Raw genomic sequence first — 56,213 nt, forward strand, 5'->3', positions numbered from 1 at the left:
CGTCGCCTCCGGCAACGGCAAAGGCCAGATCTTCGTCAAAGGCGAAGTCATCAAGACCGTCCCCGAACACGCCATCGTGGAGACCCTCATCGAAGAAGCCATGCGCATCGCCGACACCGTCGACACCCCGGGCACGCCCACCGTGACGGTGGGCTGAGGCGATCAGGTGGGCTGACCGATGGCGAGGATCCGTTGCAGCAGCCGCTGCAGCTCCGGCGCGGGCGCGATGCCCAGTTCCTGGTCGAGCGTGCGGCGCAGCGTGCGGTACACGTTCAGCGCGTCGCTGCGGCGGCCGGAATGCGTCAGCGCCTCCATCAGCCTCGCGTGCGCCCATTCGTTCAGCGGCTGGCTGATGGTCAGCGACCGCAGTTCCCCGATCAGCTGCAGGTACCGGCCCAGCGCCAGGTCGGTCTGGATCCGCAGCGCCTGCGCCGCGGTGCGCTCTTCCTCGAGCCGGGCCTTGAACGGCCGCAGAATCGCCCCGGTCTCCACGTCGGCGAGCACGCGCCCGCGGAATACCTCCAGCGCGCGCCGGAAACTTTCCGAGGCCTTTTCATGTTCGCCGGCCTCGTAATGCGCCCGGCCCGAGTGGTAAAACGCGGAAAACCGGCTGACGTCCAGCTGGTCGCTGCCCAGCGAAAGCTGGTAGCCGGAGGAGACCGTGCGCAAGCCGTGCCCGCCGCCGGGGCCGTCCATGGCTTTCCGGATATGGCAGACATACGTGCGCACGGTCAGCGCGGCCTGGCGCGGCGACTCCTCGCCCCACAGTTCGTCCACGATCTGGTCCGTGCTCACGATCTGGTTGTGGTAGAACAACAACAACGCGAGCAGCTGCCGCACCTTCGGCGCCTTCGGCATGCGTACTTCCGCGTCCCCGCATTCGACCCGCAGCGGGCCCAAAAGCTTGAAATCCACGGCTTTCCCCCAGGAATCACCGCGCGAAGAGGCCCGGGCGACCCGCCCTCTCCGCACCAGCCAGTTTGTACCGCTTGTACCGCACCCAGTAACGGCGCTTCGCGGGGTCCGCGCCGCCGGTATCCGGAGTTCCCGGACCGCGTCGCGCGGTATTTCTTTTTCTCCCGCCAGTGCCGCTGGGCGCAGCTTGCCACACCGGGTTCGGCACTGTCCACCGACACCGCGGCCGAACCGGGTAATGCACAACCGTGCGGACTGCACGGCACTTTCCGGAAGTAAGGAAAAACCCCAGCAGGCCCCCGCGAAAGTCAGGGTCGGGCAAAATATGGATATTGCCATTTAATCTGTATTTACCTTTCGTCCGGCACCGGTCTCCGCCGCCCGCCCGCCGAGGGGATTTTTCCCCGCGCCCGTCCGCCGCGGGTCCCGGTTGCGCGGCCGTTGAGCCTCCGTTGACCCGGGGCGTTGCACCCACGGGTGGAACCGGCCAACCCACCCGCGAACCCAACCAGCGGTGGACGACGCCCGCCGGGCCGCGCTCCTACCGTCGGCGGCAGCGGTCGTCGCGGGGTCCCGCGGAAGAGCCACCGGAGCCGGGAGGATTGTCATGTCGGGCGCGCCACTCGCCTTCGTGCACCACGCGAACCAGCTGAACATCACCGACGGCTACGACAACCGGGACGGCATCGGGCGGATCTGCGACGGCTACGCCGAGGTGCTCGACCTGCACCGCCGCTACCGGATCCCGACCGGCCTGCACCTGTCCGGCACGCTGCTCGAAGCCGCGCTCTGGCACCGTCCGGATTTCGTCGGCCTGGTCCGCGAACGGATCGCCGACGGCACCGTCTCGCTGCTCGGCGGCACCTACTCCGAGCCGATCATGCCCGCGTGCTCGGAGTGGTCGAACCGCCGCCAGCTGGCCGCCGCCGCGGACCTGCACCGGCGGCATTTCGGCGTGCCCGGCGGCCAGCCGCCGACCGCCTGGCTGCCGGAGCGGGTGTGGGCGCCGGAGCTGGCCGGGGTGCTCGCCGAGGCGGGCATCCGCCGGGTCCTGGTGGACGACCGGCTGCTCGCGAAGCCGGTCCCCGAGGACGGCTATCCCGCGGACTCCCGCGCGCACGCGGACCTGCACGGACCGTTCCACTGGGACTCCGAGCAGCCGCCGCCGTTCCGCCCCGGGCTCGCCGATCTGCGCCTGCTGCGCCCGCGCGCGGTGACCGGCGACCTGACCGTGCTCCCGATCTGTTCCTACCTGCGGTACCTGTTCCCGCCCCGGACGGACGCGCATCTGCACTTCCTGGAGGCGTTCCTCGCCGATGTCGGGGAGCGGCAGACCGGCGAGGAAATCCTCGTGTACGCCGACGACATGGAGCGCGCGGCCGGCGTCGGCGGCTGGGAACCCGCGCTGGAACGCTACGAGCGGCTGCTGCGGTTCCTGGCCGAATCCGGGGCGGCCGAACCGGTCAGCCTGGATTCCTGGCTGGACGGACGCCCTCAGCCCGCGTCCGCCGACGTGCCGGCGGGGACCTACTACGAACTGGAGGTCGACTGGTCCGCCGGGCCGTCGTACCGCGGCTGGACCGACACCCAGGAATGGTGGTCTTACGGGGAATTGCTGGACTCCGTCGAAGCCGAACTGCGGGAAGCGGGCAGTGCCGTCGAACCGCGGCTGCAGACGGTCGCCGAGCGGATGCTCCTGCTGGGCCAGCACGAACTGGGCTGGCACGACTGCACGGAGGACGGCCGGGGCCGGGCGCTGGCCCCGTGGGTGCGCGCCACCGCGTCGCACGCGCGCCTGGCCCGGCCGCTGCTGTCCGCGGCGCGCTGGGCGGCAGGCGGCCGTTACGCGCCGTCCGCCGGTCTGCACGACATCGACCGCGACGGCGACGGGGAACTCATCCTGGTGAGCGACGACGTGTGGTGCCTGGTTTCCCCGCGGGAGGGCGCGCGGGTGACCCTGCTCGCGCACCGCCGCCCGCGCGGTTCCGGCGAGGACGGTCCGGCGCTGATCGTCGGAAACCCGGCCGACCACTGGAATTTCCAGGAGGAACTGCACCGCTACATGGAGGTGCCCGCCGCGCATCCCGGCGCACTGGCCGACCGCGAGACCGCGCACCGCGCCTGGCTCCCGTGGGTGTCCGCACAGGACGCTTCCGCGGTGGCGGTCGACCTCCGCCCGGTAGACGGCTCCGCGACCGAGGTGCGCCGGTACGCGCTCCGGCACGGCGTCCCGGCCCTGCTGGCCTGCATCCACACCGCGACGCCGGGTCGGCGGATCGAGAATCTGATCGTGCCCGACTACCTGGAAGCGCTGCTCGGCGGCAAGGAAGCGGTCAGCGCGGTCGGCGGGGAACTCTGGCGCGGCTGGAAAAGCGGGGCGAGCCAGTGCTGGCTCGCGTTCGATCCCGGGCAGGCCGAGGTGGTCGCCGACGAGCCGACCGCCGCCGGGCACGGGTTCCCGGCCACCGTCGTCGCCCACGACACGCACGTGGACCTGTTGCTGGGCGCGGGATTCGTGCACGACGCGTTCGCGGTGCGGTGGCTGGCCATGGCGCGCGACGTCCTGCACCCGGCCCCGGCCGGGCAGCCGAGGGCGGCGGCGCTGGCCGCGCCCACCGGCGTGGTGTGATGGCACCACCGTTGCGCAGGCTGGCGCGCTACCTGCGCAGGCATCGCGGCGCCACCGCGCTGGCGGCACTGGCTGCGTTGGCCGCCACCGGTTTCGCCGCGGCGCTGCCGCTGGTGCAGCAACGGCTGATCGACCGCACTGTCGTCACGCACACTGACCCGATCGCGCCGTATCTGGTGGTATTGCTGGCTTTCGCGCTCGGCCGGTTCGCGGCCACCGCCGTCCGGCAGTACTGGGGCGGCCGGACGGCCCTGGACGTGCAACGCGAATTGCGGGCCGACGTGGTGGCCGCGGTGCATCGGCTCGACGAGAGCCAACGCACCGGGTTCGGTGCCGGACAATTGCTCGGCCGCGCGACCGGTGACGTCTGCTATGCACAGGGCCTGCTCGATCCGCTGCCCGCCGCGGTCGGCAACCTCGCGCTGCTGGCGGCGTCGGCGACCGCGATGGTGCTGCTTTCCCCGGTGCTGACCGGGCTGGTGCTCGCGGTGTGCCCGCTGCTGGTGCTGGCCGTGCACCTGGCCCGCAGCCGGATCTTCCCGGCGGGACTGGCCGCGCAGCAACGGTCGGCGGAGCTCACCGGCCGGGTGTCCGAGGTGCTGGACGGACTGCACGTGGTGACCGCGTTCGGCCGCCAGGAGCACGAACTGGCCGCCATCGAACGGGACGCCGCCGCGGTGCGCACCGCTCGGATCCGCACCGCTCGGGTCTCCGCCGCGGTCCTGCCGTTGATGAGCGCCGTGCCACTGGCCGGGCAGGTCGGCGTGCTGGGCATCGGCGGCTGGCTGGCGTTGCGGCACGACATCAGCCTCGGCACCTTCGTCGCCTTCGTGAGCTACTTGGCGCAGTTGGTCGGTCCCGTGCGCGCACTGGCCGGTTTGGTCGGGTACGCACAGGAAGCGCGCGCCGGGCTGGAGCGCTGCTTCGCGCTGATCGACACCCAGCCAGCACTGCAGGACGGCTCGCGCGGGCTGCCCCAAAGCGCGCTCGGAGTCGAACTGCGTGACGTGCACTTCGGCTACTACGACAAACCGGTGCTCCGAAGTGTGTCGCTCACGATCGCGCCGGGCCAGTACGTAGCCGTAGCTGGGGCACCGGGTTCCGGGAAGTCCACCTTGCTACGGCTGTTGTGTCGCCGCTACGACGCGGCCGATGGCTGCGTACGCGTCGGTGGTGTGGACGTACGCGCACTGAACGGCGAAGCATTGCATCGCGCGGTCGGAGTGCTCACCGAAGAACCGCAGCTGATGCCCGGCTCCTTCCAGGCGAACATCGCATACGGCGCGCCCGACGCCGACCATGCACGAATCGTCGCGGCTGCTCGCGCGGCCGGGGTGCACGACTTCATCATGGCAAGCCCAGACGGCTACCAGACCAGGATCAGCGACGCCGAGTTGTCCGGCGGGCAACGACAACGCATCGCGCTCGCCCGGGCGTTGCTCCCGGACCCGAAGCTGCTGTTGCTCGACGACCCGACGACCGCAGTGGACGCGGTGACCGAGCGCGCCATCCACCGTCACCTGCGCGGCCTGGCCACCACGCGGGTCGTGGCGACCAGTCGCCCGAATCTCCTCCGTACCGCCGACCGGGTGGTGCTGCTGGAGTCCGGCCGCGTGGCGGACATTGGGACCCACGAGGAACTGCAAGCCCGCTCTCCCGCCTACCGGGCTCTCCTCGGCGAAACGGAGCCCGCGCCACCGCCGCCGAAACCCGCCTTTTCGCAAGTGCTGGCGGCACCCGTCACTGTCCCGCCTCGCCAGCACGGACTGTTTCGCGCGCACCGCAAGGGATTCCTCGCCGGTTTGTCGCTGCTCGCCGCCGGCACGGCCACCGATGTGCTGCTGCCGCTGGCCATGGGCCGCGGAGTCGACTCGGGCGTGAACGCCGGACAGCTCGGCGTACTGCTGGCATGGGTCGCCGCCGGTGCGGGTTTGGTCGCACTCAACGCGCTGAGCACCGCGGGCGAAACCGTGGTGACCGGCCGTACCTGCGAGCGGGTGCTGTTCGGCTTGCGCAGGCGCACCGCGCAGCACGCACTGGCGCTCGGCCCCGCGGAACGGGACCGCGGCCGGTTGATCACCCTGCTCACCGCCGACATCGAGGCACTGTCCCATTTTCTGCGCAACGACCTGCCCGGAGCGTTGGTCAGCGCGGTCACCACGATCGGCGCGATCACCGCACTGTCCTTGATGGACGGTGACCTGCTGCTGCTCGCGCTGGCGGGAGTTCCGTTGGTAGTGCTGGCCACGATGTGGTTCCGACGCCGTTCCACCCCGCTTTACACCCTCGCACGGGAGAGCCTGGCCGCTTTCACCACCGCGCTCCGCGAAACGATCAGCAGGCTCACCGTCGTGCAGCTTCACGGCCGCCGCACAGACAGCGTCGCCGAACTAGGCGCGCACGACCGCCGGTACCGCGACGCCCGTGTACGCACGCATCTGTGGACCGCGCTGTACTTCCCGTTCGTCGAGTTGGTAGGCGCCGTGACCGCCGCAGTAGTGCTTGCGGCCGGAGCAGCGCGCATCGAAGACGGCACGCTCACCGCGGGCGTACTGGTCGCCTTCGTGCTGTACCTCGACTCGCTTTTCGCGCCCGTGCAACAGTTCGCTCAGGCCTACGACGGCTACGCACAGGCCGCTGTCGCTGTACGACGCCTTCGCGCCTTCCTCCGCACCGAACCGGCCGTACCGTCGCCGCGACAGCCGGTCGCACCGTCCCAGGCCCGAGGCACCGTGCGGTTCAACCAGGTACGCATGCGCTACCCCGGCGCACCGCGCGACGCCCTGTCCGACATTTCGCTCGACGTACCCGCGGGCAGCACGCTGGCCGTGGTCGGAGCCAGCGGCGCGGGCAAGTCCACGCTGCTGAAGCTGCTTCTCCGGTTCCACGATCCGTGCCAGGGGCAGGTTCTGGTGGACGGCGTCGACCTCCGCAGCTACGACGTACGCTTGCTACGCAGGCAAATCGGCTTCGTGCCGCAGGAGCCGTACCTGTTCGGGCGCAGCGTGCTCGACAACATCCGTTACGGCTGCCCGGATGCCAGCCCACGCGACGCCATCGCCGCCGCCCGTGCGGTAGGCGCGCACGAAGTGTTCGAAGCCCTGTCGGACGGCTACGCCACTACGGTCGGCGTCGGCGGCTCCGCGCTGTCGGCAGGCCAACGCCAGCTCGTCTCGCTCGCGAGGGCCCGGCTTCTGGCACCCACGATTCTGGTCCTGGACGAAGCCACCGCGAACCTCGACCCGCGCACCGAGGCACGATGCCAAGCGGCGACCGCCGCCGCGTGCGCCGGACGCACGGTGATACTCGTCGCGCACCGCCTGTCCACCGCCGCACACGCCGACCGCATCGCGGTGCTGGAGGACGGACGGCTCGCCGAACTCGGCACCCATGCCGAGCTTGTGGCCGCACAGGGCCACTACACGAAACTGTGGGGATCCCTCGAAACCACGGGCTGAGCCTCACTCCCCCGTCAGCCCGTGCCGGAACGCATACCGCACCGCCTGCGCCCGGTCCCGCACGCCGATCTTCGCGAAGATCCGGTTGATATGGCTCTTCACCGTCGCCTCCCCGATGAACAGCCGCCCGGCGATCTCGCGATTGGACAGTCCGCCGGCCACCAGCCGCAGCACCTCGACCTCGCGACCGCTCAGCACCCCGTCCGCCGCGGAACGCACCGGCGGCTCGGCAGGCTCGCCCATCCCGGCGAGCAGACGCCGCTGCACCTCGGCGTCCATCACCGACTGGCCGGACGCGGCGGCCGCCAGCGCACGGGCGATGTCCGCGCGGCCAGCGTCCTTCGTGAGGAACCCCAGAGCACCCGCCCGCAACGCTTCCCGCACCGAGCTGTCGTCGGCATAAGTGGTGAGCACGACGACCTTCACCGCCGGGTACTCCGCGCGCAGCCGGGCGGTGGTGCTGACCCCGTCCCGGACCGGCATCCGCAGGTCCATCAGGACCACGTCCGGCGGATCGGCGGCGACCATCTCCAGCACCGCGTCCCCGTTCGCGGCGGCGCCGACCACCGTCGTGCCGGGGAAGGTCTCCAGCAGGGTCACCAGTCCCTCGCGCACCGCCGTCTGGTCGTCGGCGACCAGCACCCGCAACGGCCCGTCCATCAGTCCCCCTCGGTTCCCGTGCGCGGCACCCGCGCCCGCACGGTCCAGCCCGGTCCTTCGGCCGCCGCGTGCAGCGTGCCTTCCAACTGCTCGATCCGTTCCCGCATCCCGATGAGTCCGTAGCCGCCGCCGGTCGTGGCGCGTTCGGCCTCCCCGGGAGCGCCGTTCCGCACGACCAGTTCGACCTGCTCCTCGTCCACCGACAGCGAGACAGTCACCGGCGCGCCCGGAGCGTGCCGGCGCACGTTCGTCAGCGCTTCCTGGCCGAGACGCTGCAACGCCAGCGTCACTTCCGGGCGCAGCTCCGACTGTTCGGCCGGCTCCTCGAAAGACACCGGCACGTCGGGATAGTCTGCCTGGTAGTCCTCGACCAGCGCGCTCAGGAACTCCGGCAGCGAGCGTTTGTCCCCGCGCAGCGCGCCGATCGCGCGGCGCGTCTCGGCCAGGCCTTCCCCGGCCAGACCGCGCGCGCGGATCACGCAGGCCCGCGCCCGGTCCGCGCCCGGCACCGTCTCCAGGAGCGCGTCCGCGGCCTCCAGCTGCACGATCAACCCGCCCATCGAGTGCGCCAGCACGTCGTGGATCTCGCGGGCGATCCGGGCGCGCTCGGCCAGCGCCGCGGAACGGGCCTGTTCTTCCTTCGCGACCTGGGTTTCCACCAGCAGCATCTCGGTCTGCGCGATGTGCAGCAGGCGCTGCCGGCGCACGATCCCGGCCAGATACGAGGCCGCGGCGGCGAGCACCGCGAATCCGCCGGGCAGCAGGTTCTCCCAGAACCGCTCGGCGATCCCGACCGCCGCCATCGCGAAGACGGCGACCACCCCGGCCGGGCCCGGCTCCACCACGCTGGCGGCGGCGAGCACCATCAGGCAGACCAGGATCACGCCGACGTCCGAACCGGAGGTGCCGGGTACCAGCAGTGCGCCGCCGACCACCCCGACCAGCAGCGCGATCAGCCGCAGCAGGCCCTCCCGGTCGCGCAGCAGGCCCCAGCCGAACCAGCCCGCCGCGCCGACGAGCAGGCCGAGCAGGTTGAGCCCGGGCAGGCCGTGCGTGCCGATCCCCGGTGAGGCCACCGCGACGGTGTAGGCCAGCACCACCATCAGGCCCACGCGCACCGCCCAGCGCGCGGCCACAGCGAGCGCTTCGGACCGTCCTTCGCCGGACACCGCGGCCCGTACGGTCCTCCTCGCCTCGTCCATGCCTGGCAGGTTAACCGCAGGCGCGGCCGCGGGTTACGACCGCAACTCGCGCGGTGGGGCGAAACTCAGCTTCTCTTCGGCGGTGCGCACCTCGCGCACGTCGCCGAAACCGTGTCCGGCCAGCAGTTCGAGCACCTGCTCGACCAGATCCTCCGGCACCGACGCCCCGCTGGTGACCCCGACCGTCGTCACCCCGTCGAGCCACGCGGGATCGACCGCGGCGGCGTCCTCGACCAGGTACGCCGCGGAAGCGCCGCCGTCCAGCGCGACTTCCACGAGCCGCACCGAATTGGACGAGTTGGCGGAACCGACGACGAGCACCAGACCGGCCTCGGCGGCCAGTTCCGCGACCGCTTCCTGCCGGTTCTGGGTGGCGTAGCAGATGTCGTCGCTCGGCGGATCGGACAGCAGCGGGAACCGTTCGCGCAGCCGGCGGACGGTCTGTTCGGTCTCCGCGACCGAAAGGGTGGTTTGGGACAACCAGGTCACTTTGGCCGGATCGCGCACTTCCAAGCCCGCGACCGCGTCCGGGCCGTCCACCACGATGGTGTCCGCCGGTGCCTCGCCGCTGGTGCCTTCGACCTCTTCGTGCCCGTGGTGGCCGATCAACAGGATCTGGTCGCCGCGCGCGGCGGCACGCACGGCCTCGCGGTGCACCTTCGTCACCAGCGGGCACGTCGCGTCGATAGTGCGCAACGAGCGTCCCGCAGCGGCTTCGTGCACCGCGGGGGCGACGCCGTGCGCCGAGAACACCGTGACCGAGCCAGGCGGCACTTCGCTCACCTCGTCGACGAACACCGCGCCAAGACGCTCGAGACGGCGCACCACGTGCGTGTTATGCACGATCTGCTTGCGCACGTAGACCGGCGCGCCGTGGCGCTGCAGTGCGGCCTCGACAGCGCGTACGGCGCGATCCACCCCGGCGCAGTACCCGCGCGGGCTCGCCAGCAACACCTGTTTCATGGCCGCGACCGTAAGCGGGGAGCGGCGGACCGCACGAGATTCCTCAACGCGGGTCCAAGGTGGCCTCAACGGCGCCGTCCACGCCCGCTCGACGCGGAGGCAACTCATCGGCCGCGCGGTCCGGCCAGCCGAGTTGCTGCAACCGGTCGAGAACGGAGAATTTCCGATAACCGAGACCGGAGATGTTGTGCATGATCTTGTAGCACAACCGGCGATTCCGGCCGTGGCAGGAAAGAATGTACTTGCTGCGCGCGTACCCGAAATTCCCGACCGCGGTGGTGAACATTTCCGCGAACCGGTGGCTGAATTCGGAAATGGTTTTGAGCTCCGGGCGGCGCACCCGGTCGTAGTCGGCGAGCGCGGCGTCGACCGCGCCGGATCCGGAGGTGGAGACGTCCCGGAACGCGCCGGCCAGCCGCACCGCGTCCGCGATCGCCGCGTTCATGCCCTGCCCGGCCATCGGGTGGACGGCGTGCGCCGCGTCGCCGATCAGCGGCATCCCGGCGCCGTGGAAGACCGGCGCGACGAACCGCCGCGCGGACAGCACCCGGCAGGTCGGCACCCCGGCGCGCACGGACTCGGCGATCGGCGCCACGCTCGGGCACGCGGCGACCGCCTCGTCCACCCAGCCGGCCAGCCCGGCCTTGCCGATCCGGTTCACCAGCCCGCGCTCGACCTGCAAGTACAGCCGCCCGCCGCCGCCGGGCATCGGGTACATCACGCGCATCCCGTCGCGGGTGATCGCGGTGGTCGCCTGGTGCGCCAGCTCCGGCACGCCGGCCAGGTCGATCGCGACCACCTGGTGGTCGTAGGGCGTGGTGTCCACTTCGATCCCGACCTGGCCGCGCAGCTTCGACGCGTGCCCGTCGGCCGCGACGACCAGGTCCGCGGACACCTCGGCGCGGACGCCGCGCTCGCGCAGCACGACCCCGGCGACGCGGCCGGATCCGTCCCGCACCGCGCGCTCGACCGAGACCCCGCGGCGGAACTCGACCGTCGCGGGCAGCGCCTGGATCAGGTTGTCCAGGATGCCTTTGTAGGTGTGGGTGAGGCAGTGGTCGTAGGCGCTCGGCAGCCACCGGTAGTCCATCGCGCACAGCTCCGCGCCGTCGTCGCCGGCGCAGACCAGCCGGTCGATCCGGCGCCCGCCCGCGCGGCGCAGGGTTTCCAGCGCGCCGATCGAGTCCAAAGTGGCCAGCGAACCGGGCTGGAGGAGCTCGCCCTTGAACGTTTCCACCGTGTCGGTGAGTTTGTCGACCAGCAGCACCCGGCGCCCTTGCCTGCCGAGAAGAATCGCCGCGGTCAGCCCGCCTGCCCCGGCCCCGCATATGACAATGTCGTAATCGCTCACACCATTTACCGTTCTGCTCCGGAAGACGCGCGAAAATAGCACCGCGAGTGCACAGAAGAATCCCCCGCGAACAGCGTGACACGGCCCCGGGAACCCGTCAACGCGGCCGCCGCGCGGTTGACCGCGCGAACTCGGCCGTGTCACACTGATCGCGCCACGCCTGTGTCCTTTTCCCGGGCGTTCCGGCCGCGATTCCCTTTTCCACGCCAGGTCCGAAAGCGAGCGACCATGAGCCTCGACCCGATCCTCCCGCCCGCGGAGCTGGACCGCGCGCTGGCCCGCACCGCCGACGCGCTGTTCGCCCTCCAGCGCTCCGACGGCAGCTGGGAAGGCAGGCTGTCGGCCAGCCCCGGTTCCACCGCCGACGTCGTGATCGCCATGCACCTGGCGGATCCGGAAGGCTGCCGCGACCTGATCCGCCGGGGCCTGGACTTCCTGCTGGCCAACCAGGGCCCGGACGGCGGCTGGGGCGACGACGTCGACACCGAGCCGACGCTGAACGGCACCGCGCTGTCGGTGGCCGCGCTGGCGCTGGTGATCCCGGACGAGGCCGCCGGGCAGATCCGCCGCGGCTGGGCGCGCGTCGAGGAATTCGGCGGCACCGCGGCGATCCGCGACGTGGAACAGTGCTCGCTCACCGTCCTGGTGCATTTCTACCTGGTGCTGGCCGGGCTGATGAGCGACGAAGGCCTGCTGCGCTGCCCGATCGAACTGGCCCTGCTGCCCGCCCCGCTGCGCCGCAAGCTGACCTTCGCGATGCCCACCGCGCTGTCGTGGGGCCTGATGTGCGCCGAGCTGATGCCCGGCGGCCGGGTCCGCACCGCGCTCAACAAGGCCGCAACGCCGAAGGCCATCGAGTACCTCGAAGGGCTGGTCGGGTTCGAAGGCCCGGAAGGCGGTTTCGTCGAGTCGCCGATGATGTCGGCCAACGTCTGCATCGGGCTCACCATCGCGAAACAGCGCCCGGACATCGTGCGCCACTGCCTCGACTACTTCCGCGCCACCATCAAGCCCGAAGGCGGCTGGGCGGTCACCCGCGACCTCGAGGTGGACGCGACCAACTTCATCACCACCGGTCTCCAGCACGCCGGGCTCGGCGACGACGCGCGAGTGACCAAGGCGGTCGGCTGGATCCGCTCCGCGCAACGGGACGAGGACTTCATCTGGACCGGTGCCCCGCCCGGAGGCTGGGGCTGGGGACTGCCGTCCGGCTGGCCGAACAGCGGCAACACCGGCGACGCGGTGATCGCGCTGTCCGGCGACGGCGCGGACGTGAGCGACCCGCAGGTGCGGCGCGGCACCGAATGGCTGCTCCGCCAACAGAACTACGACGGTTCGTGGAGCTGCTTCGCGCAGGTCGGCCGGATCGCGAGCATGGACCCGTCGTTCGCCATGGTCGGCAAGGCGCGGTCGCCGAAGGTGCTGTACGGCCCCTGCGCGGTGATGTCCGCCGAAGCGTTCTCCGCGCTGGCGTTGTCCGGACGCTGCCGCCCGGACGACGAACCGTTGCGCAACGCGTACGCGTGGTTCGCGAAGGTGCAGCGCGCGGACGGCGCCATCGAGAACAAGTGGTACGTCGGGCAGGTGTGCGGTACGGGCTCCGTCCTTCGCGCGCTGGGCGACGCCGGTCTGGGTTCGAGCGCGGTCGCGCGGCGCTGCGTCTCGTGGTTGCGGCTCAACCAAAACGAAGACGGCGGCTGGGGCGACGCGCTCGGCCGGGGACACTCCACGGTCGAGGAGACGGCGATGGCCTTGCTGGGCCTGTGCGCGTCCGGCGTGACACCGACCGCGCCGATGGCGGCCCGCGGCGCGCGGTGGCTCGTCGACCATCGCGACGCGGACGGTCTGTGGCAACCCAGTCTGCTCGGCGTGTACTTCCTCGAACTGCTGTACCGGCACGACCACACCGCGAACGGCTATGCCCTGCAAGCACTCGCGCGCTATCGCGAAGCATTGCGCGACGACACCGCGACCGCTCCCGGAACGTTCGACCAGCCGCGTTGGGCGGTGCCGCATGTCGGCCGCTGAGCAGGTGAAGCCGTGGAGCGCGGAGTTCGAGGAACTGCTTCGCAGCGAGCTGGCATTGTGCGACGACACGTCTTCGCTGGAACCCGACACTCCGTTGCTGCACTACGGTCTCACGTCGCTGAGCACGTTGGCGTTGAGCAGCAAACTGGTTACGCGGTACGGCATCGAGCTACCCGCCTTTGACGAGCGCGCGTTCCGTACGCCGCGTTCGCTGTGGAAACTCGTCGAAGGCACCGCTGGCGCTTTGGCAAGCGGAGACGCGGAAACGGCGGCCTGGCGCGCGCCCGCCGAAGGATTGGCCGCGCGGTTCGCCGAGACAGCCGCACGATTCGCCGACGAGCCGTGCCTGGTCGACAACGCCGGAGTGCTCACGTACGCGGAAACCGCGGCCCACGCCGCCGCGCTCGCCGAAACCATCGGCGCGGGCGGCGTGGTCGCCGTGCTCGGCGAACGGGAGATCGCGACGTACTGCGCCTACCTCGGGGTGCTGTATGCGGGCGCCGCGATTGTGCCGCTGTCGATGGACTTTCCGCCGGAGCGCAACGCCGACATCGTCCGCCAGGCCGGCGCGCGCTGCGTCGTGCACACCGATCTGCGCGGCGAAGAACCGCTGGAGGCACAGCTGTCTGCCATGGCCGGGATCCCGGTGGTGGACATCCACGACGCGGCACTTCCCGGCCCAGCGGCGCGGGCCGCCGCTCCGGTCACCGGCGACAGTCCCGCGTACCTGCTGTTCACCTCCGGCTCGACCGGGCGGCCGAAGGGGGTGCGGATCACCCACGGGAACGTGGAGGCGTTCCTGGCCGCCGCGCTGCCGTCGTTCCGGACCGGGCCGGGGGAAGTGTTCTCCCAGTGCCACGGGCTGACGTTCGACTTCTCGGTGTTCGAGATGTGGGGCGCGTGGAGCAGCGGCAGCGCGCTCGCCGCCGTGCCCCGCGTGCACGCGCTCAACCCGGCGGGGACGATCGCCCGGCACAGCGTCACGGTGTGGGCCTGCACGCCGAGCTTGCTCGAAGCGGCCGCCGCCGCGGGGAATCTGGCGCCAGGATCGCTGTCCGGACTGCGGCATGTGGTGATCGGCGGCGAACCGCTGCGGCGTGAGACCGTGGCGCTCGCCCGCGCCGCCGCTCCGGAGGCGGTCATCGACAACGTGTACGGGCCGACCGAGACGACGGTGTGGGTCAGCACCTACCGGCTCGCTCCCGCCGACCCGATCCCCGGCCACGCGATCCTGCCCATCGGCACCCCGACCGCCGGTGCCGAGCTGAGCCTCGACGCCGACGGAGAACTGCTCGTCGCGGGCCCGCAGGTGTTCGCGGGCTACTCGGATCCGTTGCTGGACCGGGGAAAACTGGTCACCCGCGACGGGCGGCGCTGGTATCGCACCGGCGACCTGGCGGAGTGGCACGACGGTCTGCTGCACCATCGCGGCCGGTTGGACGGACAGGTCAAGATCCGCGGCCATCGCGTGGAACTCGCCGAGATCGAACACGCGGCGACCCGTCTCCTCGGCGGTGTGCGCACTGCCGCGACTCCCGTACCCGGGGTCCGCGGCGACACTGTGCTGGCCCTGTTCGTGGAGACCGGCTCGACCGACGAGGCCGCTCTGCGCTTGGCGCTGGGCCGCAGCCTGCCGGGGTACATGGTCCCGGACCGGATCTTCGCGACCGACGAGCTTCCGTTGAACCCGCACGGAAAACTCGACCGCGCACGGCTGGCGGCGCGGGTGGGGTGAGGGCTTCGTTCCTTCGCCGGGGAAGTGAGTCGTCAGCCCGGCCGGGCATTGGCCGACGGTGTTCTCACCACCGTTCGGCGAGTTGCGCGGCAAGCCACCCGGCACCGACGACAAGGACGAGGATCGTCACGCTCAGGATTGCGACCGCGCCCCGGGTCGTCGCGAGCCGGAGCCGCAGAGCAAGAACCAGGCTCAGCACCGCGCAGCCGATCGGCACCGCCCACCACCAGTGCGGCCGCAGGAACAGGCCCAGCACCGCGAGCGCTGCCAAGGCCGCGCTGATCAGCAGAGCGCTGAACCATGCTTGCCGGAGTACCGCGCTCTGCTCGTACACCGGCCTCTCGTCCGCGGTCCCGCGGCCATTGCTCATCAAGCCAGTCCCATCCGGAGAATCTTCGCTGCGCGGTCCATGGTCGCGGGTCGGCAACTCCTCCCCTACCGTATCGACCGAGTGACCAGCTCGTCGAACTCGCGATCCGGCAACGTCCGATTCAGCTCCAGCAACTCCTCGGCATGCAGGCCGACGGCGTAACGGGTCTCGGGCGAATCAACTTCCACCGCCTCCCGGATAGCCTGCGCCACGACAGCGGGATCGGCACCCCCAGCGAGCCCCGTTTCGGCCTGACCAGCCATCTTCTCAACCATCGCCCCATAAGGCCCACCGCCGGAGTACTCCCGCAGTTGCGCGGCCGTTTGGTCTTCGAACTCGGTCTTGATGATGCCCGGCTGGACGACCACCACGTCGATGCCGAAGGGCCGAACCTCCATGCGCAACGTGTCCGAGTACGCCTCGAGCGCGTGTTTCGAGGCGTAGTACCAGGCACCGAACGGCAAGCTGATCACCCCGCCGATCGAGGAGACGTTCACGATGCGGCCCGACCCCTGGGCGCGCATCGCGGGCAGGACGAGTTGGACCAGCCGAGCCGGGGCGAACACGTTGACCTGGAACTGATCGCGGGCAGCCGCCAACGGAACATCTTCAGCGGCCCCGTGCAGCACAGTCCCGGCGTTGTTGATCAGGACGTCGATCCGTCCCTGTTCGTCCAGGACAGTGCGCACCACGCGGACGAGGTCGGCCTCGTCGCGAGCGTCCATCGCCAGCGGGTGCCCGCCAGCGTCGCGCAGTTCGTCCATGTTGGACACTCGGCGCGCGGCTCCGTACACGACGTGGCCCGCCCGCAGCAGTTCCAGCGCGGTGGCGCGGCCGATTCCCGCTGAGGCACCGGTGATCAAGCAAACTTTCGACACAGGTCAGGCCTCCCACGCGACGGGCAGCTGATGCACGCCGTAGATGAGCATGTCGCTGCGCATCGCGATGTCCGAAGCGGGCACGGCGAGGCGCAGCGAGGGGAACTTGGCCAGCAAAGCAGGCAGGGCGACCCGCAGCTGGACGCGTGCGAGTTGCTGGCCCAGGCATTGGTGGATGCCGTGGCCGAAGGCGACGTGCCCGCTCGCCTTGCGGCGCAGGTCGAGGTTGTCCGGCGCGGGGAAGTGCGCGGGGTCGTGGTTCGCGGCGGGCACCGAGATGGTGACCGACTCGCCCGCGCGCACCTGTTCGCCGGCGAGTTCGACGTCTTCCAGCGCGGTGCGCACGGTGAACGGGATGATGCTCAGGTAACGCAGCAGTTCTTCGACCGCGTTGTCGGCCAGTTCCGGTTCGGCGCGCAGCAGCGCGAGCTGGTCAGGGTGTTCGAGCAGGGCGAAGACGCCCAGCGCGAGCATGTTCGTGGTGGTGTCCAGTCCCGCGCCCAGCAAGGTGAAGCCGATGTTGACCAGCTCGGTGTCGGTGAGATCGCTGCCGGTCAGGTCGCTGAGCAGGTCGTCGGTGGGGGCTTTTCGCTTGGCTGCCACCAATTCGCCGATGACGCCGTGGACCGCCGCGTAGGCCGCGCCGGTTTCTTCCGGGGTGTTGTCCAGCCGGAACAGGGTGAGCGCCTGCTCCTGGAACCGGTCCCGTTCGGCGTAGGGAACCCCGAGCAGTTCGCAGATCGTCTGCGCGGGCAGCGGCTGCGCCAGAGCCGGGACCAGGTCGGCCGGGCTGCCGCGCTCGGCCATGGCGTCCAGGCAGCGGTCCGCGACCGCCTGGATCCGCTCGGACAGCAGGCGCATCCGGCGGACGGTGAACTGGCCGGCGAGCAGGTGCCGGTAGCGCGTGTGCTCGGGCGCGTCCATGCTGCCGAACATTCCCGGCGGCGCGGGCTGATCGCTGGCAGGAGCGCCCGGGATCGGCATATGCCGCAATTCGGCTCGCGCACTGAACCGGCGGTCGGCCAGCACCTCGCGGGCCAGCGCGTGCCCGGTCACCAGCCATCCGGCGTGGCCGTCCGGGTAGTCCAGCCGGCTGAGCGGACTCTTCTCGCGCAGTTCGGCCAGCCCTCGCGGCGGGTCGAACGGCAGGCCGGCCGGACGCTCGGTCGGCAATGTGCTGGTCATCGCCAGCTTCTTTCCCGTGAACCTCTTGCGGGAAACAGTAGGACGATGTTTTAGTGAGCGGCAAACGCAGAATCTACATCTACGCAGGCAGAAGCCCTATTATCGATGCACTGGCCTGAAGGTGAACGCATCGGCAGGGCTCCGGGACGAGCGAGGCGAGACGATCTGATGCCATCCGGCAGGTTGAGCTACCCGGAACGCCAGCGCGTCGCGGCCGGGTTGGCGGACGGGCTGAGCTACGCCGAAATCGGGCGCAGGCTCGGCAGGCCGAAGTCGACGGTGATCCGCGAGGTCGCCCGCAACGGCGGGGCGCACGACTACCGGGCCGACCGCGCCGAGCAAGCCGCACGTCGGCGGGCGCGACGCCGGGCCCCTGCCGCGCCGCCGGTCCCGCCTCCCCGGGCCGCAGCCGATCCGCGGACCCGCAGCGATTTCGAGACGCGGTTCGCGCAGATGGCCACCCAGACCGGGATGCCGTCGATGATGGCGCGGGTCCTGATCTGCCTTTTCACCGCGGAGTCGGGCAGCCGCACCGCGACCGAGCTCGCCGCCCGGCTGCGCGTGAGCCCGGCGTCGGTCTCTAAAGCGGTGGGCTGGCTGGAAGAACGGGGCATGCTGCGGCGCGAGCGGAACGGCCGCCGCGAGCATTACCTGATCGAGGACGACGTGTGGCAGCAAGCCTGGCTGGCCAGCATGGAAGGCATCGCCCAGTGGGCGAGCTTCACCCGCCAAGGCGCCGAACTGTTCGGCGGCGACACGGTGGTCGGCACCCGGCTCCTCGCGACCAGCCAGTGGCTCCAGCACATCCGGCAGGACATGATCGAGGCCGCCGAACATTGGCGGCAGGCCGCGCGGTGACGACGGCCGCCCTTGACCTCAAGTTAAGTGGAGATACCAGAGTGGCCGCATGACCGTCTGGATTTGCGGAACGTGCGGGGTCGAACACCCGGACACCGAAATGCCGCCCGCCGGGACCTGCCGGATCTGCGCGGACGAACGACAATACGTCCGCGCCTCCGGGCAGGCGTGGACCACAATGGACGAACTGGCGGCCGTCCCGCACGAACTGGTCCACGAAGAGCCGGAGCCGGGGATTCACCGGCTGCACCGCGAACCGGAGTTCGGCATCGGCCAGTGGACCTACCTGGTCCAGACCGAAGCGGGCAACCTGCTGTGGGACCCGCCCAACGCGCTCGACCGGCCCCTGCTCGACAAGATCGCCGAACTCGGCGGCGCCGCGGCGATCGTCGCGAGCCATCCGCACATGTACGGCTCGCAGGTGAGCCTCAGCCACAGCCTCGGGAACGTCCCGGTGCTGGTGCATTCCGCGGACCGCCAATGGGTGCAGCGCGAAGACCCGGTGATCCGCGAATGGCAGGGCACCGAACGGATCCTGCCCGGCGTCACCCTGGTCGAAGCGGGCGGCCATTTCCCGGGCGCCGCCGTCGCGCACATCGCGAACGGCGCACTGCTGGTCGGCGACACCATCGTGCCGGTCGCCGCGCCGGGCTGGGTGACGTTCATGCGCAGCTATCCCAACCAGATCCCGCTCTCCGCCGGGCTTGTCCGACGTCTCGTGGACCGGCTTGAGCCGTACGCGTTCGACCGGCTGTACGCGCTCACCGGGGCCAGCGTGCCGACTGACGCGAAGGCCGCGGTGCGTCGTTCAGCGGAGCGCTACATCGGCTGGGTCGACGGCACGAACGACCATCTCGGCTGACTCGCGTTACGACGCCCCTTCCGGCGGTCGAAGAAACTTTCCCCGGTAAGCAGGAGGTTCGATCGCGAAGCAGGCAACTGTCGCCGCCGATTCGCTGTTCCGCCCAGTTTCCCGTCGAAGTGAAGATCACGCACGATCCCGGCCATATGTACGTGATCCTGCTTCGGTCACGGCTGGGTCTGGATGAGCGGCGACACCAAGAGCCGCGTCTGCAGCTCGATCGTGAAGCGCTGCACGGGATCATCGAGGTCGACCGCGCACAGTTCTTCGATCCGTTGCAGCCGGTACCGAAAGGTGTTGCGGTGTATGCGAAGTGCCGCCGCCGCGCGGGTGGCGTCGCCGCCTGCGTCGAACCAGCAGCGGAGGGTGTTCAGGTATTCGGCACCGCGCGGGGAAGGGTCTCGGCGGAGGACGTCGAGGGAGCCGTCGAGCAGGGCCGGGTGTTCGGCAGCGAGTTCCGCGAGTTCGGAGATCAGGACGTGCGGCAGCAGGTCCGTCAGGTGGGCGGTCGCTGGCGCTGTCAGGACTCGCGACGCGTGCCGGAGCGGGCCTAGTTCCGCTCGGATTTCGGACGCGGTGGCGCAGGGGCGGCCGAGACACGCCACCAGCGGTGCAGCGGTCGAAGCGCGCCGACGCAGGTGTTCGGTGAAATCGGCGGGTCCTGGGTCAGGCATCGACGGGAACAGGACGAACAGGAGGGAACCCAGCGTTGCCGTGGCCGTGCGAGGGTTCAGCATTCGGGCGCAACGGGCCAGGGCTCCCTCGCGATCGGGGGCGACCTCGCCCAGAGCGGCGAGACGCCATCGCTGCGAAGTGCCGAGTCGTTCGGTCAGGGCTTCCAGCGATCCCGAACCGGTGAGGAGCCCGCGCAGAAGCTCCGCGCGGATCGCGTCTTCGTCGTCTCGCCCGGCGGGCCCGTCAATGAACCAGGCAGCCGCGGCCGTCGACACCTCGCGCAACACTCGCGCCACGGACGTCTCCCGGCGCGGCGCGCAGAGGACGTAGCCGCCGATGGTGGTGCCGGAGCGGATCGGGGCGGCCCAGCGCACATCCCCGTCCGGCAGGTCAACGCGGGCGACGCTTCGGACCTGGGCGAGGCGCTTCCGCAACTCCGACGGAACCCGCCGGGCGAGGACCATTTCGCTAGTCAGTGCGTCCATCGCTTCGCCGCAACCGAAGGCGAGAACGCGGAAGGACGCGTCGGCGACCACCACGGCACCTTCGAGGGCAAGGGCCGCGCTTTCGGCGAGATCGTAGAGACCAGCCGGGGTCGCTGTCACACCGCCGAATCGGGCACCGGACAGCAGGGAGTGCACGACTGTGCCGATCTCGGCCCATTCGACCTGTCTGGCAACCACGAGCACTGGCACCGCAGCAGTGGCGAGGTCGAGTTCCGGCGGCAGAGCACCCTCGCGTACGACTAGCGCTGCGGCTCCCGCGCGGCCAGCAGCGGTCAAGGCCTGCGCTAGTTCGTCGGCGGTCGGGCGGGGCTTCGTCATCAACACCAGCTGGTGCCGCCCCGGCAGCCGGGCGGGATCCCACGGCGTCGCCCCGGCCAGCGGACGGTTCAGGCCCGAAGCGGGGGCCGCCACGCTGAACCAGCCGCGTCGCGCGCTGACCAGGAGCGGAAGCCGGATCGTCCCGTCCGGCGGAGGGAGATCGGCGGCGATCGGTTCTCCTGGCCGGGTGTCGACTGCCGTCATCGGGCCGCTCCTTCCGTCCACGCCACTCTGCGTCGGGGGAAGGCTAAACAGCGCCCGGAGCGCCGTCAGTGGGCTCAGCGCACTGCGAAGACCGCTCGGCAGGGCTATCCGCCCAGCCTCCGCAACCGGGGCAGCAGATCCCGCCGGGCGAGGTCGAGGAAGCGGGCTTGGTCGTCGCCGGGCGCGTGCAGGACCAGGTCGGTGAAGCCCGCCTCGACGTACGGGCGGATCCGTTCGACGACCTCGTCGGGATCGGCGGAAACGATCCACCGGGACGCGATCTGGGACATCGGGAGTTCGTCGGCGACACGCTCCATGGCGACGGGGTCGGAGATGCCGTGTTTCTGTTCGGCGGTCAGGGACAGCGGCGCCCAGAACCGGGTGTTCGCGACGGCGGCCTCGGCGTCGGTGTCGTAGGACAGTTTGATCTCGATCGAGCGCGCGACGTCCGCGGGCTTGCGGCCGGACTGTTCGGCTCCGGCGTCGACAGCGGGCTGGAGCTTCTCCGTGTAGAGCTCCATGCCCTTGCCGCTGGTGCAGATGAAACCGTCCGCTGTCCTACCGGCGTATTTCGCGACCACGGGGCCGCCTGCCGCGACGTAAATCGGCACCGGATGGGCCGGTCGGTCGTAGACGGTCGCGTTCTCGGTTTGGTAGTACTCGCCGTCGAAACTCACCCGTTCCTCTGTCCACAAGCGACGGATGAGGTCGATCGCCTCGCGCAGGCGGGCGAAGCGTTCCTTGAAGCCGGGCCATTCCAGCCGGGCGACCGCGACCTCGTTGAGCGCTTCGCCGGTGCCGAGACCGAGCAGGACGCGTCCGGGGTACAGCGCGCCGAGCGTGCCGAAGGCCTGCGCGGCCACGGCCGGGTGGTACCGGAAGGTCGCGGTCAGCACGCTGGTGCCGAGCCGGACCCGTTCGGTCCGCTCCCCCGCCGCGGCGAGCCAGGCCATCGAGAACGGCGCGTGCCCGTGCCGGTGCCGCCAGGGCTGGTAATGATCGCTCACCAGCACTGAGTCGAAGCCCCGCTCTTCGGCGAGGACGGCCAGGTCGACCAGGTGGCGCGGCCCGAACTGCTCGGCGGATGCCTTGTAGCCGACGGTGATTCCCGCGGTGCGTGTGTCCATTCCGGACACTCAACCCGGCTGGCGGCGCGGGGTCATCGTGCACGGCGGACGAACTCCAGCCCGCGGTCTTGTGCTCGACGTCAGCCGGGCTCGTCCCAATCCACCCCCGCCGCCCGTGTCGCCAGATGCACCGCCAACCGGTCGTCCGGATCGCCCAGATCCACCGGCAGCAACTCGGCAATCCGCTCCATCCGCTGCATCACCGTATTCCGATGCACCCCCAGCGCCTCCCCCGCCGCCTTCGCCGAAGACTGGAAATCCAGATAACACCGCAAAGTCCGAACCAGACCACCGGAGGGATCCGCCTCCTCCAGCGGGACGAGCAGGTCGGCTGCCGCGCCGCGCAAAGGTGCGGAGCCGTACCAACCCGCGATCAGCTTTCGGGCGTTGCCCGCGTCGATGTGCTCGACGACCGCCCGGCGGTGTGCGGTGTGGGCGAGCAACGCCGCGCGGCGGGCCTGTTCGGCGGAGCGGCCGATGCCCGCCGCACCGGTGTGGGCACGGCCTACTCCGGCGCACAGCCGCAGGCCGGGATGCTCCGCTTCAACGGCGGCGAGTGTCCTGGCAAGCCGGTCCAGCAACGGGCCGGGATCCTCGGCTTGCGCGTCGGAAGTCAGCCAGAACAGCCATCCTTCGGCGCGTTCGACAAGCCTCGCGGCGACGCCGTGTTCGGCCAGTTGTGCTTCCAATTCCGTACCCAGCGCGGACATCCGAAGCGCGGACGGGGCAGCCGCCGCCTGCACCTGGACCGCGGTGTGCCGTCCGGCGAGCCGCCAGCCGAGTGCGGTGGCCCGTTCGACGGTGCGGCGTCCCGGTTCGCCGGGCTGTTCGAGGATTTCGCTGAGCAGGAGCGAACGGCGCCGGTGTTCGCGTTCGTCGCGGACCGCCTCTCCGGCGACGTGCACCGCGAACGACAGCGCGGCGATCGCGATCGCGCGCCGGACCGGTTCGAGCAGCACACCGGCGGCGAACCGGGGCCGCCGCACCGCGATCCAGTAGACCGCGGGTCCGGTCGTGACGACCTGGACCGGGTGCAGCATCAGCTCGCCGTCGGTCCCGACAGTCAGGGCGACCGGCCGCGAATCGGCCAGCAAGGCAGGGTCGGCACACCTGCCGAGCAGCGCGTGTACCTCCGGATCACCGGCCACGAAACGGGCTTCCGCGTCGACGAGCGCCACCGGTTCGCCGAGCGTCGCCGAGAGCTGCGAGGTGAGCGCGTTCGCGTCGGCGGGCGGACGCTGGAAGCGGCGGGACGCGTCGCCGAGCACCCGCAGGCCCGCGATCTCCGGGGCGCTGACGTAAGGGTCGAACGCGGTGATCACCCCGGTCGGAGTGCTGTCCTCGACGCCGATGAGCGGCAGCGCCAGCCGGTCGGCGAGCCTGCGGGTGGCGAAGGGCACCGGCCGGTGCGGGCGAGCCGCGATGATCCCGGACAGGCCCGCGCTGCCCGCCAGCCGGATCGCGAGGTCCGCCGCGAGATCGTCGAGGACCAGCTGTTCACGGCCGAACACCACGACGCTGCGCGGGGCGAGTTCGGAAATCTCGTGCACCGCGGATCCCGCGACGACCGCCCCGACGGGCCGCTTCAGCCCGGTCTCGCCCGCGAGCACCTCGTAGTGCTCGATCAGGTCGAGGTCCAGCAGCTGGGCGAGGGTGACCGTCATGGCGCCGCCGGTTCCAGGATCGGCCCCACCGCGGTCGCCTGGAGGCGCGCGGCCGGCACCGGAACGTAGGTCATCAGGGCCTCCCTCACCGGGGTTTCCCGCAGGGTGCGGGGATCGGCGCCGGCCCGGACCGCGGCGTCCCGGGCCAGTTGCCGGGCGCGGGCCGCCGAATCTTCCCGTCCACCGACGCCCTGCCAGAAGATCCGGTCGACCGAGCCCGCCGCTTCCGCGGTCGCCGCTCCCACAGCGGCTGCGAGATCGCCGTCCGGCGGCCGAATCGCGTCGGGCAGGGGCCGGTCTCCGACAAGCACGACCGGGAGATCGTCGTATCCGTACCGCGCGCGGGCGACCGCTGCGGCGACGGACATCGAGCGGTCCACGACGGTCAACCGCGGGAGGCGCGAGCCGATCCGGACGCCGCCAAATTCCCGGTGCGCGCCCGATTCGGGCAGCAGGCCACCACGCGTCGACCCGACCACAGTCTGGTTGCCGGTCGCGTCCACCACCACCGCCGAGGGCAGTCCGGCCAGCCGCGCGGCACCGTGCAACAACGCCGCCTGGGCTGCCCCGAGGCAAGCCGTGGCGTGGCGCTGCGCGGCGAGTTCGGGCAGCACGGTTCCGTCCCCGCGAACCACATACAGCTCCGCATCGGGATTGTGCTTCCGAACCGCGGCGCCCAGTTCGTCGATCCGGGCGCGGGCGAACTCGGCCAGAGCGGCGTCGAGCACGGCGGTGTTCTCCCGCTCCAGCAGCCCGATCGCCTCGGTCTCGCTGCCCTTGAGGACCGGGACGTCCGGCCCGAGCACGTCGGCGAGGACGGCCGCGGCCTGCTGTTCGTGGTCGGGATTCTCCAGTCCGTGGACTCCGGCGACCGCGACCGCGCGGACGGTTCCGGCGCACCGGCGGGCGAATTCGGCCACCGCGGCGAGGTCCAGCGGCGCGGACGCTGTGCCGTCGTATTCGTGCCCGCCCCGCACCATCGCGACGGGTCCGGCGAGCGCACTGGACAGCTCGACCGGCCAGCCCACAAGCGGCGGAAGCGCGGTCGCACCGCCGATGCGCAGCACCCCGACCGGAGATCCCGCCTCGGCAGGCACGGGCTCCGGCAGGATCGCCACGACCCGATCGACCGCTTCGGCATCGACCTCCGCGAGCAGCGCGTCGAGCAGTCTCGACGGCGAATCGGTGCCGGGAACTCCTCGGCGGGACGCCACGATTCGGTTCGCCGTGTCCAGTGCCACGGCTCGGGCGGCGACGGCGTCGAGGCCCACTCGCAACCGGCTCATCGGACACCGACCAAGGGCGGCGAACCGTCGAACCGCACCGGATCGACGGCGTACCCGAACGCGCGCGGCCCGGCCGCCGCGTGTCCTTCGGGCGTGTGCCACCGCTCGTCGACCGGGCTGGCGATCACGTGCACCTCCTGACCGGCGGCGAGGTCGACGGTCTGCGTCAACGCGCCCGTGTCCGCGTCCGCGACGCCGATCAGGTCCGGGACCGTGGCCAGCACCGTGCCTTCCCGGCTGACGATCAGGTTCTCGTTCTGGAAGTCGATCCGCACGAAACCGTCTGGGGTGTCGAGGGAAACCACGCCGCGCGGCCAGCCGTCCGAGGAATGCTGCAGGACCTCCGCGACGGTTCCGGTGCACACCAGGCGTCCGCCGCAGGCGCGCAGGTACGGGTCGTGGCCGTCTTCGGCGAGCGCTGCTCCGATCCGGGCGCATTCGCTGATCGACCCGGCCGCGCCGAGCCGCGCACAGTCCCCGGCGGTGACCCGATACGCGCTGATCAGCGCCACGAGACCCAGCGGCGGCAGCACGGCCCGCACCAGCTCGCCGAGCACGGCGTCGGTGCCTTGGCTGAACTCGGCGACGATGCCGGAGCCTCCGACGACAGTGATCGGCGAGGCGGAAAACCCGGCCAGCCGCAGCAGCGTCAGGTCGATCGAGGGCAGCGTGCGGCGCATCAGGTCGAGGTCGAGGCACGGCAGCCCGAGTTCGGCCGCGACCGCGAGCGGAACGGCCACGTTCACGCTGCCGAGCTGGATCGGCAGGACCGCCGCGCACTCGCGCCCGGCCCGGGCCTCCACCGCCTTCCGGAGCATCTCCGCCTCGACGGTGCTGTGCGCCTTCTCGACGAGCGTGTGCGGGGTCCCGCCGGACACCACGGGGAGGACGAGCGCGTCCGGGTCCAGATCGCCCGCCGTGACGAGCGGGATCGGCCCGTGCCGCCGGACGGCCGCGAGCAGGAGCTGCTGCGCCAGGTACGGGTCGCCGCCTCCTCCGCTCCCGAAGTGCCCGGCACCGCGCACCACGTCGTCGATCGCGGACTCGGCGACGTGCTCCATGCGCAAACCTTAACCGGCGTCGTGGCTGCTCAGGCGGTGGCGACACCCCGGAAACCGGCATACAGCCGAGCGAACGCGCGGGCGGCGGCGGTCAGCTCGGCGACCGGCACATACTCGTCGGCGGTGTGCGCGACCGTCATCGACCCGGGCCCGTACACGACCGTCGGGATGCCGAGCTGATTGCGCAGGAACCGCGCGTCCGTGCCGAGTTTCAGCCCGCTGACCGGTGCGTCGTCCGCCGCCTTGCGGACCTCGGTCACGAACGGGTGCTGCGGGTCCAGTTCGGAGCCCTCGGCGAAGGCGAGGACGTCCGCGTCGTAGTCGAACTTGCCCGCCGCGTCGATCAGTCCGGTGACGGTGGCCAGCGCCTCGTCCCGGGTCTGGCCGGGCAGCACGCGCCGGTCGATCCGCAGCCGGCATTCGGCGGCCACGATGTTGACGGCGGTGCCGCCCGCGATGGTTCCCGCGTTCGCGGTCGGGATGCCCAGCAGCGGATGCGCTTTATCGCCGAAGTCGGCGAGGTGGAGCGCCGAGACGATCCGCGCGGCGTCGGCGACGGCGGAGTGCCCGGCGGCCGGATCGCTGCCGTGCCCGACGCGCCCGCGCACCACGATCTCCACCATCAGCGAGCCGCGTTCGGCCACCCCGACCCGCAGTTCGCTGGGTTCGGGCACGACAGCCGCGTCGGCGTGCACCAGCCCAGCCGCGACCAGCGCCTCGGTCCCGGCCCGGCCGCCGGTCTCCTCGTCCGCCACGAGATGGAAGACGATGTTCGCGGGCGGCACAATTCCGGCGTCACGGCAGGCGCGCATCCCTTCGAGCGCCGCGGCGATCCCGCCCTTCATGTCGCAGGCGCCGCGACCGTAGAGCAGCCCGTCCCGGACCAGCCCGCCGAACGGCGGCACGGTCCAGTCCTCTTCGGACACTGGCACGACGTCCACGTGCCCGTTGACCAGCAGCGTCGGCCCGTCGCCGGACCCGATACGGCCCAGGATCGACGGACGCCCCGGTTCGGGCTCGAAAACCTCGACCTCGGCACCCAGTTCCGCCAGGACTCGATACAGCGGCTCGACCACCGGCCGTTCCCCGCCGGGCGGGTTTTGTGTGTCGCACCGGATCAAGTCCGCCGCCAGGCCGGTCACCCTCGTAGCTTGGACGGCGGCAGCGGCGTTCATGCGGACTCCTCAAGGTGTGCGGTCAACGCGGCTAGAGCTTCGGCGTCGAGGAACCCCAGCGGCGCAAGCCCTTTCGCGAACCCCACCAACGCAGGACGGAACGCCGCCACCTCCGCGAAGAGGTCGGCGGCTTCCCGATGCCGTCCGGCGCGGGCGAGCAGGACCGCGCGCCAGAAGTCGGCCTCGCGGTTGTCCGGCCCGATCACCTCCGCCGCCGACGCGAGATCGTTCAGCCGCGCGTCCAACTCGTCCGGTGTGACACCCTCGAACGGCCCGAGCGTCAAGCCGCGCGCGAACATCACCCCGCCGACCGCGCCGAAGGCCCGCGAGCGCGGGAGGAGCCGGGACAGTTCTGCGAGCGGATCCGGATGGTCGTCGACCCGCAGATCGACCACCACCTCGTTCCACGGCGTCGGGCTCCGTCGGCCGGAGACGACCAGCAGTGCCGCCGACTGGGCACCGCGCACGTCTCCCCCGGCACCGTCCGCCGCCTGGAGTCCGGCGAGGATACGGTCGGCGAGGTCGCCGCCCGCGGTCTCGAAGGCGGACAGCGCGGCCTGGCACACGTCCGGGGCAGCCAGCATATTCCCTTGCACCGTCACCTGATGACCCCGCGCGGAACCGGTGTGCGGCGCGCACGACCCGCCGGTGTGCGTGCCCACCGAGCCCCGTGCGTCGACGACTCCCAGCTGGCGATAAGCGGAATCCGGGTCCTCGGCCACCAGCAGGTCCACAGTGGACGGTGCGGGTACGCCTGCCCGCAACAACTCCAGGCCGCGAGGTCCGTAGTCGACGTTGACGAACGCCTGGGTGGCCACCGCGCCGACGCCCGCCTCGGCCCACGGCAGCAACGTGCCCACGCCGAAGAAATGGGTCTGGGCGCCGACCCCGAGGCTTCCGGTGACCGGATCGCGCGCGACGATCGAGTACGTCACGGCCTTCCTTCCTCCGCCCGCGCGAGGTGGTTCCGGAGGAGGTCGGCCACCTGGCCGGTTTCCTCGAGCATCGGCAGGTGACCCGTGCCGTCCAGCTCCATCGCGGTGCCGCCGGTGGCTTCGGCGAGTTCGCGCGACATCGCGGGCGGGCACGTCGGGTCCTCGGTCCCGGCCACCGCCAGCACCGGAATCCCCGACGTGGCAACCTTTCCCGCCAGGTGCCGGATGTCCGCGCCGAACGCTCCGTAAAGGATCTCCGCGACCACCGTCGTCGGCCGGGCGCCGACCGCTTCCGCCATCACCTCCCGGACCCGCGCCGAATCCCGGTGCGTCCGGCCCACGATCTCCGGCACCTGACCGGCGAAGTACCCGGCGGTCCCGGCGGCCTCGAGTTCGCGCACCATCGCGGCGATCGCCTCGGCCGGAACGCCGGTGCCCAGCGTCGAACCGAACGCGGCGACGCTGCGCACCCGCCGGGGATGCAGCGCGGCCAGCGCGACGCTGATCGTGCCGCCCAGCGACCCGCCGGCCAGATGCGCCTCGTCCAGCCCGAGCGCGTCGAGGACCGCCAGAACGTCCGGCACGTAGCCGTCTTCGACAGTGAACGGGCCGGTCTGCCCGGAGTTCCCGTGCCCGCGCAGGTCCGGCGCCACGACCGGCCGGTCGAGCCGGGCCGCGACGTCCTCCCAGACCACTGCCGCGGAGTTGATCGGATGCAGGAGCACGAGCGGGACGCCGGGCCGGTCGTCCGCCGTGCGCAGCACTGAGAGCTTTCCGGCCGGCCCCTCGACGCTGACGCGGTCCAAACCCATGCTCATTCCGTGCCGTGCTTGGGCATCTGCGGGTCCTGGACGCTCACGTGCATGTGCCAGATCCGCCAGTCCGGGCTGCCCTTGCCGTCGTCGCGGCGGAAGAACTCGGTGGTGCGGAACGGGGTCGGGACCGCGTCCTGCTGGCCGGGAGCCACCACGTCGGCGGTTCCTTCGGCGGTGAGCAGCGCGACGTCCCCGAAGACCTGGACGTCCGGGCCGACGGTGTCCTTGATCGCGGTGATGCTCAGCCCGATCTTCGCGGCGTTGACCCACAGCCGGTGCTTGTCCAGCACGCCGTGGTAGGTGTGGCCGTTGAGGTTGAACTGGTGGTAGCCGTCGCCTTCGGGGAAGTACGGCAGCATCCGGTCGGCGACGAGGCCGATGTTCGCCTCGTACCAGCCTTGGTGCACTTCGAGGATCCGCTCGAGGTCAGTGCTCATGGTCGTGCCCTTTCAGTGGGTGAATTCGCCGGTCAGTTCTCCGACCGCGGCGAGAGTTTCTTCCGCGCCGCCGGCGACGACGGTCGCGATGGCGACGTTGTCCGCGCCCGCGTCGAGGTATTCCTTGAGGCGGGCCCGCGCGGTGTCCTGCCCGCCCACGACGCCGAAAACGTCGAGCCACTCGTCCGGCATCTCCGCGGCGACCACCTCGGGACCGCCTCGCGAGAGCATGTCCGCGAGCTGCTCGTTGGCGCCGACCGCGCCGAACAGCGGACCAGGGCCACTCGCGGCGAGGTAAAAGGCAAGAACCGCTTTGAGCGCCTCCCTTGCGGCGGCTGCCTGCCCCGGATCCCGCGTGACGTTGGCCGCGGCGAGGACGGTGATCGTGATGCGCTCGTCCCGCCCGGCCGCGCGCGCGGCTTCGTCCAGCTTGCGCCGCGCGCTCCGTACGTATTCGACCGGTGCGAGCGCGCTGACGAGCAGACCGTCCGCCATCCGCCCGGTCAGCTCGAGCCCCTTGTCCCCGAGCACCCCGGTGAACAGCGGCACCGGCTCGGCGACCGGGTGCGTGATCGCGACCTGGCGGAACGCGGCGAACCGGCCCTCCTCGTCGATCGTCTCGCCGCGCAACAGTCCGCGGACGGCGGTGAGGGTTTCGCGCAGGGCGCTCATCGGCGACCGCTGGGTCAAGCCCATTTGCGCGGTCCAGGCGGGGACGCCGTGCCCGATCCCGGGCATCAGCCGGCCCGGGTAAGCGCGGGCCAGCGTGCTGATTTCCATGGCCAGCAACGCCGGATGCCGGACGACCGACGACACGACCCCGATGCCGACCGGGACCCGGGACGTCGCTCCGAGCGCGAGCGCGGCGCCCGCGATGCCGCCGAGGAAGAAGTAGTCCTCGGGCAGCCACAATTCCCCGAAACCGGCGGCTTCCGCGGCCGCGGCCTGTGCGCCGATCTGTTCCGGCGGAGTGGTGCTGCCGAGCAGCACTCCCAGCCGGCTGCGGGACGGGTGGGTCATCGGCGGGCTCCTGTCGTGCGGGCTGGTTCACCACGTTGGGCTCGACGTTAGGAACCGCACCGGGTCCCGCGCTTCGGGCACGGCGACGAAACAGGCGGAACGCGACAGTGCACCGTGCACGACCGGCGGCCGTTTTGTGCCAAGGTGGAAGCAGAGGGAAGGCGGAGACGATGCGCGAGTGGCGTTGGCTGGCAGCGGCAATGCTGGGACTGTGCCTCGCCGCCTGCACCGGCCCCGCCAGCCAGCCGGAACCCAAGGCCCCGGCGACTCCGACCACCTCCGCGCTCAGCGGGAGCTACGACCCGGCACGGTTCGCCTCCATGGTCCGGACCCGGGCGAAGGAGGCGGGAGTGTCCCCTCGGCTGGTCATGGCGATTCTCTTCAACGAGTCGTACAAACCGCACGATCCGGCTCTTGAACACGCCTGGCAGCGGCTCAAGCCAGGAGCCGCGTTCGGGGTCGCGAACATGCACGAAGCGACCTTCGACGCGACGAAGAAGGGCCGCACATTCGCCGGACGCTCGTGGGACCAGCTGCCGGACGACCCGGACCTGGCGATCCAGGCCGAATCCTGGTACCTGCACGACCTGGCCGCGCAACTGCCCGCGCACCGGTCCGGCTCGATCACCTCCGACGAACTGCTCGCGCTCGGCTACAACGCGGGACCGGGCGCGATGAAGAGCTTCGCCCGCGGGACCAAGCCGGGCCCGCAGGCACAGTCCTATTTGGACACTCTGCGCGGGAACTGGGCCAAGGCGGGCAAGGCGCTCGGCGAGCCGTGAACGGGTTCCGGCCCCCGAACGCCGCGATCAAGCCGACCCGACCGGTACCCGGCGCCGATCCTCGCCCGCACTCCGGAGGTGCCGAGCGTCCGGCCGTATCCGTCGACCGCGAACCGGCCAGTGTACTCTTCGGACACATACGGCTCCCGGCATTTCCGCGCTCACCCGCAGCCGCCCGGGGCCTCGACGCGACAGAAGCCCTCGGGTGCCCCAGCCGGGATGAGCGGCGTGATCCACTCCGTCACCGCGTCGACGACCGCGGCTTCGAGATCGTCGCGCGTCACCCTCCCGGCCGCGGCGGAACGTCGGGCTCCGCGCGCCGCGGCCCAGAACCGCTCGAGCCTGGCGGAAGTTTCGTGCGACGCGGAGCCGAGGATCCCGGTCACCGCGGCCCGGTGGTCACCCGTGTCCACGGGAGCGAGCTTAGAGCGGGCCTCCTCTGTGGACTCCGCACCGCAATAATTGACTCGCACACCGCAATCCCGAACATTGAGGCAGCGCCCGGCCCAGCCCTACGGTTCCTTGCGTGGCTGACATTTCTGCAGGCGAGACCCCCTCCCCCGAACGCTTCGCCATCGACGTCGACAACGCGGACCTCGCCGATCTGCGGACCCGGCTGGACCGGGTCCGGCTGCCCGAGCACGAGACCGTGCCGGACGCGTCCCAGGGAATCCAGCTGGCGCAACTGTCGACCCTGCTGACCGCGTGGCGCGAGCACGATTGGCCCGCGCTGCAGCAGCGGTGGAACGCTATCCCGCACTACCGCGTCGTCCTGGACGGCTTGGGGATCGCGTTCTGGCACGTCCGTTCCGCCGAGCCGGACGCCCTTCCGCTGGTGCTGACGCACGGCTGGCCCGGTTCGGTTCTCGAGTTCGAGGACGTCATCGGCCCGCTGACCGATCCGGTCGCGCACGGCGGTTCCGCGCGCGACGCCTTCCACCTGGTGATCCCGGCACTGCCCGGGTTCGGGTTCAGCGACCGGCCGCGGGAGCAGGGCTGGAATCCCGGCCGTACCGCGCGGGCGTGGGCGCAGTTGATGACCGTGCTCGGCTATCCGCGGTTCGGCGCGCACGGCGGGGACTGGGGCGCGTTCGTGAGCACCGAACTCGCGCGCCTGGTCCCCGAACGCGTCGCGGGACTGCACCTGACGATGCCGATCGCCTCGCCCGTGCCTGACGACCTGCTCGCGCCCAGCCCCGCCGAACAACGCGTCCTGGACCGGCGGAACCGGCACCTCGCCGACGGCTACGGCTTCGGGTTGCAGATGAGCACCCGCCCGCAGACCCTGGGCTATTCGTTGCTCGACTCGCCCGCCGGGCTGGCCGCGTGGCTGGGCGAGAAATTCGCCGCCTACTCCGACACCCGGCCGGAATCCGGCGGCGGCGTAAGCATTTCGCAGCAGATCGACACCATCGCGCTGTACTGGCTGACCGGCACTGGCGCGTCCTCTTCGCGGTGGTACTGGGAGGCGATGCGCTGGGTGGCCCGCAGCGCGGATGAGGAGAACGCGCAGCCGGTGACCGTGCCGACCGCCTGCTCGATCTTCCCGGCCGACCCCTGGCCCGCCGTGCGCCACTGGGCCGAACGCCGCTACCTCGACCTGCGCTCCTGGCACGAACTCGACCGCGGCGGACACTTCCCCGGGCTGGAGCAGCCGGAGCTGCTGGTGTCCGAGATCCGGGAAGCGTTCCGGCGCCAGCGCTGATGCCGGGCCCGTCAGGAATCGCGGTACGCCGAGGGCCGCGTCCCGGTGTGCCGCAGGAACGCCGTCGACAGCGCGGCCGGGTCAGCGAATCCGCAGCGCCCCGCGATCTGGGCGATGGTCAGCTCGGTGCCGCGCAGCAGCCGTTTCGCCTCGTCGATCCGCAACCGGGTCAGGTACCGGTACGGCGTCTCCCCGGTCGCTTCCTTGAAGACCCGGACCAGGTGGTAGACGCTCAGATGCACCTCGCCGGCGAGATCCGCCAAGGTGACCGGCTCGGCGAGCCGCTCGCGCATCGCCGCGACGACCGCCCGGACCCTCGCGTTCTCCCGCGTCGGCGCGGCCCGGGCGGACCGCCGCGTGTGCCGGGTGAGCAGCTGCATCGTCAGGAACGCCGCCGCGGACTCGGCATACAGATCGTCGGCCGCGCCCGCACCGCCGACGGCTCGGATGATCTCCTCGACCAGCGGATCTCCCGCCGTCAGCGAAGCAGCCACCGCAGCGAAGTCCACCGCGGTGCCCCCGAGTTGCGCGGCTGTCGCGTCGACGGTGTCCCGCGGAATGTGGACCTGCACGCTGTCCAACACGCCGGTGGCCCGGTAACGCCGCACCGCGGGCTGATCCGGAAGCATCAGCTCGGCGCGCCCCGGCGTCCACGGAGTGCGTCCCCACCGGCCGTCCCGGCGCGTCTCCATCACCGCGCTCCGCCCGACCGGCAACACCAAATGCAGATCCGCCGCAGCGGGCAACGCCATTTCCTCGGCGACGGGGACGTGCTCGAACCGCTGCACGAGCAAGGACTCCCACCCGGCGTCCGCCCAGCTGCAATACGTGCGCCGGACGTAGCGCGCCATGTCGAACCCGGCGTACGGCTGGAGATCCAGCCGTGTGGAGTCGAACACCATGGTTCCCAGGCTAGCCACGATCAACACCAGGAGGCTCGATGACCACCGCCCGCACCGCCAGCCAGGCCCTGCACGCCGCCGTCCGGAGGCGAGACAAGGAGGCCTGGCTGGCGCTGTTCGCCGCGAATGCCCTGATGGAGGACCCGGTCGGCCCTTCCCATTTCGACCCGGACGGCACCGGGCACCGGGGCCGCGACGCCCTTTCCGCGTTCTGGGACCGGGCCATCGCACCGAACGACTCGATCGAGTTCCTCTTCGACGACTCGTTCGCCTGCGGGAACGAGGTCGCTTACACCGGCCACGTCCGCAGCGAGAACGGCGGACAGGTGCTCGAGGCCGAAGGAGTGTTCGTCTATCGCGTCGACGAGGCGGGGAAAATCCTTGCGGTGCGCGCCTTCTGGGAGGTCGAACGCACCATGCGCACGATGCGGCCCGCGTGAGGGCTATGCGCGACGCTCGAAATGGCGGCGAGTCCGCTGGCGCGACAGCCAGTACAACGCGTGCGGGACCCCGGCGAGGAGACCGCACCCGGCGATGCATACGCCGGTCACGAAAATCGGGTAAGAATCCACGCCATCGCTTCCGGCGCGCGCATCCTTGAAGGCGAAGGTTGCCCGGGTCAGCACGAGGTCCCCGGTCGCGACCAGGCCGACCGCGACCGCGGTCACCCGCCGGAGACGCTTCTCCCAGGCCAGCACAGGGACCTCAGCACGCCCCTCGCGCAGCCGGACCCGCAGCGCGGCCACCGCTGTCCCCGCTCCGATCAGCAGACCCGCCCCGGTCGTGCCCAGGCCGAAGAGGAGGGCTCCTCCGGCGCCGATGTTGGCGCCGCTGTGCGGCGGCGCGGTGATGAGCATGACGAATCCCATGCCCAGCAGCACAGCCCCGGCAATGAGGATCCAGCTCGTGATGACCGTCAAGGTCCTGACATTGATTCTCGCGGTACTCATGGTTCCTTCCGGCTGAATGACGCCTCCGCCCGGTCGTCCCGGCCGCTGGTGCGCAGCGCCGGTTTGCCCGGGCATTCCCCCTCCTGATCACCCAGCCGCCCGCGTCGCTCGCCTCGGGCGGAACGCGGGAACAACTGATTTCAGGCAAATCCATCGTATCCGGCCACAACCCGCCGAATGGGCCTCAGCGACGGTGTCGCCAAACGGTGACCAAGACAGGCACTCGAGCCTTTCTCAGCCGACGCGCGGCGCGGGAATCACGACCCCGTCCGCAGGCCGGTTGCCGCGGTAGCGGGCCACGACGACCCGGACCCCGTTGCGGAACGCGTCCGGCATCGCCGCGAGCACGGTGCTGCGCGGCACCGGACGCGGAACGTCCAGCCCGGTCATCGGCCGGGCCAGGCCGATCCCGCGGACGGTCCACCGCAGCCGCCCGTCCTTGTCCTGATCGGTGAACTCCAGCGAAACCGGGCGCAGCGCCGCCACGCGCACGAGCCCGCTGTCCGGCCCGGTCGGGATCAGCACGTCGCCCGCGTCGAGAAGAAGGCAGACCCGCAGGGCAGGCGTCAGCCCGTCGATGGCAACGATCCCGCGACGGCCCCGTTCGGGTGACCGGAGCAGCCGGACGCATTCGCGATGCGTCAGCTCCACGTCGTCCATCGCCCGGCTCCTCCCCTGCGCTTCGGTGAGCCCAGGATCCCGATTCCGCCTCGCGGAGCGCAAGGACGCCCACCGCCGGACGGCACTTCCTGCCGGAACTCAAGGCTTTCGCGGTCCGGTGCGGCGCATTTCCCGCTGCTGTTGAACTATTCGCCGGAAAACTCGATCACGCCAGCCTTGTTCACCGGGTCGTGGGACAGGCGCGGCGAGCGCTATCCCGGATCGCGGTACCAGCGGCGATGGACCATCGGCTCCACAGCCAGCACGACGACTGCGGCGGCGAGCGCGACCGTCCAGGCGAGCCAGTGGCGGCTTCGGCAGCTTGGGCCACGCCGAGGCCAACGCGGCGACGCCCGTTTCGGCAGGCCTGCCTTGGCATCGCGGCATACCGGTCGACGCGTGCGGCGGGTGTGCTCGCCATGCTGGCCGGACCCGCGACTCAGCGGCAGGTCAGCTCGCCCCCTGCCGGACGTCCGTCCCGTGCTCGGCGAACGCTTTGAAGTCCCGCATATGCTGCTGCGACTGCTTGCGAAACGAGCCGACCATGAGCCGCGCCACCAGTCGCATCAGGGGCCCGTCGAACCGAAACTCGCTCTCGCTCTCCCACCGCGTCGTGTCCGGACCGGCGTCGACGATCCGATCGCGCTGGGCCTGCCACATCCCTTTGGCGGCGATCTCCCGTTCGTAATGCACGACGACCGACCTGGGCACTGCGCGGATGTCCGCGGGCTCCAGCCGCGTGATGGTCTCGGTGGCCTCCACCCGCTGTTTGCCCCTCTGGAACACCACGCGCGAGGTGGTGCCGACCTGGCCGTGTGCTCCGTTCACCGGTTCGTGCAGAACCAGGCCCCGCAGCCACTTCGCCAGGTGCGCCGGGTCGGAGATCAGCTGGACCACCTTCTCGCGAGGCAGGGCGATCTCGATCGAGTTGGCGTACTTCATCGCTCGCTTCCTTCGGGGGCGTAGAACGCGGTGGTGGCTGCCACCGCAGCCGCCACGCGATCCGGGTCGCCGCCGGCGGCCAGGTGAGCTTCGCCCCATGCCGCCGCGCTGCGCCGTGCGAACTCGCGTCCCCCGGACAAGGTCCGGAACTCGTCATGATCAAGGGTCTCGCCGTCGGCCAGGAAGCGCGACAAGGAGAGGAGATGCAGATCCCAGCCCACACCGCCGGCACCAGGGCCGTAAGTCGGGAACATGGGCTCCCCGACGGCCGCGGCGTGGACCAGCTCGAATTCGGTGCCCCCGGCAGTGCCCGGAGACAGCCTCACCTCGACCTCGCTCGTGCCCGGCCACTCGTCGGCCCCGGGCCCGAAGAGCCAGGACACCCGCAGCCGCCGCGGCGGGTCGCAGGCGAGGATCTCCCCGTGCTCACCGCCGTCCAGCTCGAACGATCCGCCCAGGCGCAGGTCACCGGTCACCGGCTTCAGCCAGCGGCCCAACCGCTCGGGGTCGGTGATGGCGTTCCACACCTCGTCGACCGACGCGTCGTAGTCACGCCGCAGCTCGATCGTGTACGCGTCGCCGGCCGGCAGGGTCGCGGTGCCCATCGCCCGGCGCGCAGCGGCCAGTTCGTCCAGTACGTCCTTCACGTCATCGTCCTTTCGCTGGCGGACTGGCCTTGCCGACACCCGAGGTCCGGGATGCTCGCCTGCCGCGGGCCAGCTCAGTGCCCAGGGCATCGAGCCGCTGATTCCAGAACCCGCGAAACCGGTCCAACCACTCGTCGACCTCGCTCAGCGGCGAAGGGTCGACGGCGTAGAACCGGCGGGCTCCCTCGGCCCGGACCGAAGCGAACCCGTTCTCGCGCAGAACGCGCAGATGCTGCGAGACGGCCGGCTGGGACAGTGCGAACTCGGCTCGAATCACGTCGGTGATCGCGCCCGACGTCTGCTCACCGTCGGCGAGCAGTTCGAGAATGCGGCGGCGCACCGGGTCGCCGAGAATGTCGAACGCGTGCACTGCCCGGATCATACCGGCCGTGGCTTATATAAGCTAGAGCCGGTACTTGGTGCCATCCGCGGTATCGGCGTCCGATCCGTCTCACCAATGCCGGTGTCGACCGAGACCTGCTCCCGGTGTCAGCAAGACCGATGTAGTCACCCAGCCCGCAACGCGCCGGAGCCGTTGGCCGCACAGTGAAACCCGGCCGTCAGGGCAGGTCGGCGGTGAGCAGGCGCAGGCCCTGTTCGAAGAGGTCGGTCAGGTCGGTTCCGGTCAGGTGGTCCTGGGCCTCGGCGAGGTGCGGGTAGTCGCCGGCCTGGATTGCTTCGCGCAAGTGGCCGATGTCGGCGGGCAGGTCCGGACCGGATTGGATCGCTGCTTGTTCTTCGAGGGTGTGGCCGGTTGCGAAGTGCAGGACCAGCAGCGCGGTTTTCATCGCCGCTGCGGCGTCGAGGCCGGTTTCCCGCAGCGCGCCGTTGAGGGCTTCGGCGAAGCCCAGGGTGTTCGGCCCGACGGCGTGCGTGCCCGCGTACACCCGTGCACCGTCGCGATAGGACAGAAGTGCGGTGCGCAGGCTTCTCATCAGGGCCAGCACCCGTTCGCGCGGCTCGGCGATTCCGTCGGCGGCGGTGCGGCAGCCGTCCAGCATCGACTCGGCCATGGCGGTCAGCAAGGCCGTTTTGGTTGGGAAGTAGCCGTAAAGCGTCCCCACTTGGACGCCGACCGCGGTGGCCAGTTTCCGCATGGTGAGCGCGTCGAGGCCCTCTTCGTCGAGCAGCCGGAGCGCGGCGGCGGTGACGTGGGCCCGGTCGGCGGCGGGCGGGCGTCCTCGGGTGCGGGGCTGGTGCGCGGTCATGGCATGGCCAGCCTAGCAGCGTGTTTGACAGCTTCGCGCTTCCTCAGGACACTGGCGGCAGGTTTAAATGAACATTGTTCGGAAAATAGTGGAGGCGGCTGTGGACACCGAGGTCGTGATCAGCGGGGCAGGCCCGACGGGGCTGCTGCTCGGCGCGGAACTGGCGCTGGCCGGAGTGCGGGTCCGGATCCTCGAACGGCAGCAGGCGCGGCACGGCCAATCCCGCGCGCTCACACTGCATCCGCGCAGTATCGAGATCCTCGAACTGCGCGGCATCGCCGACCGGTTTCTCGCCCAGGGCCGCACTGTCCCGAGCTGGCATTTCGCCGGGCTCTCGCGGAAGCTCGACTTCTCCGCGCTGGACACTCGGCACGGCTACACGCTGTTCCTGGAGCAAGCCCGGACCGAGCAGTTGCTCGAAGAACGCGCTCGCGAGCTCGGCGTCGAAATCTCCTACGGGCACGAAGTCGTGTCGCTGACTCAGGACGACGACGGGGTCAACGTCGCGGGCGTCGGGCCGGACGGGGACTTCCGGCTTCGTGCCGCGTATCTCGTGGGCTGCGACGGCGGCCGGAGCAAGGTCCGGGAGTCCGCGGGCATCGGATTCCCGGGCTCGGACGGCACGATGAGCTCGATGCTCGGCGACTTCGCGGTCGTCGACCAGGAGGCGATCGCCGCGGCCGGGCGCGTTCCGCTGCTGATCGCCCCGCTTTCCGGAGGACTGACCCGCATCGTCGTCACCAGTCCGGAGCGCATGCGCGTCCCGGCAACGGAGCCCGTGACGTTCGAGGAGTTCCGCGCCACCCTGGTGGAGCTGACGGGCACCTCCTTCGGCATCGCGGAGCCGCGCTGGCTTTCGCGCTTCGGCAACGCCACCCGGCTGGCCGAGCATTATCGGTCCGGCCGCGTTTTCCTCGCGGGCGACGCGGCGCACATCCATTTCCCGGCGGCGGGCCAGGGCCTCAACACCGGCCTGCAGGACGCGATGAACCTCGGCTGGAAACTCGCCGCCGAGCTCAACGGCTGGGCGCCGCCGGGCCTGCTCGACACCTACCACGCGGAGCGTTTCCCGGTGGGACAACTGGTCGCCGACAACACCCAAGCCCAGACGCTGTTGCTGGAACTCACCCTGGTCCCCGACTACCAGCGTCCGGTCGCCGCGGTGCGCGGACTGCTGGATTCGTTGCTCGAAATCCCCGAGGTCAACGCCCGGCTGGCCGGTCTGGTGTCCGCCCTGTCGACGTCCTATCCAGCACCCGACGACGACCCGCTCGTCGGCACCCGCGCGCCCGGCCGGATGCTCGGGTCGCAAGGCGCGAATATTTTGCACGACGGTACTTTCGGCTACTTCGGAGACGGCGCAGAGCAGGTCGCCGAAGGCTGGAAAGACCGGATCACGGTGACCAGCACCCGACCCGAGAACCTCAGCGAACTCCTCGTCCGACCGGACGGCCACATCGCATGGGTCCGCCGCGAAACCGATCCGCCGGACGCCGCGCGCCGGGAAGCCGCGATCACCGCCTGGGCCGGAGCGGCGGCGCGGCGATGACCGAGTACCTGACCCCTGCCGGGCTGCACCGCATCCCCGGAGCCTTCACCCCGGTCGTGCGCGTCGCCGACCTCGTTTTCCTTTCCGGGCAAGTCGCCTGGGACGAGCACGGGAACCTCTGCGGCGACGACCACGCGACCCAGATGCGGCGGATCGCGCACAACCTCGACGTCGCGCTCGCCGCCGCCGGCGGCGGACGCGAGGACATCGTCAAGGAAACCGTTTACGTCGTGGACTATCGCCCCGAGCTGATCTCCGGACTCTTCGCCGCACTGCGCGAAGGAGTGCCCGCAGCTCCGGCGAGCACCCTGGTCGGAGTCGCCGCGCTGTTCGCCCCCGACGTACTGGTCGAGGTCGACGTCATCGCGAAGGTGCCCGCGCCATGAGCCACTACGTCCTGGTGCACGGCTCGTGGTGCGGCGGCTGGATATGGGACCGGATCGCGGCGCGGTTGTCCGAGCAAGGGCACACTGTCGCCGCGCCCACGCTCACCGGCCCCGGATTGCGGCAGCACCTCGACGAAGTCGGGCAGGTGCTCCAAGACCAGGTCGTCCTCGTCGGCCACAGTTACGGCGGGATGGTCGTCGCCGGGCTCGCGGACGCGCATCCGGAGCAGGTGCGCGAAGCGATCTATCTCGATGCTTTCCTTCCCTCGCCCGGCGAATCTGCCTTCGACCTCATGCCGGTTCTGCGTCGGCTGTTCACCGAAGCGGCGCAGTCTCACGACCCGTCGGGCCGGACCGTTCCGCCGTTCGGGCTCGACGCGCTCGGATTCACCGAGCCTGCCGTGGTCTCCCGGCTGCGGCCGATCGACCTCGCCAGCCACGAAGAACCCCTGCCGCCGTCCTCGGCCACGCGGCCGCCTGGCCGCTACGTTCTTTTCGGCGAGCACTCTCCTTTCTCGGTTATGTCTGCCCGCGCTCGGAAGCTGGGCATGGAATGCCGGACCGTCGCGACCGGCCACTTAGGACTGTGGACAGCGGCCGCCGAAGTGTGCGCGGCCCTGACTGGGCCGGAGGGATCTCTTCCCGGACGTCGCTGAGGCAGCGAGGTCCGGGCACCCGAGGGCGTGCCGGGCACACGGCGCGTCCCGCCGCGATCGGCGAGCCCGTCCGGATCAGACCGGGCAGACCCCTGGCCCGGCAGCGCACCGCCGCGCGAGTCCAGCCCGTAACGAGCCCATCCGGATCAAGCCGGGCGGATCTCTGGCCCGGCAGCGCAGCACCGTAAGTCCAGCTCCTAACGAGCCCGACCGGGCCACGCCGGGCGGCCCGCTGGTCCGGCAGCGCTCCGTCGCGAACCCAGCCTCTGGTCCGGGGCATGCGAACGCGCCGAGTTCGCCTGGCAGCAATGCTTCGCCGACCCGCGGCAGGCAGCGCCGCACTCGCACTCGCACTGGCGGTCCCCGCCGGGGAACGACCTTCCGCTGGCCCGGCCTTTCCGCCGTCCGGACTCTTCCGACATTCGTACGGCACCCGGGACATTCCCTACGAAAGTCGCCCAGGGCCCGAAAACGCGAAAAATCCCAGCACCGGCAACGCATATACGAATTGACCGCTGAATCCGGAACATTCCGTTGGTCCGTTTGGAGCATTGACGCTCCCGGGCGCCGATCCTTTACTCGACTGTGCTCGGCCGCATACCCACCGTGAGCAGCCGGGCGCGTTCCCTCTCCCCGCACCCATCGTCCTGCCTTCAGGGAAGGAAGACCTCGATGCCCCATCGCGGACTCACCACGGGCCTGGCGGCCGCCGCCGGTCTCGCCCTGTCCCTCGCGTTGCCGTCGGTCCCGGCGAGCGCGGCCTCCCCAGCCCAGCCCGTTTCCCCCGACGTCGCCGCCGCTCGCGCCGCCGACCAGGCGGTCGCCTCCGGGCTCGGCGGGCTCAGCCGCGGCCCGGCGGAGGCGTTCCGGCGCGTCGGCCAGACCGCGGGCGACGCCGGGCTCTTCTACAGCGCCTACGAGCGCACCTACCAAGGCCTGCGGGTCGTCGGCGGGGACGCGGTCGTCGTCGCGGACGGAGCCGGCAACGTCCGGGACACCAGTGCCGCGGAAACCGCGCCCATCGCCGTTGGGACGCAAGCTGTTCTCGACGCCGCGAAGGCCGCTTCCACGGCACGCGCCCAACTGCCCACTGTGGACAGTGTGAGCACGCCCGAAAAGGTGGTGCTGGCCGGGGCGAATCCGAAACTGGCGTACGAGGTCGTCGTCACCGGGCGGACGGCCACGGCGCCGAGCAAGCTGCACGTGTTCGTCGACGCCGCCACCGGCGCGGTGCTCGATCAGCGGGACGACATCAAGACCTTCAGCTCCGGGGCCAAGTCCCAGGCGCGGCCGAACGCGGTGAACGCGGCGGGCACCGGCAACAGCTACTACGTCGGCACCGTCTCCATCGACACCACCGGATCCGGCAGCTCGTACTCGATGCGCGACCCGGGCCGCCCGGGCATCAGCTGCGGCCGCGAGGGCGGGTCTGTCTACAGTGGACCGGACAACAGCTGGGGCAACGGCTCCGGCACGAACCTCGAGACCGGTTGCGTCGACACCCTCTTCAGCGTCCAGACCGAATGGAAGATGCTGAAGGACTGGCTGGGCCGCAACGGCATCAACGGCAGCGGGCGCGGCTACCCGGCGTCCGTCGGCCTGAACGACGTCAACGCCTATTGGGACGGCTCTTCGACGCACTTCGGGCACTCGCAGGACAACCGGCGCCAGGCCACGTCGATGGACGTGGTCGGCCACGAGTTCGGGCACGGCATCTTCCAGACCACGCCGGGCGGCGCGGGTTCCGGCAACGAGAACGGCGGCTTGAACGAGTCGACCGGCGACATCTTCGGCGCGATGACCGAAGCGTACGCGAACAACGCGAAGGACCGGCCCGACTACGAGGTCGGCGAAGGCGTCAACCTGGTCGGCCAGGGCCCGATCCGCTACATGTACAACCCGTCGAAGGTCGGCGACCCGAACTGCTACTCGTCGTCGATCCCGAGCACCGAGGTGCACGCCGCGGCCGGTCCGCAGAACCACTGGTTCTACCTGCTCGCCGAGGGCTCGAACCCGGGCGGCGGCAAGCCGGCCAGCCCGACCTGCAACAACAGCAGCGTCACCGGGATCGGCATCCAGAAGGCCGCCAAGATCTTCTACAACGGCCTGCTGAAGAAGACCTCGTCGTGGAACCACAAGGCGGCCCGCAAGGCGACGCTCCAGGCCGCGATCGCGCTCTACCCGGGCAGCTGCACCGAGTTCAACGCCACCAAGGCAGCTTGGAACGCCGTCTCCGTCCCCGCGGTGTCCGGGGAGCCGACCTGCACGACGCGCACCACGCACTGACCTGGTCCGGCCGGGTCCCGCCCGCCGCCGCGCGCCGGGACCCGGCCTGCCCGGCCAATCCCCCGAGAACACCCGCTCTCCCCACCCCAACCGAAGGAACGCACCGTCATGAAGTGGAAGACAAGAATCGGCGCCGGGGTCACCGCCCTGGTGGCGGTACTGGGCGTCGTCAGCGTGCCCGCGGCCACCGCCGCGCCCGCCTCGGCGCTCGCGGCCCCGGACATCTCGCTGGCCAACATCAAGACCCACCTCAACCAGTTCCAGGCCATCGCCCGCAACAACGGCGGCACGCGCTCGCCGCGCGGCGGCGGATACGCGGCGTCGGTGTCCTATGTGGAAAACCTGCTCAAGAACGCGGGCTACACCACGAAGCGCCAGACCTGCACGAGCTGCACCGGACGGTCGCAGAACCTGATCGCGGAATGGCCGCAGGGCGACGCGAACCAGGTCCTGATGCTCGGCGCGCACCTCGACTCGGTGAGCGCAGGCCCCGGCATCAACGACAACGGTTCCGGCAGCGCGTCGATCCTCGAGGTCGCGCTGACGCTGGCCCGCACCAACCCGGCGATGGCCAAGCGCGTCCGGTTCGCGTGGTGGGCCGACGAGGAGTCCGGCATGGTCGGCTCGCGGTACTACGTGAGCACGCTGTCGAGCGCCGAGCGCTCGAAGATCACCACCTACCTCAACTTCGACATGATCGGCTCGAAGAACTGGGGCTACTTCGTCTACGACGACGTCGCTTCGGTCAAGGCCGTGTTCGACGAATACTTCGCCTCCGTCAACATCGAGACCGAGGGCGACACCGAAGGCGACGGGCGGTCCGACCACGCGTCGTTCAAGCGCGCGGGCATCCCGGTCGGCGGCCTCGCGACGGGCGCCGGCGACATCAAGAGCTACGAACAGGCCCAGAAGTGGGGCGGCACGCCGGGCGCGGCGTTCGACAACTGCTACCACCGCGCCTGCGACACGACGTCGAACATCCCGGACACGCCGCTGGAGAAGAACTCCGACGCGATCGGCTACGCGGTGTGGAAGCTGGCGGTCGCGGCGGCTCATCGCTGACCCTGACTTCCAGCGCCGGGACCGGGCACCCGCTCCGGGCCGCCGTCGCGAAGACGGCGGCCCGGGGCGTCCGGCTCTCCGGCGAGAATCGGTCCGATCAGGAACGGGCGGTGTCCCGCGAGTTCGGGCAGGTCGAAATGCTCGAACTCGTTGCGCCGCAAGTGCCATCGGACGACGCGGCGAGTCAGTCCGCGGTGCGGCTGGGAGAAGACCAGGGTGTCGGAGGTTTCCCAGACCGGCGCGGACGGCACGGCTTCGCCGGACTCGCAGCCGTCGGGAAGCGGGTGTTCGCCGATGGTCCCGGTGGCAAGGTCGAGCAGCTGCGCGGCGGGCGGGTCGTACCCGAACGAATACATCCGCGTGCCGCCCGGCACGAACCGCCAGCGGTGGGGTTCCGGGACTTCCCGCCGTTCCCCGGACGCGGTGAATACCGCCAGTCCCCCGGCTTCTTCGCGCAATTGCGCCCCGGACAACGGATCGAGCCGATGCACTGGCGACGCTAGGTTCACCGGTTCCTCACCCGGTGTCCAGCGGGAAGCGACGAGGGCTCCCGAATCCGTCGTGAAGCAGACAGCGCCGTCGTGGATGCCCAGGACGCTCCGGGTCAGCTCAGGCGATCGGGGAAGGCTCCACGCTTCTTCCGTGGTCACATCGTACAAATGCACCTGGTCCCACGACCGTCGGCCGATGTGGGTCTGCACGCCCGCCAGGTAGCGTCCGTCCGCGCTGCGGACGGGCCGGATGTCCAGGTCCACCGGAAGCTGCCGGGCCGTGCCCGACCAGTCGATCAGCTGTCCCTGCCCGCCGGACGCGGCGACGTAAATCCCGGCCAGGGTCTCGAACGCGCGATACCGATAGTCGCTCTCGACCCGGCCGAGGATGCCCAGCTCTCCCCCGTGCCAGACGCCGACCGTGCCGTCGCCGGAAACAAACCCGGCTCGCGGCGGAGGACCGGCCACGGTCGGCGGTTCCTCTTCGCGAACCCTTCGGACGAGCGGCACGGGCTCATGCCGCAACGGCGGGCGGGGAAGCGCCGCGACGGTGTCGTTCTCCCGGCGGATCAGCTTGTCGCTGACCGAATACTCGAGCAACGGCTCAACGGTTTCCTCCGGGACCGCCAGCAAAGCGGCCAAATCCTTGACGTGCGCCGGATCCGACCACGCCGCGATGCTGACGAGATCCGCCGCGAGCAGGATGTACACGGCGCGGACGGCGGCCGCGTCCAACCGGGCGGCCAGGTCCGCTGGCAGGTCGAGCACCTCCGTGGCGCGCCGCGGCGTTCCCGCCGAGTACCCGCCGGTGCCGTCGTCCACGAGCAGGCCTGCCGCGACCAGCAAGGGAATCGCGTCCCGTCGCGTGCGCGGCGGGTCGACGCCCAACTGGGCACACACGGTGTCCGAGGGCGGTTCACCGGGCAACGGTTCGTCGAGCCAGCCGTCCGGGCGCGACATGCCCACGAGCGTGAAGTACCACGAGACTTCGATCAGGTGGTAACCCACTACCTCTTGCCAGCCCGGGTCCTCCGGATGCAACGCGGGACGGGTGCGTTTGAGCCACCGCGGCGGCTCCGGCCCGTCGGGTGACGGCCAGAACTGGATCAGCCAGACGTCGCCCTCTTCCCCGGCCGCCGCCGGTTTCCGGCAGACCCGCGTACGGAAAAGGCCTTTCGTTCCCAGGTTCAGTGCGTCGCCGCCGGCGCCGCCGGTCAGCAATCCCAGGCTCACGGCCCCGGAGCGGCTGTGAAACGGCGACTCGACAACGTCTTCCCATGCCTCGAGCCGCAGTTCCGGCGGCCCGTCGTGGGCTTCGCAGCGCACTGCTTGCCAGGGATGGCTTGCCGAGCAGTGCAGCCAGCCGTCGCCCGCTGTCGCGACCGTGCCGGACAACGCGTTCGTCGCGAGTTCGCCGAGCAGTTTGTTGTCCAGCGCGGGCGCGCTGCGGTATACGTCGTCTCGAAGCACAATGGTGCCGTAGTCGGGCAGGTACTCGTCCTCCTCGGAGAACCCCAGAAGCGTCATGCCCAGCAAGGTAGCGGCGAGGTCTGACAATTTCGGCGGCAGCGGGATTTCGCCGGTGTCAGTTCTGGATAATCTCGCGCGGCTCGCAACGCTATTCGCGAAAGGCAGCGGGAGGAGAACGGAATTCGGATGACGCGGCGGGAAGAGAAACAGAAATATCGCAAAGGGCACTCGATCGTGGCATCGCTCGAGGGCGGTGAGTATGCGCCGGGCTCCTCGCCCGGAAGCCCCGCTCGGTCTCTTTCGGATGCTTCTCCGGCCCAGCCCGCGCCTCCGTTCCCTCCATTGTCCGCCGTCGAGGGACTGCGAGCGGGCGACGCGATCTGAGTCAGCCAGTTCCGCGACGGCGGAACCTGGCCCGTACTCGGCCGCCCGGCTCGAGCCGTGCCGACCGGGCGATGCCGAACTTCGCGCGCGAGGGCGCTCTCGTGCCGGACCGCCGGCTACGCCGTGAATACCCCGGCGAAAACCCCCGGCAGCCACCTGGCGACAACGGATCGACGCGGCCGATGCTGCGAGCCAAGGCGGTCGTCGCCGGTGTCCTCATGCGGACCCTCACTGCCGCTGCCACACCGGCAGAGACTTCCGAGGCGACAAGGGCGCCGCCCAGCTGCGAAAGCTCGGTCCGGCCTCCGGCTTCACCGCTCGTGCCGTCGATCCGCTGCCCGGCTGTTCCTCGACGCTGATCCGCACGTTGGTCATCGCGGTGGATCTCGTCGACGCGGGGTGACCGGGGTTTCAGCCCAGCCGAGGGAACAGCGCGCAGGCGTTCCCGGAGTCGATCGCCCGGCTTTGTTCGGCGGTCAACCCGCTTTCGGTGTCCAGGATCTCGGTGAACCGGGTGCTCACTTCCATTGTCGCGTAAGGGAAGTCGCTGCCGTACAGAATCCGCGCGGGATCGGCGAACCGGGCGAGCGCACCGAGAGCGTATTCGCCCGACGACAGCGCCGTGTCCCAGTAGAAGCTGCGGAACCGGGCCAGCCAGTCGTCTGCGGTGGGTCCGGCGGGCTCCAGCGCGGCTTGGATCTGGCAGAACCGCAACGCCGCGAAGGGGACGAAACCGCCCGCGTGCGAAAGGATGATCCGCACGTTCGGGTAGCGCTCGGTGATGCCGTTGAACACCATGTGCACCGCGTTGCGCGTGGTGTCGAACGGATAGTCCACCATCGGTCCCGGGATGCCGGGCAGCAGCGGCACGAGCGGATGCGCGGGATGGATGAAGACCACCGCGCGGTGGCGGTCGAGCGCCTCCCAGAGCGGCGCGTACCGGTCGTCGCCCAGGTAGATGCCGTCGTAGTTGGAGAGCAGGACCACGCCGTCGGCTCGGAGCGCGCCGAACGCGTGGTCGACCTCCGCTACCGCGCCTTCGACGTCGGGCAACGGAACCGTGGCGAACAGCCCGAACCGGTCCGGGCGTTCCCGCACCAGTTCGGCGGTGTATTCGTTGACGCGGCGGGCCGTCTCGCGACGCGCCGGGCCGGTCCAGCCGGTCACGCTCGGGGCGGTGAGCGACAGTACGCTCGTGGCGATGCCGTTGGCGTCCATGAATTTCAGGTGGTCGTCGGGCGTCCACGGGGGCAGCGTCCAGCCCGACGGGTCGCCGCCGTGCTGTGCGAGGGCCTCGCCCCAGAACGGAGGGACCAGGTGGGTGTGGACGTCGATGCGTTCGCGGTCGATCATGCCTCCACCGTGCGCCCTCGCCGTCCGGCGCGGGAGGGGAAGAATCCGATCCCCCTCCCCCGGAGCCCGCGCTGATGGCACGCGACCCGCGGCTCGTCCAGCTCGGCGCGTTCCTGCACGCCCGCCGCGACGAAGCCCCGCCGCCCGCCTCCGCCGAAACGGACCGTCGTCAGGTGCCCGGTCTCCGACGCGGCGAGGTCGCCGCGCTGGCGTTCGTCAGCGACGAGTACTACACGCGGATCGAGCAGGGCCGGGTCGTGCCGAGCGCCGACGTGGTCCGCCGCATCGCCGCCGCGCTCGGGCTCGACGACGACCAGACGCAGTACGCGCTGGATCTCGTCACCGTCCCCGACGTCCCTCCGCCGAACCCGGAGCCAAGCGATCCGTTGCGCCGCCTTGTCGACCGGATGGGCGAGATTCCCGCGGTGCTCGTCGGACCGGCGACGGCGATCCTGGCCTGGAACGCCGCCGCCGCGCGGCTGATGACCGATTTCGGCGCGGTCCCGCCGGAACGCCGCCGGTACGTGCAGATGCTGTTCACCGATCCGGTGCTCCAGAGCCGGTTCGCGGACCTGGAAGCGATGCGGCGCACGACGATCGGCATCGTGCGCGCGAGCAGCCCGGCGGGCCCGCCGACCGGGGACTGGATCGACGAACTGCTCCGGACCGACGCCGAGTTCGCGGCGCTCTGGGAACGCAACGACGTCGTCCGGCCGCACACCCACCTGCGGGTGCGGCTCCGGCTGCCGGGCGGGGTCGAGGAGACGGTGGACCAGATTGTCTTGCAGGTGGTGGACGATCCCCATCAGCGGCTGATCGCGTTCGTCCCGGCTGGGTAGCCGGCCCGGTTGCTCAGAACAGCGTCGCGGGTTCCACCGGCTCCGGCTCGGGCAGCGCGTCCAAGCCAGGCACCAGCGCGCGCACGTCGTCGTGGAACCGGCGGGCGAGCGCCGGTGCTTCGTCGTTGTCGGGAGTGTGCAGGAAAACTGTCGGCGAGCGGCCTTCTCGCAGCCAGCCGGCGACCACCTCGGCCCACGGCTGCCAGCCCGCCACCGTCTCCTCCACCGAGTCCCGGCCCAGATAACGGACGACCGGCCGGTCGGTCAGCGCTCGCGTCCGGCGCGGCAACCGCGGTTTCTTCGCCCAGGCGTCCTGCTCGGCCTCGCTGGTCGGCGGGCGCTGGAAAAAGACCGTGGTGTCGAACGGCACCCACTCGGCGTCCGCGGTCGCGAGCGTCCCTTCCAGCAGCGACGCCGCGCTGGCGTCACTGAAGAACTCGGGATGCCGCACCTCCACCGCGCGCCGCAGGTCGGCGGGGAGACGGCGCAGGAAGCGGCCGAGCACGTCGACGTCCGAAGGGCCGAACGAACCGGGCACCTGGGTCCACAGCACGGCCCGCTCGCCGAGGGGTTCGAGCGCGTCCAGGAACTCCCGCATCTCGGTTTCGACCCCCGCGAACCGCCGCTCGTGCGTCACGGTCTTGGGCACCTTGACCACGAACCGGAAGTCGGGACCGGTCTGCTGCGCCCACGTCTCGACGATGCTCCGGGCCGGGGTCGCGTAGAAGGTGGTGTTGCCCTCGACCGCGTTGCACCAGCCCGCGTAGGCCCGCAGGCGTTCCTTCGCGGGCAGCGACTGCGGCAGGAACCGCCCTGGCCACGCCTTGTGCGTCCACATCGCGCAGCCGACATGAAGCCGTGCCACTTCTCGTCCGCTCCCCTCGCTCGCAAGGGAAATTACTACCCGGGCGCGGTCATCCGTGGGTCCGGGGCCGGTAGTCGCCGTACTGGTGGCGGCGTGCGGGTCCGCGGCGGCGGAGCAGGTGCGCGGGCACGTAGTGGCTGACCGGCCGCGACCACTGCTCGTCGCCGGTGACGAGCTGGTAGGTGACCCAGCCGAGCAGACCGCCGTCCTCGCGGCGCGCCCATTCGAACAGCAGCCCGGGATGCTCGGTCTCGATCCGCAGCCCGGCGCGGTCGCGCGGCGCGAGGATCTCGGTGCCGAGCACGAGCAGCTTCCGCACGCCCACCCACACCGGAATCGGCGGATCCACTTTCCGCACCGTCGACGGCCACTCGCTCACCTCAGGCTCACCTGCTCGCTTCCCCGCTCCCGGACCGCCCGCGGTTCCCGGCGGCCCGCACGGGAGTCGAACATGTGTTCGCATCGGGTGTCAAATGGGACTGGACCGCGGGTGACCGGCGTCTCGGGGCCGCTCCCGGCTTCGGGACAAGGCACAAACGGGCGCGGGGATTTTCGTGTTTTCGCCGATGACGCGCGTCGGGGCCGCTGCTTAGCATCGTCGGGGCAGACGCCCGGGTGCCCGAGCGAGATCGAAGGGGATTTCGTGATGACCAACGCCGCAGAAGTCGTTCGCCTTGATCCGTCGGACCCGGCGTTCGGCGCCGACCGGCACGCCGCCTACCGCCGCCTCCGCGAGGCCGCCCCGGTCGCGCGGACCGTGGTCAACGGGCAGGATTCCTGGCTGCTCACCGGGTACGCCGAGGTCGAGAAGGTCCTCAAGTCCCCGGCGAACACGGTGCAGCCGCACCCCGGCGAGTTCCCCGCGCACATCGGCTCCGGCCCGGCGGCGGAGTTCTACCGGTTCTCCCTGCCGAACGTGGACGCGCCCGCGCACACCCGGCTGCGCAAGCTCGCGTCGCCCGCGTTCCAGCCGCGGTCGGTCAAGCGGATGCGGGCGTGGGTGGAGGAGATCGTCACCGCGGGGCTGGACGAACTGGCCGGGCGCGACGGCGTGGTCGACTTCGTGCGCGAGTACGCGATGAAGATCCCGGCCCTGATCGCGTGCCGGCTGCTGCACGCGCCGATGGCCGACGCCGCGACGGTCCTGGAACGCATGCCCGGCCTCAACGCCGTCCTCAGCCAGGGCGACATCACGCCGGAACAGCTCGCGGAAGCCGACGCGACGGCGCAGTTCTATTTCGACTACATCGGCGACATCGTCGACACGCTGCGCGGAAAGCTCGACGAGGACGACCCGGTCGGCGCGCTGCTGCTCGCGGAAGCGGACGGCGAGCGGCTGTCGCGGACGGAGCTGGTGGTGACCCTGGTGGGGTTCTTCGTGGCCAGCTACCACACGACGATGGTCGCGATGACGAACGCGGTTTACGCGCTGACCTCGAACAAAGACCAGTTCCGCACGCTGGCCGACGACCCGTCGACGGCGAGGGCGGCGTGGGAGGAGAACCTGCGGTTCGAGGCCCCGGTGCATTTCGTGTGGCGCTACGCGGGAGCCGGCCTGGAACTGGGCGGAATCCCGATCCCCGAGGGCGACCATCTGCTGCTCGGGCTGGCCGCCGCGAACCGCGACCCGGCCCGGTTCGAGCGGCCCGACGCGTTCGACCCGCGCCGCCCCGACAACCGGCATCTCGCGTTCACCGCGGGCGGGCACTTCTGCCTCGGCGCGCCGTTATCCCGGCTGGAGGGCGAGATCCTGCTGCGCGAACTGCCGCGACGGCTGCCCGATCTGGAACTGTGCGACGCCGAACCGCCCCGCACGACCGATCTGACTTTTGCCATGATTTCCCGGCTCGACGTCGCGCCCCGGGGCCGGTGATGGGCGGCCGGTGGGGGCCCGGCGGCGCGCAGTGCGCGGTCGCGGTCACGTTCGACCACCTCGGCGAAGCAGCCGAGATCCAGCTCGGTTCGGCCCAGCCGACAGGCGATCACCACAGCGTGACGCGAGAGCTTCCGGCCTTGCTGACGATGCTGGCCGCGCACCAGTACTCCGCGACGTTCTTCGTGGAGGCGTGGAATTTCCGGCAGTACCCGGACGCGGTGCGCGCGATCGCCGAGGCGGGCCACGAGGTCGGCTGGCACGGCTGGCTGCACGAGCCGTGGCACCGGTCGTCGGCGGAGGAGATCGACGAGTCCCTCCGGCTGAGCCTGGACGCCTTCGCCGAGCTAGGCATCCGCCCGCGCGGCGCCCGGCCTCCTGCGGGACTGCTCGGTTCGCACTCGATCGACCTCCTGGCCGAGCACGGCTTCGACTACGTTTCGCTCGCCGGAACGGCCTTCGGGACCGCGATCGGCGACGCAGCGAGGCTTCCGCTTCTGCCGTATCCCTGGCACGGCGTCGACGGCGCCTACTACATCCCCGGTTTCACCCGGCTCCGCCAGCCGCCCGGCGACGAGCCGGTCGGCCCCGGCGGACTTCTCGACGGCTACGCGGCGATCGTGGACGACACGGCGGCCGCAGGCGGCTGCACCGGACTGATCTTCCACGTGCCGTGGCAGGACCGCCCCGACCGGGTCGCGGCGATCGGGACACTGGTGGACCGGCTCGCCGCGGACGACCGCGTCTGGCTCGCCCGGGCCGACGAAATCGCGGACTGGGTCCGGAGCCATCCGGCGGACTTCCCCGCCGCCGCCCACGTCGACCGGGCGCCGGCGTGGTAAGCGAGGCGTCCCGGCCGCGGTTGTCGGCAGTCCCCGGGCCGGCCGACCGCGACCGGTTCTGGGCGTCGGTCGAAGACACCCTGGACGAACTGGCGCGAGGGCTGGTCGCGCGGATCCGGGCCGAACTGCCGTCGTACGCGCGGCTTCCGGAGGACGAGCACTTCCGGAACGTCCGGGCGCTCTACGGGACGATGACGCGCAGCCTCGCCGCCGGGTCGCCGCCGGATCCCGAAGTGCTGCAATCGATCCGCGCTTCCGCCCGGCGGCGCGCGTACTACGACATGCCGGTATACGACGTGCTGGCCGCTTTCCATTACGCGCACCGGGATTTGTGGGAGGCGCTGCGGCGATCGGAGCTGGCCTCGGAAGCGCTGCTGGTCGAACTGGTCGGCCCGATGGCGCACTGGTCGCAGGCGATGAGCCAGGCGGTCGTGGACGCTTACGTGGCTCAGCAGGGCGGCCGCGAGCAGCACGAACGCGAGACGCGGGCGCGCTTTTTCGATCTCCTGCACGCGGACGGGCCCGGCGAGGGCATCGCCGACGTGATGCGCGAACTCGCCTTCGACCCGGACGGGGAGTTCACCGTCCTCGTCGCGGGAAGCCGCTGGTGGCCGCGCGAATCCGTCGACGCGCTGCAGCGCGCGGGACGGCGGATCACCGGGGTGCTGCACGTCGACGCGCGGGCGGGACTGATGACGGTCGTGTCCCAGGGCGCGGCGGTCGACGACGTCGTGACGCTCGCCGCCGAAGTCGGCGGCGAGAACCGGCCGCTCGGCATCGGGCTCGCCCGCACGGGCCCGGCCGGGATCCGGCTCGGCCTCGGCGACGCCGCGCGGGCCCTGCGGCTCGCCGAGGCCGACGGCCGCGCGGCGGTCCGGTTCGAGACCGAATGGTTCCGCGCCACGATCCCCGATCTCGCCCCGCTCATCGGCCCCCTCCTCGAACCGGCGGCCCGGATCGCGCGCGAGCAGCCCGATCTCGCCGACGCCGTCGTCGCCTACGCCGAGTCCGGATTCACCTTGCGCGGGACCGGATCCGCGCTCGCGCTGCACCCGAACTCCGTCTCCTACCGCCTCTCCCGATGGCACCAGCTGACCGGCCTCGACGTGCGGTCGTTCACCGATCTGGCGCTGTCGTTCGCGGCCGTCACCGAAGCCAGGAGGAACCCGTGAAGCTCGTCAGTTTCGGACCGCCCGGGGCGGAGGAACCAGGGGTGCTGGTCCGGCCGGACGCGATCCTTCCGCTGCGCGGAGCCGCGTTCGCCGGGGGATGGAGCGCACTGCTGGCGCGCTGGCCGGTCGCCGAACCGCTGGTGCGGGCCGCGGTCGCCGGACACGCGGGCACCGACCTGGTGCCGTTGGCCGGGACGCGGCTCGGCCCGCCGGTGCCCCGTCCCGGCACAGTCATCGCGATCGGCTTCAACTACCCGGCCCACGGCGGCGAGGTGCTCGGCGCGCGGCCCCCGGGCGAGCCGGTCGTGTTCCTCAAGCCCGCCAGCAGCGTGTGCGGCCCGGCCGACCCCATCGTCTGCCCGCCGGAGACCCGCCAGCTCGACTACGAGGTCGAACTGGCGGTGGTCATCGGCCTTGGCGGGCAACGGATCCCGCGCGCCGAAGCGCTGAAGCACGTGGCCGGGTACATGGTCGCCAACGACGTCACGGCGCGGGACGTCGCCTTCGGCGCGGGCGCGGACCATCCGCTGCTGTTCCAGATCGCGCGGGCGAAGGGGTCCCCTTCGTTCTGCCCGACCGGGCCGTGGCTGGCGACCCCGGACGAGTTCGACCCCGCCGGGGCCGGGCTGCGGCTGTGGGTCAACGGCGAACTCCGCCAGCACGACTCCACCGCGGGCATGGCGGTCGGGGTCGCCGGGCTGATCGAGTCGGTCAGCAGGTCGATGGCGCTGCGCCCGGGGGACGTCCTGCTGACCGGCACGCCGCCGGGCTGCGGCTTCCAGCTGGACCCGCCCCGTTTCCTCGCCGGCGGAGACGTCGTCGAAGCCGAGATCGACGGGCTCGGCCGCATGCGCTCCCCCGTCGTCGAGCACTCGCTGGAGAGGATCTGAAGTGCCGAAGGTGATCTTCCGGGCGCCGGACGGCGACTGGGCCGTCGACGTGCCGCCGGGCACTCCGCTGATGCAGGCCGCCCTCGACGGGGACGTCGAGGGAATCGTCGGCGAATGCGGCGGCAACGCCATGTGCGCGACCTGCCACGTCTACGTCCCCGAGGACGCCGCGCACGACTTCCCGCCGATGGGCGAGGCGGAGGACGAGATGCTGAACTGCACGGCGTCCGAGCGCCGCCCGTCCAGCCGGCTGAGCTGCCAGCTGCCCGCGCCGGAGCACGACGTGCTCGTCGACCTGCCTGAAGAACAGTGACCGGCGCCGACCCAGTCGTGATCGTGGGCGGCGGGCACGCCGGTTTCCACGTCGCGCTGTTCCTGCGCGAGGAGGGGTCAGACGTCCCGATCGTCCTCGTCGACCGGCTGGACGGCCCGCCGGTGCAGCGGCCGCCGTTGTCCAAGGCGATGCTGCTGAGCGACAGCGAACCGCGGCTGGAGTTCCGCAAACCGGAGTTCTACGCGGCGCGGGGCATCACGCTGCTGCGCGACACGGCCGCCCGGATCGACCGGGACCGGCGCGTCGTGCGGCTCGGGTCGGGCGGGTCGCTCGGCTACCGCGAGCTGGTTCTGGCGACCGGCTGCCGGGCGCGCGAAACGACCGTGCCGGGAGCCGGGCTCGCAGGAATCCGCGTGCTGCGCGTCCCGGACGACGCCCGGGCCGTCCGGGACGCGCTGGCCGAGGCGCGCGATGTCGTCGTGGTCGGCGGTGGGTTCATCGGGCTCGAGGCGGCCGCGGCCGCGCGCCGCCGGGGCTGCGCGGTCACGGTCGTGGAGAGCCTGCCCCGGGTCATGCAGCGGGTCGTGTCGGCCGGGATTTCCGGGCATTTCCGGGCGCTGCACGAGGCACAGGGCGTGCGCGTCCTCACTGGCACGACGGTCCGGGCGTTCCACGGCGACGCCCGGGTCCGGCAGGTGGAGCTCGCCGACGGCACGCGGCTCCCGGCCGACCTCGTTGTGCTCGGGATCGGCGTGGAGCCCGAAGCCGGGCTCGCGCGCGAGTGCGGACTGGCGGTCGGCGACGGGGTGGAGGTCGACGCCGCGCTGCGCACGTCGGACCCGCTGATCTCCGCGGTCGGCGACTGCGCCTCGTTCCCGGCAGGCGACGGACGCCGCCGACGGCTGGAATCGGTCCAGAACGCCGCCGATCAGGCCCGCGTCCTCGCCGCCCGCCTCGCCGGGCGGACAGTGCCGTTCGACGCGGTGCCGTGGTTCTGGACCGAGCAGTTCTCGGCCAAACTGCAGATCGCCGGACTGCTGCCGGACCGCGAGACCGAGACGGTGCGCCTCGCCGGGGAAGACGCGTTCTCCGTCCTGCATTTCCACCGCGGCCGGCTCGCCGCGGTCGAGTCGGTGAACCGGCCGGTCGACCACGTCGCCTCGCGCCGCCTCCTCGCCCGCGATGCCTGCCTCAGCCCGGACGACGCGCGCGACCCGCAGTTCCGCCTTTCCGACGCGCTAGCCACCCGAACCGGTTGAGACGCTCGGCACCTGGACGTTTCCGCCAGTGCGGAGCGGGTAAACGGCCCGCATGCGGATCGTGATCACAGGCGCCAGCGGGAACGTCGGCACCGCGCTGTTGCGTGCCCTCGGACCCGGCCACGACGTCGCCGGTGTCGCCCGCCGGGTGCCGGATCGCGCCGCTGAGCCGTACTCGCGCGCGGAATGGCATTCGGTGGACATCGGCGCGCCGGATGCCGACGAGCTGCTGACCGGGATTTTCACCGGCGCGGACGCAGTCGTGCACCTGGCCTGGGCCATCTCCCCCGCCTGGAGCGACCCGCCGATGGCGCGCACCAACGAAGGCGGCACCGCGAACGTCCTGAAAGCGGTCAGCAAGGCAGGCGTCGGACAGGTGGTGTGCGCGTCGTCAGCAGCTGCCTACGCGCCGGAGCCGAACGACGAGAAAGTCACCGAGGACTGGCCCT

Annotated in this window: 52 protein-coding genes and 1 pseudogene (1 of these 53 running past the window's edge); 23 read left to right on the forward strand and 30 right to left on the reverse strand. The window is 71.0% G+C overall.

All coding sequences use genetic code 11. The features are described 5' to 3' along the window. A pseudogene (locus EIZ45_RS47160) lies at window positions 1-157 on the forward strand (4-hydroxy-3-methylbut-2-en-1-yl diphosphate synthase); the annotation flags it as partial. A 5-nt stretch (window positions 158-162) separates the two neighbouring features. On the opposite strand, the gene EIZ45_RS41155 reads toward EIZ45_RS47160, so the two are convergent. Continuing rightward, window positions 163-915, reverse strand: a complete 753-nt coding sequence (locus EIZ45_RS41155) for an AfsR/SARP family transcriptional regulator (RefSeq protein WP_063697480.1) — start codon at window positions 913-915, stop codon at window positions 163-165. Between the two features lie 607 nt (window positions 916-1,522). Here EIZ45_RS41155 and EIZ45_RS41160 point away from each other — a divergent pair. Together EIZ45_RS41160 and EIZ45_RS41165 are read left to right on the forward strand one after the other, a co-directional pair. Then, window positions 1,523-3,544 (forward strand): hypothetical protein, encoded by a 2,022-nt coding sequence (locus EIZ45_RS41160; protein WP_134669113.1) that lies wholly within the window; start codon window positions 1,523-1,525, stop codon window positions 3,542-3,544. Further along, window positions 3,544-7,002, forward strand: coding sequence for an ABC transporter ATP-binding protein (locus EIZ45_RS41165; protein ID WP_167754184.1), 3,459 nt, complete (start codon window positions 3,544-3,546; stop codon window positions 7,000-7,002). Before EIZ45_RS41160 ends, EIZ45_RS41165 begins: the two co-directional genes overlap by 1 nt. A 3-nt stretch (window positions 7,003-7,005) precedes the next feature. On the opposite strand, the gene EIZ45_RS41170 is transcribed toward EIZ45_RS41165, so the two are convergent. The 4 genes from EIZ45_RS41170 to EIZ45_RS41185 are packed head-to-tail and all read right to left on the reverse strand — an operon-like array spanning window position 7,006 to window position 11,178. Further along, complete coding sequence (locus EIZ45_RS41170; protein WP_134669111.1) at window positions 7,006-7,662, reverse strand: response regulator; 657 nt, start codon at window positions 7,660-7,662, stop codon at window positions 7,006-7,008. Next, window positions 7,662-8,864, reverse strand: coding sequence for a sensor histidine kinase (locus EIZ45_RS41175; protein WP_134669109.1), 1,203 nt, complete (start codon window positions 8,862-8,864; stop codon window positions 7,662-7,664). The genes EIZ45_RS41170 and EIZ45_RS41175 overlap by 1 nt, the downstream gene beginning before the upstream one ends. Before the next feature lie 33 nt (window positions 8,865-8,897). Further along, window positions 8,898-9,827 carry a 4-hydroxy-3-methylbut-2-enyl diphosphate reductase gene (locus EIZ45_RS41180; protein ID WP_037819633.1) on the reverse strand — a complete coding sequence of 310 codons (930 nt, stop codon included), beginning with the start codon at window positions 9,825-9,827 and terminating at the stop codon, window positions 8,898-8,900. Window positions 9,828-9,870: 43 nt separating this feature from the next. Next, on the reverse strand, window positions 9,871-11,178 hold the full coding sequence (locus EIZ45_RS41185) for an NAD(P)/FAD-dependent oxidoreductase (RefSeq protein ID WP_167756699.1): 1,308 nt from the start codon (window positions 11,176-11,178) through the stop codon (window positions 9,871-9,873). A 228-nt stretch (window positions 11,179-11,406) separates the two neighbouring features. Here EIZ45_RS41185 and EIZ45_RS41190 point away from each other — a divergent pair, with 228 nt between their 5' ends. Together EIZ45_RS41190 and EIZ45_RS41195 are read left to right on the forward strand one after the other, a co-directional pair. After that, window positions 11,407-13,206, forward strand: a complete 1,800-nt coding sequence (locus EIZ45_RS41190) for a prenyltransferase/squalene oxidase repeat-containing protein (RefSeq protein WP_134669103.1) — start codon at window positions 11,407-11,409, stop codon at window positions 13,204-13,206. Beyond that, window positions 13,193-14,941, forward strand: a complete 1,749-nt coding sequence (locus tag EIZ45_RS41195) for an AMP-binding protein (protein ID WP_167756700.1) — start codon at window positions 13,193-13,195, stop codon at window positions 14,939-14,941. Before EIZ45_RS41190 ends, EIZ45_RS41195 begins: the two co-directional genes overlap by 14 nt. A gap of 64 nt (window positions 14,942-15,005) precedes the next feature. On the opposite strand, the gene EIZ45_RS41200 is transcribed toward EIZ45_RS41195, so the two are convergent. The 3 genes from EIZ45_RS41200 to EIZ45_RS41210 all read right to left on the reverse strand — a co-directional run bounded on the left by EIZ45_RS41200 (window position 15,006) and on the right by EIZ45_RS41210 (window position 17,374). Next, entirely contained in the window at window positions 15,006-15,311 is a 306-nt protein-coding gene (locus EIZ45_RS41200) for a hypothetical protein (protein WP_134669098.1), read from the reverse strand. Between the two features lie 65 nt (window positions 15,312-15,376). Beyond that, window positions 15,377-16,189: an oxidoreductase gene (locus tag EIZ45_RS41205; RefSeq protein ID WP_134669096.1), complete on the reverse strand. Its 813-nt coding sequence runs from the start codon at window positions 16,187-16,189 to the stop codon at window positions 15,377-15,379. Window positions 16,190-16,192: 3 nt separating this feature from the next. After that, window positions 16,193-17,374, reverse strand: a complete 1,182-nt coding sequence (locus EIZ45_RS41210) for a cytochrome P450 (protein ID WP_134669094.1) — start codon at window positions 17,372-17,374, stop codon at window positions 16,193-16,195. A gap of 168 nt (window positions 17,375-17,542) precedes the next feature. On the opposite strand from EIZ45_RS41210, the gene EIZ45_RS41215 reads away from it, so the two are divergent. Together EIZ45_RS41215 and EIZ45_RS41220 are read left to right on the forward strand one after the other, a co-directional pair. Continuing rightward, the gene (locus EIZ45_RS41215) at window positions 17,543-18,232 is read left to right on the forward strand and encodes a GbsR/MarR family transcriptional regulator (protein ID WP_043828384.1); all 690 of its coding nucleotides are present in this window, start codon (window positions 17,543-17,545) and stop codon (window positions 18,230-18,232) included. A 49-nt stretch (window positions 18,233-18,281) separates the two neighbouring features. Then, window positions 18,282-19,094, forward strand: a complete 813-nt coding sequence (locus tag EIZ45_RS41220) for a hydrolase (protein ID WP_043828383.1) — start codon at window positions 18,282-18,284, stop codon at window positions 19,092-19,094. A gap of 167 nt (window positions 19,095-19,261) precedes the next feature. Here EIZ45_RS41220 and EIZ45_RS41225 read toward each other — a convergent pair whose 3' ends face one another. The 10 genes from EIZ45_RS41225 to EIZ45_RS41265 form a co-directional block, all read right to left on the reverse strand. Beyond that, entirely contained in the window at window positions 19,262-20,797 is a 1,536-nt protein-coding gene (locus EIZ45_RS41225) for a CdaR family transcriptional regulator (RefSeq protein WP_134669091.1), read from the reverse strand. Window positions 20,798-20,901: 104 nt separating this feature from the next. Next, on the reverse strand, window positions 20,902-21,924 hold the full coding sequence (gene fgd / locus EIZ45_RS41230) for a glucose-6-phosphate dehydrogenase (coenzyme-F420) (RefSeq protein WP_134669089.1): 1,023 nt from the start codon (window positions 21,922-21,924) through the stop codon (window positions 20,902-20,904). Window positions 21,925-22,004: 80 nt separating this feature from the next. Continuing rightward, window positions 22,005-23,588 carry a PucR family transcriptional regulator gene (locus EIZ45_RS47545; RefSeq protein WP_134669087.1) on the reverse strand — a complete coding sequence of 528 codons (1,584 nt, stop codon included), beginning with the start codon at window positions 23,586-23,588 and terminating at the stop codon, window positions 22,005-22,007. After that, window positions 23,585-24,874: a hydantoinase/oxoprolinase N-terminal domain-containing protein gene (locus EIZ45_RS47550; RefSeq protein WP_134669085.1), complete on the reverse strand. Its 1,290-nt coding sequence runs from the start codon at window positions 24,872-24,874 to the stop codon at window positions 23,585-23,587. Before EIZ45_RS47550 ends, EIZ45_RS47545 begins: the two co-directional genes overlap by 4 nt. Beyond that, the gene (locus tag EIZ45_RS41245; protein ID WP_167756701.1) at window positions 24,871-25,935 is read right to left on the reverse strand and encodes a DUF917 domain-containing protein; all 1,065 of its coding nucleotides are present in this window, start codon (window positions 25,933-25,935) and stop codon (window positions 24,871-24,873) included. The genes EIZ45_RS47550 and EIZ45_RS41245 overlap by 4 nt, the downstream gene beginning before the upstream one ends. Window positions 25,936-25,964: 29 nt before the next feature. Continuing rightward, window positions 25,965-27,110: a M20 family metallopeptidase gene (locus EIZ45_RS41250; RefSeq protein WP_134669081.1), complete on the reverse strand. Its 1,146-nt coding sequence runs from the start codon at window positions 27,108-27,110 to the stop codon at window positions 25,965-25,967. Further along, the gene (locus EIZ45_RS41255; RefSeq protein ID WP_134669079.1) at window positions 27,107-28,045 is read right to left on the reverse strand and encodes a DUF1028 domain-containing protein; all 939 of its coding nucleotides are present in this window, start codon (window positions 28,043-28,045) and stop codon (window positions 27,107-27,109) included. Before EIZ45_RS41255 ends, EIZ45_RS41250 begins: the two co-directional genes overlap by 4 nt. Then, on the reverse strand, window positions 28,042-28,857 hold the full coding sequence (locus EIZ45_RS41260) for an alpha/beta fold hydrolase (protein WP_240690916.1): 816 nt from the start codon (window positions 28,855-28,857) through the stop codon (window positions 28,042-28,044). Before EIZ45_RS41260 ends, EIZ45_RS41255 begins: the two co-directional genes overlap by 4 nt. A gap of 2 nt (window positions 28,858-28,859) precedes the next feature. Beyond that, window positions 28,860-29,297: a nuclear transport factor 2 family protein gene (locus tag EIZ45_RS46615; protein WP_205670276.1), complete on the reverse strand. Its 438-nt coding sequence runs from the start codon at window positions 29,295-29,297 to the stop codon at window positions 28,860-28,862. A 12-nt stretch (window positions 29,298-29,309) separates the two neighbouring features. Continuing rightward, entirely contained in the window at window positions 29,310-30,317 is a 1,008-nt protein-coding gene (locus EIZ45_RS41265; RefSeq protein WP_043828373.1) for an LLM class flavin-dependent oxidoreductase, read from the reverse strand. Window positions 30,318-30,487: 170 nt separating this feature from the next. On the opposite strand from EIZ45_RS41265, the gene EIZ45_RS41270 reads away from it, so the two are divergent. Then, window positions 30,488-31,099 carry a transglycosylase SLT domain-containing protein gene (locus tag EIZ45_RS41270; RefSeq protein WP_134669075.1) on the forward strand — a complete coding sequence of 204 codons (612 nt, stop codon included), beginning with the start codon at window positions 30,488-30,490 and terminating at the stop codon, window positions 31,097-31,099. Between the two features lie 161 nt (window positions 31,100-31,260). Here the strand turns inward: EIZ45_RS41270 and EIZ45_RS41275 are convergent, their stop codons facing one another. Continuing rightward, window positions 31,261-31,512 carry a hypothetical protein gene (locus EIZ45_RS41275; RefSeq protein ID WP_134669073.1) on the reverse strand — a complete coding sequence of 84 codons (252 nt, stop codon included), beginning with the start codon at window positions 31,510-31,512 and terminating at the stop codon, window positions 31,261-31,263. A gap of 113 nt (window positions 31,513-31,625) precedes the next feature. On the opposite strand from EIZ45_RS41275, the gene EIZ45_RS41280 reads away from it, so the two are divergent. Continuing rightward, entirely contained in the window at window positions 31,626-32,804 is a 1,179-nt protein-coding gene (locus EIZ45_RS41280; RefSeq protein ID WP_370318240.1) for an epoxide hydrolase family protein, read from the forward strand. An 11-nt stretch (window positions 32,805-32,815) separates the two neighbouring features. On the opposite strand, the gene EIZ45_RS41285 is transcribed toward EIZ45_RS41280, so the two are convergent. Beyond that, window positions 32,816-33,706, reverse strand: a complete 891-nt coding sequence (locus EIZ45_RS41285; protein ID WP_134669071.1) for an AraC family transcriptional regulator — start codon at window positions 33,704-33,706, stop codon at window positions 32,816-32,818. A gap of 38 nt (window positions 33,707-33,744) precedes the next feature. Here EIZ45_RS41285 and EIZ45_RS41290 point away from each other — a divergent pair, with 38 nt between their 5' ends. Further along, window positions 33,745-34,146 (forward strand): nuclear transport factor 2 family protein, encoded by a 402-nt coding sequence (locus EIZ45_RS41290; RefSeq protein ID WP_134669069.1) that lies wholly within the window; start codon window positions 33,745-33,747, stop codon window positions 34,144-34,146. Between the two features lie 3 nt (window positions 34,147-34,149). On the opposite strand, the gene EIZ45_RS41295 is transcribed toward EIZ45_RS41290, so the two are convergent. The 6 genes from EIZ45_RS41295 to EIZ45_RS41325 form a co-directional block, all read right to left on the reverse strand. Continuing rightward, entirely contained in the window at window positions 34,150-34,626 is a 477-nt protein-coding gene (locus tag EIZ45_RS41295; RefSeq protein WP_134669067.1) for a hypothetical protein, read from the reverse strand. Window positions 34,627-34,890: 264 nt separating this feature from the next. Then, window positions 34,891-35,316 (reverse strand): hypothetical protein, encoded by a 426-nt coding sequence (locus EIZ45_RS41300; protein WP_043828369.1) that lies wholly within the window; start codon window positions 35,314-35,316, stop codon window positions 34,891-34,893. Window positions 35,317-35,766: 450 nt separating this feature from the next. After that, the gene (locus tag EIZ45_RS41310; protein ID WP_037819602.1) at window positions 35,767-36,258 is read right to left on the reverse strand and encodes an SRPBCC family protein; all 492 of its coding nucleotides are present in this window, start codon (window positions 36,256-36,258) and stop codon (window positions 35,767-35,769) included. Continuing rightward, complete coding sequence (locus tag EIZ45_RS41315) at window positions 36,255-36,905, reverse strand: SRPBCC family protein (protein WP_037819600.1); 651 nt, start codon at window positions 36,903-36,905, stop codon at window positions 36,255-36,257. The genes EIZ45_RS41310 and EIZ45_RS41315 overlap by 4 nt, the downstream gene beginning before the upstream one ends. A gap of 1 nt (window position 36,906) precedes the next feature. After that, window positions 36,907-37,275 carry a helix-turn-helix transcriptional regulator gene (locus EIZ45_RS41320; RefSeq protein ID WP_134669063.1) on the reverse strand — a complete coding sequence of 123 codons (369 nt, stop codon included), beginning with the start codon at window positions 37,273-37,275 and terminating at the stop codon, window positions 36,907-36,909. Window positions 37,276-37,465: 190 nt separating this feature from the next. Continuing rightward, complete coding sequence (locus EIZ45_RS41325; protein WP_134669061.1) at window positions 37,466-38,113, reverse strand: TetR/AcrR family transcriptional regulator; 648 nt, start codon at window positions 38,111-38,113, stop codon at window positions 37,466-37,468. Window positions 38,114-38,213: 100 nt separating this feature from the next. On the opposite strand from EIZ45_RS41325, the gene EIZ45_RS41330 reads away from it, so the two are divergent. The 5 genes from EIZ45_RS41330 (at window position 38,214) to EIZ45_RS41350 (ending at window position 44,052) form a co-directional block, all read left to right on the forward strand. Continuing rightward, complete coding sequence (locus EIZ45_RS41330; protein ID WP_167756702.1) at window positions 38,214-39,662, forward strand: FAD-dependent monooxygenase; 1,449 nt, start codon at window positions 38,214-38,216, stop codon at window positions 39,660-39,662. After that, window positions 39,659-40,048 (forward strand): RidA family protein, encoded by a 390-nt coding sequence (locus EIZ45_RS41335; protein ID WP_043828363.1) that lies wholly within the window; start codon window positions 39,659-39,661, stop codon window positions 40,046-40,048. The genes EIZ45_RS41330 and EIZ45_RS41335 overlap by 4 nt, the downstream gene beginning before the upstream one ends. Beyond that, window positions 40,045-40,704: an alpha/beta fold hydrolase gene (locus tag EIZ45_RS41340; RefSeq protein ID WP_134669056.1), complete on the forward strand. Its 660-nt coding sequence runs from the start codon at window positions 40,045-40,047 to the stop codon at window positions 40,702-40,704. Before EIZ45_RS41335 ends, EIZ45_RS41340 begins: the two co-directional genes overlap by 4 nt. Window positions 40,705-41,376: 672 nt before the next feature. After that, window positions 41,377-42,990 (forward strand): M4 family metallopeptidase, encoded by a 1,614-nt coding sequence (locus EIZ45_RS41345; RefSeq protein ID WP_134669054.1) that lies wholly within the window; start codon window positions 41,377-41,379, stop codon window positions 42,988-42,990. A gap of 108 nt (window positions 42,991-43,098) precedes the next feature. Next, complete coding sequence (locus EIZ45_RS41350) at window positions 43,099-44,052, forward strand: M28 family metallopeptidase (protein WP_134669052.1); 954 nt, start codon at window positions 43,099-43,101, stop codon at window positions 44,050-44,052. On the opposite strand, the gene EIZ45_RS41355 is transcribed toward EIZ45_RS41350, so the two are convergent. Together EIZ45_RS41355 and EIZ45_RS41360 are read right to left on the reverse strand one after the other, a co-directional pair. Then, on the reverse strand, window positions 44,043-46,070 hold the full coding sequence (locus tag EIZ45_RS41355) for a hypothetical protein (protein WP_134669049.1): 2,028 nt from the start codon (window positions 46,068-46,070) through the stop codon (window positions 44,043-44,045). The genes EIZ45_RS41350 and EIZ45_RS41355 overlap by 10 nt on opposite strands. 738 nt (window positions 46,071-46,808) lie before the next feature. Next, complete coding sequence (locus EIZ45_RS41360; RefSeq protein ID WP_134669047.1) at window positions 46,809-47,750, reverse strand: amidohydrolase family protein; 942 nt, start codon at window positions 47,748-47,750, stop codon at window positions 46,809-46,811. 74 nt (window positions 47,751-47,824) lie between these two features. Between EIZ45_RS41360 and EIZ45_RS41365 the strand changes: the two genes are divergently transcribed. Beyond that, window positions 47,825-48,589: a helix-turn-helix domain-containing protein gene (locus EIZ45_RS41365; RefSeq protein WP_134669045.1), complete on the forward strand. Its 765-nt coding sequence runs from the start codon at window positions 47,825-47,827 to the stop codon at window positions 48,587-48,589. 13 nt (window positions 48,590-48,602) lie between these two features. Here EIZ45_RS41365 and EIZ45_RS41370 read toward each other — a convergent pair whose 3' ends face one another. Together EIZ45_RS41370 and EIZ45_RS41375 are read right to left on the reverse strand one after the other, a co-directional pair. Next, window positions 48,603-49,427, reverse strand: a complete 825-nt coding sequence (locus tag EIZ45_RS41370; protein WP_134669115.1) for a DUF72 domain-containing protein — start codon at window positions 49,425-49,427, stop codon at window positions 48,603-48,605. A 76-nt stretch (window positions 49,428-49,503) separates the two neighbouring features. Further along, complete coding sequence (locus tag EIZ45_RS41375) at window positions 49,504-49,833, reverse strand: hypothetical protein (protein WP_051171685.1); 330 nt, start codon at window positions 49,831-49,833, stop codon at window positions 49,504-49,506. A 267-nt stretch (window positions 49,834-50,100) separates the two neighbouring features. On the opposite strand from EIZ45_RS41375, the gene EIZ45_RS41380 reads away from it, so the two are divergent. The 7 genes in view from EIZ45_RS41380 to EIZ45_RS41410 are tightly spaced (at most 52 nt apart) and all read left to right on the forward strand, a layout consistent with a single transcriptional unit that may run on beyond the window. Next, window positions 50,101-51,327 carry a cytochrome P450 gene (locus tag EIZ45_RS41380; RefSeq protein WP_134669043.1) on the forward strand — a complete coding sequence of 409 codons (1,227 nt, stop codon included), beginning with the start codon at window positions 50,101-50,103 and terminating at the stop codon, window positions 51,325-51,327. Continuing rightward, on the forward strand, window positions 51,327-52,169 hold the full coding sequence (locus EIZ45_RS41385) for a polysaccharide deacetylase family protein (RefSeq protein WP_134669041.1): 843 nt from the start codon (window positions 51,327-51,329) through the stop codon (window positions 52,167-52,169). Before EIZ45_RS41380 ends, EIZ45_RS41385 begins: the two co-directional genes overlap by 1 nt. A 20-nt stretch (window positions 52,170-52,189) precedes the next feature. Continuing rightward, window positions 52,190-53,341, forward strand: coding sequence for a helix-turn-helix domain-containing protein (locus tag EIZ45_RS41390; protein ID WP_134669039.1), 1,152 nt, complete (start codon window positions 52,190-52,192; stop codon window positions 53,339-53,341). After that, window positions 53,338-54,231, forward strand: a complete 894-nt coding sequence (locus EIZ45_RS41395; RefSeq protein WP_037820667.1) for a fumarylacetoacetate hydrolase family protein — start codon at window positions 53,338-53,340, stop codon at window positions 54,229-54,231. The genes EIZ45_RS41390 and EIZ45_RS41395 overlap by 4 nt, the downstream gene beginning before the upstream one ends. A 1-nt stretch (window position 54,232) precedes the next feature. After that, on the forward strand, window positions 54,233-54,544 hold the full coding sequence (locus tag EIZ45_RS41400) for a 2Fe-2S iron-sulfur cluster-binding protein (protein ID WP_134669034.1): 312 nt from the start codon (window positions 54,233-54,235) through the stop codon (window positions 54,542-54,544). Then, on the forward strand, window positions 54,541-55,764 hold the full coding sequence (locus tag EIZ45_RS41405; RefSeq protein ID WP_134669031.1) for an NAD(P)/FAD-dependent oxidoreductase: 1,224 nt from the start codon (window positions 54,541-54,543) through the stop codon (window positions 55,762-55,764). Before EIZ45_RS41400 ends, EIZ45_RS41405 begins: the two co-directional genes overlap by 4 nt. A gap of 52 nt (window positions 55,765-55,816) precedes the next feature. Beyond that, window positions 55,817-56,213 carry the 5' end (the start) of an NAD-dependent epimerase/dehydratase family protein gene (locus EIZ45_RS41410; protein ID WP_134669029.1) on the forward strand. 674 nt of this gene lie beyond the right edge of the window, so 397 of the gene's 1,071 nt are visible here — the first part of the coding sequence; its start codon is at window positions 55,817-55,819; the stop codon falls past the right edge of the window.

It is taken from the genome of Amycolatopsis sp. CFH S0740 (genome assembly GCF_004522315.1).
Classification (GTDB): domain Bacteria; phylum Actinomycetota; class Actinomycetes; order Mycobacteriales; family Pseudonocardiaceae; genus Amycolatopsis; species Amycolatopsis nivea.

Bases quoted from the DNA above. Each gene is read 5' to 3' on its own strand.
- EIZ45_RS41165 (WP_167754184.1), top strand. From the start codon at position 3,544: ATGGCACCACCGTTGCGCAGGCTGGCGCGCTACCTGCGCAGGCATCGC.
- EIZ45_RS41250 (WP_134669081.1), bottom strand. From the start codon at position 27,110: ATGAACGCCGCTGCCGCCGTCCAAGCTACGAGGGTGACCGGCCTGGCG.
- EIZ45_RS41285 (WP_134669071.1), bottom strand. From the start codon at position 33,706: ATGGTGTTCGACTCCACACGGCTGGATCTCCAGCCGTACGCCGGGTTC.
- EIZ45_RS47545 (WP_134669087.1), bottom strand. From the start codon at position 23,588: ATGACGGTCACCCTCGCCCAGCTGCTGGACCTCGACCTGATCGAGCAC.
- EIZ45_RS41385 (WP_134669041.1), top strand. From the start codon at position 51,327: ATGGGCGGCCGGTGGGGGCCCGGCGGCGCGCAGTGCGCGGTCGCGGTC.
- EIZ45_RS41370 (WP_134669115.1), bottom strand. From the start codon at position 49,427: ATGTGGACGCACAAGGCGTGGCCAGGGCGGTTCCTGCCGCAGTCGCTG.
- EIZ45_RS41175 (WP_134669109.1), bottom strand. From the start codon at position 8,864: ATGGACGAGGCGAGGAGGACCGTACGGGCCGCGGTGTCCGGCGAAGGA.
- EIZ45_RS41380 (WP_134669043.1), top strand. From the start codon at position 50,101: ATGACCAACGCCGCAGAAGTCGTTCGCCTTGATCCGTCGGACCCGGCG.
- EIZ45_RS47550 (WP_134669085.1), bottom strand. From the start codon at position 24,874: ATGAGCCGGTTGCGAGTGGGCCTCGACGCCGTCGCCGCCCGAGCCGTG.
- EIZ45_RS41290 (WP_134669069.1), top strand. From the start codon at position 33,745: ATGACCACCGCCCGCACCGCCAGCCAGGCCCTGCACGCCGCCGTCCGG.
- EIZ45_RS41225 (WP_134669091.1), bottom strand. From the start codon at position 20,797: ATGACGGCAGTCGACACCCGGCCAGGAGAACCGATCGCCGCCGATCTC.
- EIZ45_RS41215 (WP_043828384.1), top strand. From the start codon at position 17,543: ATGCCATCCGGCAGGTTGAGCTACCCGGAACGCCAGCGCGTCGCGGCC.
- EIZ45_RS41220 (WP_043828383.1), top strand. From the start codon at position 18,282: ATGACCGTCTGGATTTGCGGAACGTGCGGGGTCGAACACCCGGACACC.
- EIZ45_RS41265 (WP_043828373.1), bottom strand. From the start codon at position 30,317: ATGACCCACCCGTCCCGCAGCCGGCTGGGAGTGCTGCTCGGCAGCACC.
- fgd (WP_134669089.1), bottom strand. From the start codon at position 21,924: ATGGACACACGCACCGCGGGAATCACCGTCGGCTACAAGGCATCCGCC.
- EIZ45_RS41360 (WP_134669047.1), bottom strand. From the start codon at position 47,750: ATGATCGACCGCGAACGCATCGACGTCCACACCCACCTGGTCCCTCCG.
- EIZ45_RS41160 (WP_134669113.1), top strand. From the start codon at position 1,523: ATGTCGGGCGCGCCACTCGCCTTCGTGCACCACGCGAACCAGCTGAAC.
- EIZ45_RS41260 (WP_240690916.1), bottom strand. From the start codon at position 28,857: ATGGGTTTGGACCGCGTCAGCGTCGAGGGGCCGGCCGGAAAGCTCTCA.
- EIZ45_RS41310 (WP_037819602.1), bottom strand. From the start codon at position 36,258: ATGAAGTACGCCAACTCGATCGAGATCGCCCTGCCTCGCGAGAAGGTG.
- EIZ45_RS41200 (WP_134669098.1), bottom strand. From the start codon at position 15,311: ATGAGCAATGGCCGCGGGACCGCGGACGAGAGGCCGGTGTACGAGCAG.
- EIZ45_RS41170 (WP_134669111.1), bottom strand. From the start codon at position 7,662: ATGGACGGGCCGTTGCGGGTGCTGGTCGCCGACGACCAGACGGCGGTG.
- EIZ45_RS41350 (WP_134669052.1), top strand. From the start codon at position 43,099: ATGAAGTGGAAGACAAGAATCGGCGCCGGGGTCACCGCCCTGGTGGCG.
- EIZ45_RS41210 (WP_134669094.1), bottom strand. From the start codon at position 17,374: ATGACCAGCACATTGCCGACCGAGCGTCCGGCCGGCCTGCCGTTCGAC.
- EIZ45_RS41335 (WP_043828363.1), top strand. From the start codon at position 39,659: ATGACCGAGTACCTGACCCCTGCCGGGCTGCACCGCATCCCCGGAGCC.
- EIZ45_RS41195 (WP_167756700.1), top strand. From the start codon at position 13,193: ATGTCGGCCGCTGAGCAGGTGAAGCCGTGGAGCGCGGAGTTCGAGGAA.
- EIZ45_RS41365 (WP_134669045.1), top strand. From the start codon at position 47,825: ATGGCACGCGACCCGCGGCTCGTCCAGCTCGGCGCGTTCCTGCACGCC.
- EIZ45_RS46615 (WP_205670276.1), bottom strand. From the start codon at position 29,297: ATGAGCACTGACCTCGAGCGGATCCTCGAAGTGCACCAAGGCTGGTAC.
- EIZ45_RS41345 (WP_134669054.1), top strand. From the start codon at position 41,377: ATGCCCCATCGCGGACTCACCACGGGCCTGGCGGCCGCCGCCGGTCTC.
- EIZ45_RS41180 (WP_037819633.1), bottom strand. From the start codon at position 9,827: ATGAAACAGGTGTTGCTGGCGAGCCCGCGCGGGTACTGCGCCGGGGTG.
- EIZ45_RS41300 (WP_043828369.1), bottom strand. From the start codon at position 35,316: ATGGACGACGTGGAGCTGACGCATCGCGAATGCGTCCGGCTGCTCCGG.
- EIZ45_RS41270 (WP_134669075.1), top strand. From the start codon at position 30,488: ATGCGCGAGTGGCGTTGGCTGGCAGCGGCAATGCTGGGACTGTGCCTC.
- EIZ45_RS41325 (WP_134669061.1), bottom strand. From the start codon at position 38,113: ATGACCGCGCACCAGCCCCGCACCCGAGGACGCCCGCCCGCCGCCGAC.
- EIZ45_RS41355 (WP_134669049.1), bottom strand. From the start codon at position 46,070: ATGACGCTTCTGGGGTTCTCCGAGGAGGACGAGTACCTGCCCGACTAC.
- EIZ45_RS41245 (WP_167756701.1), bottom strand. From the start codon at position 25,935: ATGGAGCACGTCGCCGAGTCCGCGATCGACGACGTGGTGCGCGGTGCC.
- EIZ45_RS41340 (WP_134669056.1), top strand. From the start codon at position 40,045: ATGAGCCACTACGTCCTGGTGCACGGCTCGTGGTGCGGCGGCTGGATA.
- EIZ45_RS41190 (WP_134669103.1), top strand. From the start codon at position 11,407: ATGAGCCTCGACCCGATCCTCCCGCCCGCGGAGCTGGACCGCGCGCTG.